The sequence below is a fragment of the Knoellia tibetensis genome, assembly GCF_048606415.1.
Lineage (GTDB): Bacteria > Actinomycetota > Actinomycetes > Actinomycetales > Dermatophilaceae > Knoellia > Knoellia tibetensis.
This window is the reverse complement of sequence record NZ_JBMBWF010000002.1, coordinates 227510-284797: the sequence shown is the minus strand read 5'-3', so window position 1 is coordinate 284797 and position 57288 is coordinate 227510. Positions and strand designations below refer to the sequence as shown.

The 57288-nt window shown below is 70.9% G+C and carries 52 protein-coding genes (2 of these 52 only partly in view); 24 read left to right on the top strand and 28 right to left on the bottom strand.

The genetic code is table 11. The features are described 5' to 3' along the window. The 4 genes from rpsA to ACOJV7_RS13180 form a co-directional block, all read left to right on the top strand. Window positions 1-1018: the 3' portion of a 30S ribosomal protein S1 gene (rpsA, locus tag ACOJV7_RS13195; protein ID WP_420190668.1), read on the top strand. 485 nt of this gene lie to the left of the window's left edge; the window shows 1018 of its 1503 coding nt (coding positions 486-1503); its start codon lies beyond the left edge, outside the window; the stop codon is at window positions 1016-1018. 178 nt (window positions 1019-1196) lie between these two features. Next, on the top strand, window positions 1197-1709 hold the full coding sequence (locus ACOJV7_RS13190) for a SigE family RNA polymerase sigma factor (RefSeq protein WP_420190667.1): 513 nt from the start codon (window positions 1197-1199) through the stop codon (window positions 1707-1709). After that, window positions 1706-2656, top strand: a complete 951-nt coding sequence (locus ACOJV7_RS13185; protein ID WP_420190666.1) for a hypothetical protein — start codon at window positions 1706-1708, stop codon at window positions 2654-2656. The genes ACOJV7_RS13190 and ACOJV7_RS13185 overlap by 4 nt, the downstream gene beginning before the upstream one ends. Window positions 2657-2694: 38 nt before the next feature. Then, a complete protein-coding gene (locus tag ACOJV7_RS13180) occupies window positions 2695-3162 on the top strand; it encodes a PPOX class F420-dependent oxidoreductase (RefSeq protein WP_420190665.1) in 468 nt (155 codons plus the stop codon). On the opposite strand, the gene ACOJV7_RS13175 is transcribed toward ACOJV7_RS13180, so the two are convergent. The 6 genes from ACOJV7_RS13175 to ACOJV7_RS13150 form a co-directional block, all read right to left on the bottom strand. Next, window positions 3159-3968 carry an inositol monophosphatase family protein gene (locus tag ACOJV7_RS13175; RefSeq protein WP_420190664.1) on the bottom strand — a complete coding sequence of 270 codons (810 nt, stop codon included), beginning with the start codon at window positions 3966-3968 and terminating at the stop codon, window positions 3159-3161. The two genes, ACOJV7_RS13180 and ACOJV7_RS13175, sit on opposite strands and share 4 nt — an antisense overlap. A gap of 71 nt (window positions 3969-4039) precedes the next feature. Next, window positions 4040-5203, bottom strand: coding sequence for an ABC transporter ATP-binding protein (locus tag ACOJV7_RS13170; RefSeq protein WP_420190663.1), 1164 nt, complete (start codon window positions 5201-5203; stop codon window positions 4040-4042). Between the two features lie 20 nt (window positions 5204-5223). Then, window positions 5224-6966: an ABC transporter permease gene (locus ACOJV7_RS13165; RefSeq protein ID WP_420190662.1), complete on the bottom strand. Its 1743-nt coding sequence runs from the start codon at window positions 6964-6966 to the stop codon at window positions 5224-5226. Window positions 6967-6976: 10 nt separating this feature from the next. After that, a complete protein-coding gene (locus ACOJV7_RS13160; RefSeq protein ID WP_420190660.1) occupies window positions 6977-8062 on the bottom strand; it encodes an ABC transporter substrate-binding protein in 1086 nt (361 codons plus the stop codon). 133 nt (window positions 8063-8195) lie between these two features. Next, window positions 8196-8906, bottom strand: coding sequence for a response regulator transcription factor (locus ACOJV7_RS13155; protein ID WP_420190659.1), 711 nt, complete (start codon window positions 8904-8906; stop codon window positions 8196-8198). After that, window positions 8903-9721, bottom strand: coding sequence for a sensor histidine kinase (locus ACOJV7_RS13150; protein ID WP_420190658.1), 819 nt, complete (start codon window positions 9719-9721; stop codon window positions 8903-8905). Before ACOJV7_RS13150 ends, ACOJV7_RS13155 begins: the two co-directional genes overlap by 4 nt. 35 nt (window positions 9722-9756) lie before the next feature. Between ACOJV7_RS13150 and coaE the strand changes: the two genes are divergently transcribed. Continuing rightward, window positions 9757-10932 carry a dephospho-CoA kinase gene (gene coaE / locus ACOJV7_RS13145; RefSeq protein WP_420190657.1) on the top strand — a complete coding sequence of 392 codons (1176 nt, stop codon included), beginning with the start codon at window positions 9757-9759 and terminating at the stop codon, window positions 10930-10932. Here the strand turns inward: coaE and ACOJV7_RS13140 are convergent. Then, window positions 10917-11966 (bottom strand): Gfo/Idh/MocA family protein, encoded by a 1050-nt coding sequence (locus tag ACOJV7_RS13140; RefSeq protein ID WP_420190656.1) that lies wholly within the window; start codon window positions 11964-11966, stop codon window positions 10917-10919. The two genes, coaE and ACOJV7_RS13140, sit on opposite strands and share 16 nt — an antisense overlap. 112 nt (window positions 11967-12078) lie before the next feature. Here ACOJV7_RS13140 and uvrB point away from each other — a divergent pair, with 112 nt between their 5' ends. Together uvrB and ACOJV7_RS13130 are read left to right on the top strand one after the other, a co-directional pair. After that, window positions 12079-14193 (top strand): excinuclease ABC subunit UvrB, encoded by a 2115-nt coding sequence (gene uvrB / locus ACOJV7_RS13135; RefSeq protein ID WP_420190655.1) that lies wholly within the window; start codon window positions 12079-12081, stop codon window positions 14191-14193. Between the two features lie 31 nt (window positions 14194-14224). Continuing rightward, entirely contained in the window at window positions 14225-14581 is a 357-nt protein-coding gene (locus tag ACOJV7_RS13130; RefSeq protein WP_420190654.1) for an MmcQ/YjbR family DNA-binding protein, read from the top strand. On the opposite strand, the gene ACOJV7_RS13125 is transcribed toward ACOJV7_RS13130, so the two are convergent. Continuing rightward, a complete protein-coding gene (locus ACOJV7_RS13125; protein WP_420190653.1) occupies window positions 14545-15372 on the bottom strand; it encodes an alpha/beta hydrolase family protein in 828 nt (275 codons plus the stop codon). The genes ACOJV7_RS13130 and ACOJV7_RS13125 overlap by 37 nt on opposite strands. Window positions 15373-15701: 329 nt before the next feature. Here ACOJV7_RS13125 and ACOJV7_RS13120 point away from each other — a divergent pair, with 329 nt between their 5' ends. Further along, the gene (locus tag ACOJV7_RS13120; RefSeq protein ID WP_420190783.1) at window positions 15702-16685 is read left to right on the top strand and encodes a TerC family protein; all 984 of its coding nucleotides are present in this window, start codon (window positions 15702-15704) and stop codon (window positions 16683-16685) included. 32 nt (window positions 16686-16717) lie between these two features. Here the strand turns inward: ACOJV7_RS13120 and ACOJV7_RS13115 are convergent, their stop codons facing one another. Continuing rightward, window positions 16718-17590, bottom strand: coding sequence for an EamA family transporter (locus ACOJV7_RS13115; RefSeq protein ID WP_420190652.1), 873 nt, complete (start codon window positions 17588-17590; stop codon window positions 16718-16720). A 196-nt stretch (window positions 17591-17786) separates the two neighbouring features. Between ACOJV7_RS13115 and ACOJV7_RS13110 the strand changes: the two genes are divergently transcribed. Beyond that, window positions 17787-17999 carry a hypothetical protein gene (locus ACOJV7_RS13110; protein ID WP_420190651.1) on the top strand — a complete coding sequence of 71 codons (213 nt, stop codon included), beginning with the start codon at window positions 17787-17789 and terminating at the stop codon, window positions 17997-17999. 8 nt (window positions 18000-18007) lie between these two features. Here ACOJV7_RS13110 and ACOJV7_RS13105 read toward each other — a convergent pair whose 3' ends face one another. Genes ACOJV7_RS13105 through ACOJV7_RS13095 form a run of 3 tightly spaced genes read right to left on the bottom strand, consistent with a single transcriptional unit; the run spans window position 18008 to window position 20530 of the window. Further along, the gene (locus ACOJV7_RS13105) at window positions 18008-18673 is read right to left on the bottom strand and encodes an MBL fold metallo-hydrolase (protein WP_420190650.1); all 666 of its coding nucleotides are present in this window, start codon (window positions 18671-18673) and stop codon (window positions 18008-18010) included. Window position 18674: 1 nt separating this feature from the next. Beyond that, a complete protein-coding gene (locus tag ACOJV7_RS13100; RefSeq protein ID WP_420190649.1) occupies window positions 18675-19367 on the bottom strand; it encodes a maleylpyruvate isomerase family mycothiol-dependent enzyme in 693 nt (230 codons plus the stop codon). A 5-nt stretch (window positions 19368-19372) separates the two neighbouring features. After that, window positions 19373-20530: a hypothetical protein gene (locus ACOJV7_RS13095; RefSeq protein ID WP_420190648.1), complete on the bottom strand. Its 1158-nt coding sequence runs from the start codon at window positions 20528-20530 to the stop codon at window positions 19373-19375. Between the two features lie 72 nt (window positions 20531-20602). On the opposite strand from ACOJV7_RS13095, the gene uvrA reads away from it, so the two are divergent. Then, window positions 20603-23809 (top strand): excinuclease ABC subunit UvrA, encoded by a 3207-nt coding sequence (gene uvrA, locus ACOJV7_RS13090; protein ID WP_420190647.1) that lies wholly within the window; start codon window positions 20603-20605, stop codon window positions 23807-23809. 131 nt (window positions 23810-23940) lie between these two features. On the opposite strand, the gene ACOJV7_RS13085 is transcribed toward uvrA, so the two are convergent. The 5 genes from ACOJV7_RS13085 to ACOJV7_RS13065 form a co-directional block, all read right to left on the bottom strand. Beyond that, on the bottom strand, window positions 23941-24645 hold the full coding sequence (locus ACOJV7_RS13085; RefSeq protein ID WP_474542934.1) for an ABC transporter ATP-binding protein: 705 nt from the start codon (window positions 24643-24645) through the stop codon (window positions 23941-23943). 5 nt (window positions 24646-24650) lie between these two features. Beyond that, window positions 24651-25520 (bottom strand): ABC transporter ATP-binding protein, encoded by an 870-nt coding sequence (locus tag ACOJV7_RS13080; RefSeq protein WP_420190645.1) that lies wholly within the window; start codon window positions 25518-25520, stop codon window positions 24651-24653. Beyond that, the gene (locus ACOJV7_RS13075) at window positions 25517-27295 is read right to left on the bottom strand and encodes a branched-chain amino acid ABC transporter permease (protein ID WP_420190644.1); all 1779 of its coding nucleotides are present in this window, start codon (window positions 27293-27295) and stop codon (window positions 25517-25519) included. Before ACOJV7_RS13075 ends, ACOJV7_RS13080 begins: the two co-directional genes overlap by 4 nt. Continuing rightward, on the bottom strand, window positions 27292-28215 hold the full coding sequence (locus ACOJV7_RS13070; protein WP_420190643.1) for a branched-chain amino acid ABC transporter permease: 924 nt from the start codon (window positions 28213-28215) through the stop codon (window positions 27292-27294). Before ACOJV7_RS13070 ends, ACOJV7_RS13075 begins: the two co-directional genes overlap by 4 nt. Window positions 28216-28325: 110 nt before the next feature. Then, window positions 28326-29543, bottom strand: a complete 1218-nt coding sequence (locus ACOJV7_RS13065) for a branched-chain amino acid ABC transporter substrate-binding protein (RefSeq protein WP_420190642.1) — start codon at window positions 29541-29543, stop codon at window positions 28326-28328. 202 nt (window positions 29544-29745) lie between these two features. On the opposite strand from ACOJV7_RS13065, the gene ACOJV7_RS13060 reads away from it, so the two are divergent. The 10 genes from ACOJV7_RS13060 (at window position 29746) to ACOJV7_RS13015 (ending at window position 39136) form a co-directional block, all read left to right on the top strand. Next, window positions 29746-30228, top strand: a complete 483-nt coding sequence (locus ACOJV7_RS13060) for a Rieske (2Fe-2S) protein (protein WP_420190641.1) — start codon at window positions 29746-29748, stop codon at window positions 30226-30228. Between the two features lie 71 nt (window positions 30229-30299). Beyond that, window positions 30300-32270, top strand: a complete 1971-nt coding sequence (uvrC, locus tag ACOJV7_RS13055; protein WP_420190640.1) for an excinuclease ABC subunit UvrC — start codon at window positions 30300-30302, stop codon at window positions 32268-32270. Beyond that, a complete protein-coding gene (gene rapZ, locus ACOJV7_RS13050; RefSeq protein WP_420190639.1) occupies window positions 32263-33153 on the top strand; it encodes an RNase adapter RapZ in 891 nt (296 codons plus the stop codon). The genes uvrC and rapZ overlap by 8 nt, the downstream gene beginning before the upstream one ends. Next, window positions 33150-34106, top strand: a complete 957-nt coding sequence (locus tag ACOJV7_RS13045; RefSeq protein WP_420190638.1) for a gluconeogenesis factor YvcK family protein — start codon at window positions 33150-33152, stop codon at window positions 34104-34106. Before rapZ ends, ACOJV7_RS13045 begins: the two co-directional genes overlap by 4 nt. A gap of 20 nt (window positions 34107-34126) precedes the next feature. Continuing rightward, the gene (gene whiA / locus ACOJV7_RS13040) at window positions 34127-35107 is read left to right on the top strand and encodes a DNA-binding protein WhiA (protein ID WP_035949794.1); all 981 of its coding nucleotides are present in this window, start codon (window positions 34127-34129) and stop codon (window positions 35105-35107) included. 274 nt (window positions 35108-35381) lie between these two features. Next, window positions 35382-36386 carry a type I glyceraldehyde-3-phosphate dehydrogenase gene (gene gap, locus ACOJV7_RS13035; protein WP_420190637.1) on the top strand — a complete coding sequence of 335 codons (1005 nt, stop codon included), beginning with the start codon at window positions 35382-35384 and terminating at the stop codon, window positions 36384-36386. Between the two features lie 22 nt (window positions 36387-36408). Further along, window positions 36409-37611 (top strand): phosphoglycerate kinase, encoded by a 1203-nt coding sequence (locus ACOJV7_RS13030; protein WP_420190636.1) that lies wholly within the window; start codon window positions 36409-36411, stop codon window positions 37609-37611. Between the two features lie 9 nt (window positions 37612-37620). Continuing rightward, the gene (gene tpiA, locus ACOJV7_RS13025; protein ID WP_420190635.1) at window positions 37621-38430 is read left to right on the top strand and encodes a triose-phosphate isomerase; all 810 of its coding nucleotides are present in this window, start codon (window positions 37621-37623) and stop codon (window positions 38428-38430) included. A 64-nt stretch (window positions 38431-38494) separates the two neighbouring features. Then, window positions 38495-38740 carry a preprotein translocase subunit SecG gene (gene secG, locus ACOJV7_RS13020; protein ID WP_035949667.1) on the top strand — a complete coding sequence of 82 codons (246 nt, stop codon included), beginning with the start codon at window positions 38495-38497 and terminating at the stop codon, window positions 38738-38740. A gap of 42 nt (window positions 38741-38782) precedes the next feature. Continuing rightward, window positions 38783-39136: an RNA polymerase-binding protein RbpA gene (locus ACOJV7_RS13015; RefSeq protein ID WP_420190634.1), complete on the top strand. Its 354-nt coding sequence runs from the start codon at window positions 38783-38785 to the stop codon at window positions 39134-39136. Window positions 39137-39175: 39 nt separating this feature from the next. On the opposite strand, the gene pgl is transcribed toward ACOJV7_RS13015, so the two are convergent. Genes pgl through tkt form a run of 6 tightly spaced genes read right to left on the bottom strand, consistent with a single transcriptional unit; the run spans window position 39176 to window position 47771 of the window. Further along, a complete protein-coding gene (gene pgl / locus ACOJV7_RS13010) occupies window positions 39176-39925 on the bottom strand; it encodes a 6-phosphogluconolactonase (RefSeq protein ID WP_420190633.1) in 750 nt (249 codons plus the stop codon). A 14-nt stretch (window positions 39926-39939) separates the two neighbouring features. Continuing rightward, window positions 39940-41085, bottom strand: a complete 1146-nt coding sequence (locus ACOJV7_RS13005; protein ID WP_420190632.1) for a glucose-6-phosphate dehydrogenase assembly protein OpcA — start codon at window positions 41083-41085, stop codon at window positions 39940-39942. Continuing rightward, a complete protein-coding gene (zwf, locus tag ACOJV7_RS13000) occupies window positions 41082-42626 on the bottom strand; it encodes a glucose-6-phosphate dehydrogenase (protein WP_420190631.1) in 1545 nt (514 codons plus the stop codon). Before zwf ends, ACOJV7_RS13005 begins: the two co-directional genes overlap by 4 nt. Next, window positions 42626-44335, bottom strand: coding sequence for a glucose-6-phosphate isomerase (locus tag ACOJV7_RS12995; RefSeq protein WP_420190630.1), 1710 nt, complete (start codon window positions 44333-44335; stop codon window positions 42626-42628). The genes zwf and ACOJV7_RS12995 overlap by 1 nt, the downstream gene beginning before the upstream one ends. Further along, entirely contained in the window at window positions 44332-45456 is a 1125-nt protein-coding gene (gene tal, locus ACOJV7_RS12990) for a transaldolase (protein WP_420190629.1), read from the bottom strand. The genes ACOJV7_RS12995 and tal overlap by 4 nt, the downstream gene beginning before the upstream one ends. A 5-nt stretch (window positions 45457-45461) precedes the next feature. Beyond that, the gene (gene tkt / locus ACOJV7_RS12985; protein WP_420190628.1) at window positions 45462-47771 is read right to left on the bottom strand and encodes a transketolase; all 2310 of its coding nucleotides are present in this window, start codon (window positions 47769-47771) and stop codon (window positions 45462-45464) included. A gap of 159 nt (window positions 47772-47930) precedes the next feature. Between tkt and ACOJV7_RS12980 the strand changes: the two genes are divergently transcribed. Further along, window positions 47931-48875, top strand: coding sequence for a heme o synthase (locus tag ACOJV7_RS12980; RefSeq protein WP_420190627.1), 945 nt, complete (start codon window positions 47931-47933; stop codon window positions 48873-48875). On the opposite strand, the gene ACOJV7_RS12975 is transcribed toward ACOJV7_RS12980, so the two are convergent. Genes ACOJV7_RS12975 through ACOJV7_RS12965 form a run of 3 tightly spaced genes read right to left on the bottom strand, consistent with a single transcriptional unit; the run spans window position 48812 to window position 51636 of the window. Continuing rightward, entirely contained in the window at window positions 48812-50110 is a 1299-nt protein-coding gene (locus ACOJV7_RS12975; protein ID WP_420190626.1) for an MFS transporter, read from the bottom strand. The genes ACOJV7_RS12980 and ACOJV7_RS12975 overlap by 64 nt on opposite strands. Then, window positions 50107-50712, bottom strand: coding sequence for an ArsR/SmtB family transcription factor (locus tag ACOJV7_RS12970; protein WP_420190625.1), 606 nt, complete (start codon window positions 50710-50712; stop codon window positions 50107-50109). Before ACOJV7_RS12970 ends, ACOJV7_RS12975 begins: the two co-directional genes overlap by 4 nt. Before the next feature lie 36 nt (window positions 50713-50748). Continuing rightward, window positions 50749-51636 (bottom strand): COX15/CtaA family protein, encoded by an 888-nt coding sequence (locus ACOJV7_RS12965; RefSeq protein ID WP_420190624.1) that lies wholly within the window; start codon window positions 51634-51636, stop codon window positions 50749-50751. 304 nt (window positions 51637-51940) lie between these two features. On the opposite strand from ACOJV7_RS12965, the gene ACOJV7_RS12960 reads away from it, so the two are divergent. Both ACOJV7_RS12960 and ACOJV7_RS12955 read left to right on the top strand, forming a co-directional pair. Next, window positions 51941-54013, top strand: a complete 2073-nt coding sequence (locus ACOJV7_RS12960) for a M4 family metallopeptidase (RefSeq protein ID WP_420190623.1) — start codon at window positions 51941-51943, stop codon at window positions 54011-54013. Window positions 54014-54080: 67 nt separating this feature from the next. After that, window positions 54081-55520, top strand: a complete 1440-nt coding sequence (locus tag ACOJV7_RS12955; protein WP_420190622.1) for a M20/M25/M40 family metallo-hydrolase — start codon at window positions 54081-54083, stop codon at window positions 55518-55520. A gap of 60 nt (window positions 55521-55580) precedes the next feature. Here the strand turns inward: ACOJV7_RS12955 and ACOJV7_RS12950 are convergent, their stop codons facing one another. After that, the gene (locus ACOJV7_RS12950) at window positions 55581-56360 is read right to left on the bottom strand and encodes an ABC transporter permease (RefSeq protein ID WP_420190621.1); all 780 of its coding nucleotides are present in this window, start codon (window positions 56358-56360) and stop codon (window positions 55581-55583) included. Continuing rightward, entirely contained in the window at window positions 56357-57070 is a 714-nt protein-coding gene (locus tag ACOJV7_RS12945) for an ABC transporter ATP-binding protein (protein WP_420190620.1), read from the bottom strand. Before ACOJV7_RS12945 ends, ACOJV7_RS12950 begins: the two co-directional genes overlap by 4 nt. Window positions 57071-57104: 34 nt before the next feature. On the opposite strand from ACOJV7_RS12945, the gene ACOJV7_RS12940 reads away from it, so the two are divergent. Next, on the top strand, window positions 57105-57288 hold the 5' end (the start) of the coding sequence (locus tag ACOJV7_RS12940; RefSeq protein WP_420190619.1) for a phosphatidylserine decarboxylase. The gene runs 494 nt beyond the window's last position; only the first 184 of its 678 coding nucleotides appear in the window; its start codon is at window positions 57105-57107; the stop codon falls past the right edge of the window.

Genomic DNA, 57288 nt, shown 5'->3' with positions numbered 1-57288 from the left:
CCTCCAGCCCTACGTCGGCAAGGAGATCGAGGCCAAGATCATCGAGCTCGACAAGAACCGCAACAACGTGGTCCTGTCGCGCCGTGCCTGGCTCGAGCAGACGCAGTCCGAGGTGCGCACGACGTTCCTCAAGGAGCTCCTGAAGGGCCAGGTCCGTTCGGGCGTCGTGTCCTCCATCGTCAACTTCGGTGCGTTCGTGGACCTCGGCGGCGTCGACGGTCTCGTCCACGTCTCGGAGCTCTCCTGGAAGCACATCGACCACCCGTCCGAGGTCGTCGAGGTCGGCGACGAGGTCACCGTCGAGGTGCTCGACGTCGACATGGACCGCGAGCGTGTCTCCCTGTCGCTGAAGGCGACGCAGGAGGACCCGTGGCAGCACTTCGCCCGGACCCACGCCATCGGCCAGGTCGTCCCCGGCAAGGTCACCAAGCTCGTCCCGTTCGGTGCGTTCGTGCGCGTCGAGGACGGCATCGAGGGCCTCGTCCACATCTCCGAGCTGGCCGAGCGCCACGTGGAGCTGCCGGAGCAGGTCGTCACCGTCGGCGCCGACATCTTCGTCAAGGTCATCGACATCGACCTCGAGCGTCGTCGCATCTCGCTCTCGCTCAAGCAGGCCAACGAGGACGGCGCGGGCCAGGTCGAGTTCGACCCGACCCTCTACGGCATGGCCGCGGAGTACGACGAGCAGGGCAACTACAAGTACCCCGAGGGCTTCGACTCCGAGACCAACGAGTGGCTCGAGGGCTACGAGAAGCAGCGTGAGACCTGGGAGAAGCAGTACGCCGAGGCCCACGCCCGCTGGGAGGCTCACCGCTCGCAGGTCGAGGAGGCCGCCAAGGCCGACGCCGAGGCCGCTGCCGGTGGCGACACCGCCACCTCCTACAGCAGCGACTCCGCCTCGTCCTCGTCCGACGACGAGGGCACGGGCTCGCGTCCGGCCGCCCCGCCGGCCAACGAGGGCACCCTCGCCTCCGACGAGGCCCTCGCCGCGCTGCGCGAGAAGCTCACCGGCAACTGAGCCGACCGGCATACGCTCGTATGCCGTGACGCGACGACCGAAGGCCCGGTCCCCTCTGCGGGGCCGGGCCTTCGGCCTGTCCGGATGCGCGAGGATTCCTCCGGCGCCGGACACAACCTTCCGGCGCCGGACGTCGTGTGGATGGGTGTCAGCAGGACATCGACGAAGGGGGACCGGCGTGCGATCGTCGGGGAGCGCGGACGCCGACTTCACGGCGTTCGTCGAGGGCGCGCAGCCTCGGCTGTCGCGGGTGGCGGTGTTGCTCACCGGCAACCGCTCCACCGCCGAGGACCTCGTGCAGGAGGCGCTCATCCGCACCTACCTGCACTGGGACAAGGTGCGTCCCGAGGGGGCCTACGCCTACACCCGCAGGACCCTCGTCAACCTCAACACCGACCGGTGGCGGCGGCGCCACCTCGAGCCGGTGCTGGGGGACCTGGCGGACGACCGCGCCAGCGGCGCCGCGTCGCGTGCCTACGCGACGGTCGACCACCGCGACGACATCGTCTCCGAGCTCGCCGGGCTCACCGCCCGGGAGCGCTCCATCATCGTCCTGCGCTACTACCTCGACCTGACCGAGCGCCAGGTCGCCGAGGAGCTCGAGATCTCCGTCGGCACCGTGAAGTCCACGTGCTCGCGAGCCCTGGCCCGTCTGGGCTCGCAGCGAGTGGGAGAAGGAAGGTTGTCATGAGCCCCATCCGCGAGGACGAGCTGCGCGCCCGGCTGCACGCCGTGGAGCCGTCGCCGGCCGTGCCCGGGCTGGCCGACAGGATCATCGAGCAGGGAGTGGCGCGCCGTCGCCGGCGCCGGTGGGCCGTGGGTCTCGCCGCGGCGGCCGCGGTGGGCGTCATCGGGGTCGGCGCGCTGGCCGTCGGCGACGGGATCGGGCGGGACGACGCCCTGCCGGCGTCGCCCTCACCGACCCCGACCGTGGTCGAGACGACACCCGTCGTCACGCCGACCGGGTCGCCGACGGCGAGTCCCTCCTCCACGCCCTCGTCGTCGGTGTCGCCGTCGGTGCCCACGGCGAGCCCCTCGTCCGTTCCCGTGCTCAACCCCACCCCGGACCCGTCGCCCAGCGTGCCGCTGCCGTCCACCAGCGGCCCGGCCCCGGAGGTCCAGCGCCCCGTCACGCTGCTGCACGCCGGCTCCTGGGCCCGCACCAACACCTTCGCGGGAGCCTGTGGGGCCGACATCTTCCCGACCGCCGGGGCGCGCAACGCCTACGCCTACGAGGCGCGTGCCACGGCGGCTGTCGAGGGCCGCGCCGACCGCGAGGTCTACCAGTTCTTCGCCAGCGCAGCCGACGCCGCCGCCTTCATGAACGACCTGCGGGCCCAGAGCCGCGCCTGCGACACGACGACCGACGGCGCCATGCGCGGGATCGTCGAGGGGCTGAGCGGTCCGTGGAGCGATGGCCTGGCCCTGAGCTGGTTCCCGAACGACACCTCTGTGAGCGGCGGGTCGGTCGTCCTCGCGGTCCGGTCCGGCAGCGCCGTCACGCTGTCTGGGGCGTCCGGTTCCTTCACCCGCACCGACCGCGTGGATCCCGCTCTCCTCCGGGCGGCGCGACCGTCGGTCGAGCACGTCTACCCCCAGCTGGGGTGCGGGCTCACCGAGCAGGGCTGTCGGACGTGACGCGGTGCCGCGGAGCCGCCCCGTGCGAGAGTGGCTCCATGGCACGCACCATCGCGACGAACACCGACGTCGACCTCGAAGCCCTGCTCGACTTCGTCCGACCCCGCCACCACATGGTGCTGCTCACGACCCGTCGCGACGGGCGCCCGCAGGCGTCGCCGGTCACCGGTGGCGTCGACGAGCAGGGGCGCATCGTCATCTCCACCTATCCCGAGCGCGCCAAGACCGCCAACGCCCGGCGCAACCCGCGGGTGAGCGTCATGGTGCTCTCCGACGACTTCGGCGACGCCTGGGTTCAGGTCGACGGGGACTGCGAGGTCATCGACATGCCGGAGGCGGCCGACGCGCTCGTCGACTACTACCGCTGCATCTCCGGCGAGCACCCCGACTGGGACGAGTACAGGCAGGCGATGCGCGAGCAGGGCAAGTCGCTGCTCCGCATCACGCCGACCCGTTGGGGTCCGGTGGCGACCGGCGGCTTCCCCGCGCGGCTCGCCGACGGCTAGGCGCCGGAGGACCGGCTGCTCCGGGTCAACCGGGTGACCGTCGCGGCCAGGGTCGGGTGCTCGACGTCCGAGGCCGTCGCCCAGTAGGCACGCCGCAGCCACGACGTGCGCGGGTCCTCGTCGATGACGCCGTCGTCGTCGCAGCCGAGGTAGCGACCACCGCCGAGCCGCACCATGAGGGCGCCCGCGGCGACGTCCCACGAGCTCGTGTGGAGGTCGAAGGTCGCGTCCGCGCGGCCCGTGGCGACGTGGGCCAGGCCGAGTGCGCCGCTGCCGAGCGTGCGCACCGCGCCGTAGGCCCGGACGAGCCGCCCGCTCTCGACGAGCGCGTCGTCCCCGTTCGCCTCGAGGTCGACACCGCGAGGGAAGGTCCCGATGACGAGACTGTCGAGCTCGCGCTCGAGCCTTCGGGGGCCCGCAGGCCAGCCGTTGACTGTCACTCCGGTGAGGTCCGCGGCATACACCTCCCCAAGGGCCGGGGCGGCGACGACGCCGGCGACGACCTCGCCCTCGACGGCCGCGGCGATCGACACGCACCAGTGGGCGAGGCCGTGGCTGAAGTTGACCGTGCCGTCGATGGGGTCGACGTGCCACGTGACCCGTCCGGAGCCGCTGCTGCCTCCCTCCTCGCCGACCACTCCGCTGTCGGGCACGGCGCGCCGGAGGCCGTCGCGCAGGATGCGCTCCGACGCGTGGTCGTGCTCGGTGACGAGGTCGTGCGGCCCGCCCTTGTGCTCGACCGCCATCGGCTTCCGGAAGACGGACATGAGGTATGCCGTCGCCTCGCCCGCGACGTGTTCAGCCACCTCGCGGAGATGGACCGACTCCGTGATGGCTGCCGTGCCGGCGGTTCCGGCCGTGCCGGCCTGACCGGACGTCACTGCGGCTCGCCGCCGACCGGCATGAGCCAGGCGCGCCCCTCCTCGAAGCCGACGTCGAGGAAGTCGCCGGCGCCGAAGGTCTCGTGCGCATGCGGGTCGGCCACCGAGACGACGAGGTTGCCCGCCTCGGTCTCGATGTCGTACTCGATCGACTCGCCGTAGAACATCGACGAGAGGACCCGGCCGACGGACCCACCGACGGAGCGGGACTCGGTGGGGGAGAGGCGCACCGACTCCGGGCGGACGAGCAGGGTCACCGGCTCGTCGACGTCGACGCCGGGGTGCTTGGGCACGGTCCACCGCTTGCCGAGCACGCCGACCTCCGCGTGCCCGTCCTCGACGCTGTGCACGTCGACGTCGAGGAAGTTGGCGCGACCGATGAAGTCGGCCACGAAGACCGTCGCCGGGTGCCGGTAGATCTCCTGCGGGGTGTCGACCTGCTCGATGACTCCGACGTTCATGACGACGATGCGGTCCGACATCGTCATCGCCTCGTCCTGGTCGTGGGTGACGAAGACCGCCGTGATGCCCAGGCGGCGCTGGAGCCGGCGGATCTCCCCACGCATCTGCACCCGCAGCTTGGCGTCGAGGTTCGACAGCGGCTCGTCGAAGAGCAGCACCCTGGGCCGCATGACGAGGGCGCGGGCGAGCGCCACGCGCTGCTGCTGGCCACCGGACATCTGGTGCGGTGCCCGGTCGCGGTAGGGCCCGAGGTTCATCGACGTCAGCGCGGTCTCCACCTCCTCGGCGACCCGGGCCGACGGCATCTTCTTGAGCTTGAGGCCGTAGGCGACGTTGTCGAAGACGGTGAGGTGTGGGAAGAGGGCGTAGGACTGGAAGACCATCGCCATCGGCCGCTTGTTGGGGGCGACCTTGTTGAGCAGGTCGTCGTCCAGGCGGATCTCACCGGCGGTCGGCGTCTCGAACCCGGCGATCATGCGCAGCGTCGTCGTCTTGCCGCACCCCGACGGCCCGAGGAGGGTGATGAACTCGCCGGGCTCGATGTCGAGGTCGACGTCGCGCACCGCCGGGGTGGCGTTCTTGTCCTCGCCGTAGACCTTGCGCAGGCCGCGCAGGGTGACGCGCCCGGGGGTGGCCGTCGCCAGGGTGTCCGGCGCGGAGCCGAGGCTGTCGTCGGCGAGGGTGGTGTCGTGGGTCATGGCACTCTCCGAGGTGGCGGTCATCGGCGTTGGATGCCGCGGATCGAGGGGTGGAGCATCGCGAGGTTGAGCAGCCCGATGAAGCCGAGCACGATGACGATGAGGATGGCGCAGTAGGCGAAGGCATTGCCGAAGCGACCGGCGTCGACCTCGGCGAGGATCTGGCTCGTCATGATCTTCGTCTGGGGCGTCGTGATGAAGACGATCGGTGACAGGGTCGTCATCGACCGGGCGAACGCATAGGTGAGGCCCGACAGGAGCGCGGGCCGGATGAGCGGCAGCGTGACCTTGCGGAACGTTGTGAAGCTGCTCGCGCCCAGGCTGGTCGACGCCTCGTCGATGGCCGGGTTGATCTGCTGGAGCGCGGAGATCCCGGCGCGCTGGCCCGAGGGCAGGGAGCGCGCGACGAAGACCATGACGATCGCCATGGCGCCACCGAGGATCGCCGAGCCGCCGGCCACCGCTGGGAACCACTGCCGCCCGGCGAAGATCGTCGGGGTGTTGAAGGCAATGGCGTAGCCGATGCCGATGACCGTGCCCGGCACCGAGAGGCCGAGCATGCCGACGAAGTCCATGAGGCCCGACGTGCGCTTGAGCTTGCTCACGACGAGCCAGGCGATGAGCATGCCGAGGAGCCCCGCGATGGGGGTCGCGATGAGCGCGAGGAGGGTCGTCGTGAACATCGCGTCCGAGCCGATGCCCGCGAGGACGAACCGGTAGTGCGCGAGCGTGAAGTCGTTGTTGACGCCGAAGATCTTGACGAACCCGCCGAAGATGACCGTCGCATACATGAGGACGACGAGCCCGGCGACGACGACGGCGAGCGACAGGATCGGGACCCGCAGCGCCGGTGCAGTGATGAGCTCCGGTGTGCCCGACGGCTTCCCGGTCACGGTGACGACGTTCTTGCGGCTGACCCAGTAGCGCTGGACGAGGAACACGCTCAGTGCCGGGACGAGGAGGACGAGCGAGTATGCCGCGCCGCCGGCGACGTTGTACTCACCCGTCACCGCGAGGTAGGCCCGCGACGCGAGGACGGTGTAGTCGCCGCCGAGAACGAGCGGGTTGGCGAGGTCGGCGATCGACTCGACGAAGAGCAGGAGGAACGAGCCGGCGATGCCCGGCACCAGCATGGGGAGCGTCACCGAGGTGAAGATCTTCAGCTTGCTCGCCCCGAGGTTGGACGCGGCCTCGTCGAGGCTGGGGTCGAGGCTCTCGAGCATCCCCTTGAGGTTCATGTAGGCCACGGGGAAGAACGACAGCGTGAGGACGAAGACGAGGCCCTTGAGCCCGTAGATGTCGATCTCGAGGCCGAAGAGCTTGTTGCTGACGATCCCGTTGCGCCCGAACATCGTGATGGCCGCGGTGGCGACGGCGAACGGCGGCGACACGATCGGCATGAGCGACACGAGGTGCAGGAGCTTCTTGCCCCGGAACTTCAGCCGCACCTGGGCGTAGGCCATGACGAACCCGACGAACGTGCCGAGCAGCGCCACGATGACGCCGAGCTGGACGGTGTTCCACAGGATCCGGCGGTTGACCGCGTTGGTGAGCATCGAGCTGACGATCTCCCACCCCTCCGGGGAGAACGCCACCGTGAGGATGCGCAGCAGGGGGAGCCCGACGATGACGAAGAGGAGGACCGAGACCGCCGTCACGAGCGCGACGAGGGTGAGGTCCCGCCCGGAGCGGCGGCGGGGTCGGGGCGGGCTCTCGCCCACCCCGACCGGGTCCGCGGCCGCGGGCAGCAGCGTGGCGGTCATGGGTTCGCCGTCACTCCTTGGGAGCGGGCGCGACCTCGGCGTCGAACTTCGCGGTGAGTGCCTTCTTCTTCTCACCGGCGGCGATCGAGTCGTACTCGACGAGCTTGATCTCGTCGAGCTTGACCATGTCCTCGGTGATCTTGGCGTCGGGGTTGGTCGGGATCTGGAAGCTGCCGACCGTCGGGCCGATGTCCTGGTGCTCGGGGGTGAGCGTCCAGTCGATGAACTTCTTCGCGTTCTCCGCGTTCGGGCCGCCCTTGACCATCGACACGGCGCCGATCTCGTAGCCCGTGCCCTCGCTCGGGAAGGTGACCTCGAGCATGTCGAAGCCCTCCTTCTGGTACTTCACGCAGTCGTGGCTGAAGATCACGCCGACGGCGACCTCACCGCGCCCGGCCATCTGGCCCGGGGCGGAGCCGCTCTTGGAGTACTGCAGGACGTTCTGGTGGAGCTTGCCGAGGTAGTCGAACGTCTTGGCCTCGTCCATGCCGTTGAGGACCATCTGCGTCCACACCGCGGTGTAGGACGTGCCCGACGTCGACGGGTGGGCGATGGCGACCTGCTTCTTGAGCTTGGGGTCGAGCAGCTGGGCCCACGACTCCGGTGCGCCGGCGCCGGCCTTCGCGAGCTGGTCCTTGTTGGAGCAGAAGCCGAGGACACCGACGTAGGTGCCGGTCCACTTGCCCTCCGCGTCCTTGTACTTCTCCGGGATCTTCTCGGCGTTCGGGCTCTTGTAGGCCTCGATGAGGCCGGCGTTGAAGGCGGCCACGTGACCGTCGGACGGTCCCCCGTAGAGGACGTCGAACTCGGGCTTGCTCTTCGCGGCGTCGAGGCGGGCGACGCCCTCGCCCGAGCTCATGCGGACGAACGAGGTCTTGATGCCGGAGGCCTTGGTGAAGGCCGCCGCCATCGCCTGGCACTGCTCCTCCTGGGGGGTGCACGCGACGACGACCTCGCCGGTGCCCTTGGTCGACCCGGAGCCGGAGCTGCTCGACGGGTCCGAGCTCGACGGCTCCTCGACCGCGCAGGCGGCGAGGAGCGCGGTCAGCCCCAGCGGGAGCGCCAGGAGGAGGGCGGAGGTGCGGGAACGGGACATGGCGGTTGACTCCTTTGTCAAAGGCCGACCGTGACGCCACGGCCTGCTGCGGGCCGACACTAGGCCGCGTGATCAAGGCCGTCGGTCACGACACGGGCGCCGAACGGTCACCATCCTGTGACCGACACCCGGGTCAGCCGCGGTCGTCCCCGGGGCCGCTGGAGTAGCGGTAGCCGACCCCGCGCACGCTCGTGATGCAGCCCTGGGCGGACGGGTCCACCGCCTCGAGCTTGAGACGCAGCCGGTAGACCGCGGTCTTGAGCAGCTCCCTGCCGCCGAGCGGCTGCGCGTCGCCCCAGCCGAGCAGGAGCAGCTGCCGGAAGGGCAGGTCCTCGTCGGGGTGGGTGACGAGCGCCGCGAGGAGGCGGTACTCGTGCGGTGTGAGGTCCGCCCGCTTCCCTCCGACGTATGCCGTCGCGCTGCGCAGGTCGAGCGTCACCGGACCGGACTGGGCCACCGCCCCCTCCCGCCTGGGAGACCTCCGCACGAGGCCCGCGGCGCGCAGGGCCAGCTCGCGCGGGTGGAAGGGCTTGGTGACGTAGTCGGAGGCGCCCGCCTCGAGCCCGGCGATGCGCTGCGACGTCTCGCCGAGCGCGGTGAGGAGGATGACCGGGACCCCCTTCGTCGACGTGATCCGGCGGCACAGCTCGATGCCCGACATGCCGGGAAGCATGACGTCGAGGACGACGAGGTCGACCTGCTGCTCGGACACGACGGTCCAGCCCGCCTCGGCCGTGCCGGCCGTCACCGTCGCGAAGTCCTGCGTCTCGAGGGCGAACGTGATGATGTCGCGCATCGCCGGCTCGTCCTCGACGACGAGGGCTCGCCACACCGGCTCGCTCATGCGCGCCCCTTGTCCTCGCCGGCGGGGAAGGCGACGAGCATCGTCGTCCCGTGCTGCGCGATCGTGTCGACGAGGATGCGACCTCCGTGGAGCTCGGCGATGTGCGCGGAGATGTAGAGCCCCAGCCCCGTGCCCTCCCCGATGGGGGCGCTGCTCGAGAACCGGGCGAAGAGCCGCGAGCGCTCCTCCTCGCTCATGCCGCGACCCTCGTCGCTGATGGCGAGGATGACGTTGCCGTCGGCGGTGTGGCCGCGGACGACGACGGCGTTGTCGACGCGGTCGTCGTGGCGCAGGGCGTTGGCCACGAGGTTGCTCACGAGCTGCTGGATGAGCTGCGGGTCGAGGTGGACCCGGGTGGGCGGCCCGGGGGCGTCGAGGGCGATGGCGCGGTGGCGGTGCACCTGACGCAGCTCGCGCACGACCGAGCGCAGGTAGGCGCGCAGCTCCACTTGGCGCAGGTGGACCTCGAAGAGCCCGGCCTCGATCCGGGCGTGGGTGAGCATGTCCTCGGCCAGCTCGATGACATGGTCGGCGCTGCCCGAGATCGTGTCGACGAACTTGGCCTGGGTCGTCGTCAGCGGGCCCGGGGTCTGCTCGGCGAGCAGGTCGGCGGACCCCTTGATGAGGGCCAGCGGGGTGCGCACCTCGTGGCTGAGCACCGAGACCTGGTCCGCGCGGCGCAGGGCCACCCCCTGCAGGCGCGCGATCTCGTGGCCGCTGCGCCGCAACGCCGCTCGCAGCCGCACGACCCACCACGCGAGTGCGAGCGTCACGAGCCCCGTCACGACGAGACCCGCCCCGAGGGCCGAGATCATGAGGGCGACCCTACGACGCCGGGTACGTTGACCCCATGCTGCGCGTGGGTCTCACCGGCGGGATCGGGTCCGGCAAGTCGACGGTCGCCCGGACGCTGGCCGACCTCGGGGCGGTCGTCGTCGACGCCGACGCCGTGGCCCGCGAGGTCGTCGAGCCGGGGGAGCCGGCACTCGCGGCGATCCGCGACCGGTTCGGCGACGACGTCTTCGGCGAGGACGGATCCCTCGACCGACCCGCCCTCGGGCGCGTCGTCTTCGGCGACGCGGCCGCTCTGGCCGACCTCGAGTCCATCACCCACCCGGCCATCTGGAGACGGACGGCCGAGCTGCTCGAGCAGGCACCCAACGACGCCGTCCTCGTCCACGACATGCCGCTCGTCGTCGAGAAGTCGATGGGTGCCGACTACCACCTCGTCGTCGTCGTCGGGGCCGACGAGGACGAGCGCCTCACCCGGCTCGTCCGCGACCGGGGGATGAGCGAGAAGGACGCGCGCTCCCGCATCGCCGCGCAGGCCGACGACGACGCCCGGCGCGCCGCCGCCGACGTGTGGCTCGACAACGACGGGACTCCCGAGCAGCTCGAGGTCGAGGTCCGACGCCTCTGGGCCGAGCGGCTCGAGCCGTTCAACGACAACCTGCTGCACGGCATACGGGTCCGTCGTCCCGACGCCCTGACGATCAGTGAGCCGCGGGCGGAGTGGGTCGCGGAGGCGGCTCGTCTCATCGCGCGGCTCGAGCGGGCGCTGGGGGAGCGGGCCGTGAGTGTCGAGCACATCGGGTCGACGTCGGTGCCCGGGCTGCCGGCCAAGGACGTCATCGACCTCCAGGTCGGCGTCGTGTCCCTCGACGACGCCGACGAGCGGGCGTTCGTCGACGCCTTGGCGCGGTGTGGTTTCCCCCGCGTCGACGGGACGACCCGCGACAACGGCAAGGACGGCGAGGACTGGCCCAAGCGGTTCCACGGCAGCGCCGACCCCGGCCGGATCACGCACGTGCACGTCCGCGAGGTCGGCAGCCCGGGCTACGCGTGGGCGCTCGGCTTCCGCGACTGGCTGCGCGCCGACGCGGAGGCTCGCGAGGAGTACGCCGCGCTCAAGATGGACCTGCTCGCCAAGGGCCTCGCACCGTCGGACTACGCCCTCGCCAAGGAGCCGTGGTTCGACTCGGTCCACGAGCGGGTCCTGGCCCACGTGGCTCACTCGCCGGGGTAGCGCACCCCCACCTGCGCGCGGACCTCGTCGAGGACCTCCATGATGCGCAGCGTCTCGGACGCGGGGAGCAGCGGGCTCTCGGTCTCGCCGGCGTCGACGAGCCGGGCGGCCTCGCAGGCCTCGAAGTGCAGGCCGTGGGCGCGGCTCTCGGGCTCCCACGAGACCTCCGTCTCCGCGTTACGGGAGACGAAGCGGACCCGCGAGGGCGCGTACCAGCGGTTGTTCGGGTCGTCCGGGTCGCCGAGCTCGAGCCGGCCCGCGGTGCCGTTGATGCTCGCCGTCGTCGGCGTGCGCGAGGTCATCGTGGCGTGGAGCAGGCCTCGACCACCCTTGCTGCCGGTCACGAGGATCGTCTCCTCGGCGTCGACGCCCTCGTCGGTGAGGCGGCCGCTCGCCGTGACCGACTCGATGCCGCCGAGCGCGAACGATGCGAACGACGTGGGATAGATGCCGAGGTCGAGCAGCGCGCCGCCGGCGAGGGCCGGGTCGGACAGCCGCTGCGGGCCGTTGGGGAAGAGCGGCTGGCCGTGGTCGGCGAAGACGTTCTCGACCTGGCCCAGCAGGCCCTGCTCGAGGCACTGGCGCACGACGTCGACGCCGGGCAGGAAGCGCGTCCACATGGCCTCGAGGGCGAGCAGGCCCTTGTCGGCGGCGGTCTCGAGCACCTCGCGCGCCTCGGCGGCGTTGCGGGTGAAGGCCTTCTCGACGAGCACGGGCTTGCCGGCGCCGAGCGCGAGCATCGCCTGCGCGTGGTGCTCGGAGTGCGGCGTCGCGACGTAGACGATGTCGACGTCCGGGTCCGCGACCAGCTCCTCGTAGGACCCGTATGCCGTGTGCACCCCGAAGTCGTCCGCGAACGCCTGCGCGCGCGCCACGTCGCGCGAGGCCACCGCCTGGAGGACCTGGCCGGTCTCGGCACGGAGCGCGGCGGCCATCTCGCGGGCGATGTAGCCGGGTCCGAGGACGCCCCAGCGCAGGCTGGGGGCCGAGCGCGGGTCGGGAGTGCGGGGGGCGGGAAGCGCGGTGAGGGTCACCGGCTCATCCTCCCGCACCTCCTGCTGGCGTCCGCAACTGTGGTGGGTATGCCGTCCACTCACCGGACGTTGCGGGTGAACGTCTGTCGGTGGCACGGCATACCGTGTCGGTATGCGTCCCACCACCGACCTCAAGCGCACGGTCGCGCCGTTCAAGGTCGTCTCCGAGTTCGAGCCGGCCGGTGACCAGCCGGCCGCGATCAAGGACCTCGCCGAGCGCGTCGACCGTGGCGAGCAGAACGTCGTGCTCCTCGGTGCCACCGGCACCGGCAAGTCGGCGACGACGGCGTGGCTCGTCGAGCAGGTGCAGCGCCCGACGCTCGTCATGGCGCCCAACAAGACCCTCGCCGCCCAGCTGGCCAACGAGTTCCGCGAGCTGCTGCCCCACAACGCCGTCGAGTACTTCGTCAGCTACTACGACTACTACCAGCCCGAGGCCTACGTCCCGCAGACGGACACCTACATCGAGAAGGACTCCTCGATCAACGACGAGGTCGAGCGGCTCCGGCACTCGGCGACGAACTCGCTGCTCACCCGGCGCGACGTCATCGTCGTGGCGTCCGTGTCGTGCATCTACGGCCTCGGCACGCCGCAGGAGTACGTCGACAAGATGGTCCAGCTGCGCATCGGCGACGAGCTCGACCGCGACGAGCTGCTGCGGCGCTTCGTGCAGATGCAGTACACACGCAACGACCTCGCCTTCACCCGCGGCACGTTCCGGGTTCGTGGCGACACCGTCGAGATCATCCCCATGTACGAGGAGCTCGCGGTCCGCATCGAGTTCTTCGGCGACGAGGTCGACAAGATCTACACGCTCCACCCGCTCACCGGTGAGGTCGTGCGCGAGGAGACCGAGATGTACGTCTTCCCGGCGTCGCACTACGTCGCCGGCACCGAGCGCATGGAGCGTGCCATCGCGGGCATCGAGCACGAGCTCGAGGAGCAGCTCAAGACGTTCGAGAGCCAGGGGAAGATGCTCGAGGCCCAGCGGCTGCGGATGCGCACGACCTACGACATCGAGATGATGCGACAGGTCGGGTCGTGCTCGGGCATCGAGAACTACTCGATGCACCTCGACGGCCGCACCGCCGGCTCGGCGCCGAACTGCCTCCTCGACTACTTCCCAGAGGACTTTCTCCTCGTCCTCGACGAGTCGCACGTCACCGTGCCGCAGATCGGGGCGATGTACGAAGGCGACATGTCGCGCAAGCGGACCCTCGTCGACCACGGCTTCCGGCTCCCGTCGGCGATGGACAACCGCCCGCTCAAGTGGGAGGAGTTCCTCGAGCGGATCGGGCAGACCGTCTACCTCTCCGCGACGCCGGGCAACTACGAGCTCGCGCAGGCCGACGGCGTCGTCGAGCAGATCATCCGCCCGACGGGGCTCATCGACCCCGAGATCGTCCTCAAGCCGACCAAGGGCCAGATCGACGACCTGCTCCACGAGATCAACGAGCGGGCCGCGAAGGACGAGCGCGTCCTCGTCACCACGCTCACGAAGAAGATGGCCGAGGACCTCACCGACTACCTCCTCGACAAGGGGGTGCGGGTCCGCTACCTGCACTCCGACATCGACACCCTCCGCCGGGTCGAGCTGCTCCGCGAGCTGAGGTTGGGCGAGTTCGACGTCCTCGTCGGCATCAACCTCCTCCGTGAGGGCCTCGACCTGCCCGAGGTCTCGCTCGTCTCGATCCTCGACGCCGACAAGGAGGGCTTTCTCCGGTCCTCTCGCTCGCTCATCCAGACGATCGGTCGAGCCGCGCGCAACGTGTCGGGTCAGGTCCACATGTATGCCGACAAGATCACCCCGTCGATGGCCCAGGCCGTCGACGAGACCTCCCGACGTCGCGAGAAGCAGATCGCCTACAACACCGAGCGAGGCATCGACCCGCAGCCGCTGCGCAAGAAGATCGCCGACATCACCGACATGCTCGAGCGTGAGGACGCCGACACCGAGGCCCTTCTCGGCTCGGGGCGGTCGCGTTCCCGCGGCAAGTCCGACGGTGGCCGTGGTGGTCGGGGAGCGCTGGCCGCCGACGCCGTCACCGTGGGCACGGACCGGCTCGCGGGCATGGCGGCGGGCGACCTCGCCAACCTCATCCAGGAGCTCACGACCCAGATGCACCAGGCCGCGGCCGACCTGCACTTCGAGCTCGCAGCCCGACTGCGCGACGAGCTGGGCGACCTCAAGAAGGAGCTCCGCCAGATGAGCGAGGCGACGAAGTGAGCTCGGTGCCCAGCCGGGTCCGAGGGGACTGGTGACTCCCGAGGAGCTCTCGGCCTACGCGCTGGGCAAGCCCGGCGCGTGGGCGGACCAGCCGTGGGAGGGTGACGACGTCGCCAAGGTCGGCGACAAGATCTTCGCCTTCCTCGGATCCGCGGGCGTCGGGGTCAAGCTCGGTACCCGAGCCGAGGCCGACGAGTGGCTCGCCGAGTTCCCGGGCGACGCGTCCGTGATGGCCTACATCGGCCGGCACGGCTGGAACACGCTCAGCCTCGATGGTGCGATCCCCGACGAGGCCCTGAGGGAGGCCGTCGACACGTCCTACGCACTCGTCGTCGCGGGGCTCCCGCGCAGTCAGCGACCCGAGAGCTCGTCGAGCAGCTCCAGCTGACGGGTCCAGGCCGCCGACTCGACGTCGATGACCACGAAGTGGTCCCCGTCGACCTGCTCGACGGCGGCGTCTGCCCCGGCCGCGGTGGCCGCGGCGACGTAGTCGCTCGACTGGGACGGCGGGACGATGTCGTCCGCCCGGCCGTGGATGCACCGCACCGGCACGTCCAGCGGCACCTGCTGCCGCGGGTCGTAGCGCGCATCCTCGGCCGTGGCTGCGTGACCGAGCAGGGCCGGCACCGCGCCCGAGCCGAGGTCGTCGCGGTCGGCGGCGACGAGGTCGAGAACTCCGGCCTGCGACAACGCCCCGGTGACCCGCACGCGTGACTCCTGCCAGCCGGCATACCGCTGGCGCCCGGCGGCCCAGACCGCGAGGTGCCCACCGGCCGAGTGCCCGAGGGTGAGCACGCGCGACGTGTCGACGTCGTCCACGGTCGCCAGCTGCTCGATGGCCGCGTGGACGTCGTCGAACGTCGATGGCGCGCCACCGCCGATGCCGACCCGCCGGTACTCGATGTTCCACGCCGTCCAGCCCTGCTCGGCGAGGGAGCGGGCAAGCGGGCGGCCGAGCTCGAGGTCGTACTCCGCCTTCCAGAAGCCGCCGTGGATGACGACGACGACGCCCTTGCTGGGCCCCGAGGGCCGGGTCAGCTCACCGAACTGCGACGCATCGTCGCCATACGCAAGACGCACGGGTTTTCGTTCCTTCTCGGGCGCGGGCTGGGACTGCTGCGAGCACGCGACGAGGGGGAGCGCGACGAGTCCGAGCAGAACTCCGCGGCGCGTGGGCACGCCCGCAGCGTAGTGCGCGTGTGGAGGGCCACCTGCGGAGGGCGGGCCCACTCCGGTGGTCAGGATTCATCTCACGAGCGAAGCCGTGTCAAGCGGAGGGCGGGCCCCCTCCGCGTGGACGACTTGTCGCGATGCGCTCCGCGCATGCGAGAATCGTCCAAGCGGAGGGGAGTATCCCCGGCGCGGACTCCTCGTCATCACGGCCCTCACGATCCGGCCCGGGGATCCGGTCCTGCCCAGGGCGGGAGAGACCTCCGGGACACGCACCCGACCCTCGGAAGGTTCCGCACGTGCACACCCTCACCTCACTGGCGGCTGCGACGCCGTCGATGAACGTCGCCGCCTGGCAGTGGTTCCTCACCATCGGCATCGCTGCCGCGGTGCTGCTCTTCGACGTCATCATGATCGCGCGCAACCCGCACCGCCCGTCGACGAAGGAGCTCGTCCTCGCGCTCTCGTTCTACATCGGCGCCGCGGTGGTCTTCGGGATCTGGGTCTGGCTGAGCCATGGGAGCCAGCTCGCGGGCGAGTTCTACGCCGGCTGGCTGACCGAGTACTCCCTGTCGGTCGACAACCTCTTCATCTTCCTGCTCATCATGGCGAAGTTCGCCGTGCCCGAGAAGTTCCAGCAGACCGCCCTCATGTGGGGCATCATCATCGCGATCGTCCTGCGCGGCATCTTCATCTGGCTCGGCGCTGCGGCGATCAACAACTTCTCGTGGGTCTTCTACATCTTCGGCGCGTTCCTCATCTACACCGCGATCAAGCTCGCCACCGAGGGTGAGAGCGACGACGAGGAGTACGAGGAGAACCGCTTCATGAAGTGGGTCGAGAAGACCCTGCCCTCGACGAAGGAGTGGAGCACCAAGCTCGTCGTCAAGGAGAACGCGAAGCGCGTCGTCACGCCGCTCTTCATCGTCGTCCTCGCGCTCGGCACGACCGACCTGCTCTTCGCGCTCGACTCGATCCCGGCGATCTACGGCCTGACGAAGGAGCCCTACCTCGTCCTCACCGCGAACCTCTTCGCGCTCATGGGCCTGCGCCAGCTCTACTTCCTGCTCGGTGGCCTGCTCCAGAAGCTCGTCTACCTCAGCCTCGGCCTCGCGGTGCTGCTCGCCTTCATCGGCGTCAAGCTCATCCTCCACGCCCTGCACGAGAACGAGCTGCCCTTCATCAACGGCGGCGAGCACTTCAAGGTCTGGGACATCCCGATCTCGGTGTCGCTCGGCGCGATCGTCGTCATCCTCGGCGTCACGACCATCGCCTCGCTCTGGAAGTCCAAGCGGGACGCCAAGGAGGAGATCAACGCCTGACCGGAGCGGCCGGCATACCGGCCACGCCAGCGCTAGGACCCCGTCGACTCGGCGGGGTCCTTGCGCGCTCCCAGGCCAAGGACGATGGCCGACGCGAGCACGACGAGGCCCATGCCGGCGAGCTGCCAGCCGTGGAGCACCTGGCCGAGGACGATGAGCCCGGCGAGGGCGGCGACGGCCGGCTCGAGGCTGAGGAGGATCCCGAAGACCTGGGCGGTGAGCCGGCGCAGAGCGACGAGCTCGAGCGAGTAGGGCAGGACCGACGACAGCACGGCGATGCCGAGCCCGCGGGCGAGCACGCTCGCGTCCCACTCGGGCACCGACGCGAGCCCGAACGGCAGCGTCACGAGCGTCGCGAGGACCATCGCGAGCGCGAGACCCTCGAGCTTGTCGAACTCGGCTCCCGTGCGCCCGCTGAAGATGATGTATGCCGCCCAGCAGGCTCCCGCGGTCGCGGCCAGTCCCAGCCCGGTCCAGTCCAGCTCGGCGAACGGCACCGAGAGCGCCTCCGAGATGAGGAGGACCCCCGCACCGGCGGCGAGGACCGCGGCGAGGTCGACGAGCCGGCGTGACAGCGAGGCCGCGAGCAGCAGCGGGCCGAGGAACTCGATCGTCACCGCGACGCCGATCGGCAGGTGCGCGAGCGAGCCGTAGAACGTGAAGTTCATGAGGCCGAGCGCGAGCCCGAACCCGAGGACCGTGAGCCAGGCCCGTCGCGAGTGGCCCCGGAAGCGCGGCCGGGCGATCGCGAGGAGGATGACGGTCGCGAAGAGCAGGCGCATGACGACCGACCCGCCGGCCCCGATCTCGGGCACGAGGGTCGCGGCGAGCGCGCCACCGAACTGGACCGAGACGACCCCGGCGAGGACGAGAAGGGGTGCGGGGACCGAGCTGAGGCGCGACACCTCGTCAGGGTAGGTGTGAGGTTGCGGCAGGCCCGGTGCCGCCACACCGTGAGACACGGCGGCGCCGACGACAGCGCGGTCCACGGACGGGTGGCCCCCTCGGCGGCCGTTCCGCAGCCCGGCCCCGTCGGGCATGCTGGTGGGAGCGGGGACGACCTGCGTGTCCCGCACGTGCCGGAGAGGAGATGAGCACCCGATGAACGAGGACGTCCACGACGACGAGGGGCTTGCCGAGGTCGAGGCGCACGAGGCGAACGAACGCCTGGACCGCCTCGCCGGCAGCATCGCCGACCGGTTCAACCTGCTGGAGGTGCGGGTGGGTGCGCTCGAGCAGCAGGTCCGCACGTCGGACTCACGGCTCAGCCTGCTCGAGGAGACCCTCCGCCAGCACGAGATCGAGGTCCCCTAGGGGCGGGACTACCAGCCGCGCTCGCGCCACTCGTCGAGATGCGGGCGCTCGGCGCCGAGGGTCGTGTCGCCGCCGTGCCCCGGATAGACCCAGGTGTCGTCGTCGTAGACGGCGAAGACGCGGGTCGTCACGTCCTCGATGAGGCTGTCGAAGCTCTGTCCCTCGTTCTTCGTGTTGCCGACGCCGCCCGGGAAGAGGGAGTCGCCGGTGAAGAGGTGGGTGTGTCCCTCGGGATCGGGGTAGGCGAGCGCGACCGAGCCGGGCGTGTGGCCGCGCAGGTGCACGACGTCGAGCCGAGCGTCACCGACGGTGATGGTGTCGCCGTGCCGCAGACGGACGTCGGGTCGCACCGGCAGGGCGTCGGCGTCGTCGGCCCCGGCGTAGGTGCGCGGGTGGAAGGCGTCGACGAGGTCGCGCAGCGCGCGCACGTGGTCCCAGTGCTGGTGGGTCGTCACGACGTGGTCGAGGCTGCCGCTGCCCTCGCGGACGAGGGCCCCGAGGCGTGCGGCGTCGTCCGCTGCGTCGACGAGCAGCTGCTCGCCGGTCGCGCGGCAGGTGAGGAGGTAGGCGTTGTTGGACATCTCGGACACCGCGACCTTGCGGATGACGAGGTGGGCGAGCTCGCGCACCTGCGCCGGACCGCCGGGGGAGACGTCGCCGTCGTATGCCGTCACGTCACAGTCCCGGGGTCAGCTCGGGGAGCGTCTCGGCGCGCACTCCGCTCGGGTCCTGGCGGGCCAGCCAGGTGAGGATGCCGGCGCGCGACCCGGTGACGGGGGCGACGTCGTCGGTGCCGTGGCCGACGGCCCACGTGTCGCCCTCGTCGCTGCGCAGCACGAGTGGTGGGGCGCCGTCGACGCCCTGCTGCCGCTTGAGCTCGTTCTCGAGGAAGAGCACCTGGAGGTCGCCCTCGAGGTCGTCGAAGCCGAACCCGAGGTCGAGGTCGACGTGGTGGTAGACGATCTCGCGCAGCCTCATGAACGGGAGCATCCCGCCCTTGAACGTCGGGCCGCCCGGCGTCCGCTCGAGCACGACGTCACGGTGCTCCGGCCCGAGCCGGCGCAGCGCCTGGGCGAGCGGGACGGCGGTGTCCTCCACCTCGGCCACGACGACCTGCGGGTCGCGCCCGACGCCGTCGTCGATGTCGCTGTCGCGGCGTTCGGGGGAGGCGTACATCGTCTCGCCGGTGCCGTCGACGGCTGCTCCGACGAGACGGACGAGCGCCTCGGCGTTGCGGGCGAGGTGGTTGAGGACGTGGTCCCGCGTCCACCCCTCGCACAGACTGGGCGCGGACAAGTCGTCGCAGGCACGGGCGTCGGAGACGAGCCGGGCGGTGTGCTCGTCGATGGCGGCGAGGAGGACGGTCACGCTCGTCAGGCTACGCGCGCCCGCCAGAGCGCGGGAGTGCCACGCCCGGCGCTCGTGACGACCCACACCTCGTCGCCGTGGACGACGACGGAGGCGGGCGGACCCGGTGGGCCGTCGGCAGTCGACCAGGCGCTGCCGGACCGCCGGAGCAGGGTGGACCCGCGCTCGGTGGGCGCGACGAGGACGACGTCGTCCCCGAGGAGGACCGGCGACGGCACCGACGCGTTGTCGGGCACGCCGACCGCTGGGGTCCCCGGTGGCTCCGCGGTGGTGTCGTCGGTGACCTCCCAGACGGAGAGGCGCCCGTCGGTCACGCCCGCGAGGACGCACCGGTCTCGCGCGCAGACGGCCCCGTCGACCTCCGAGGTGCCGCGGTCGCCGCTCCGGGACAGGTCGACCCGGGTCCAGGGTCCGGACGGGCGGGGGGAGGTCCACGCCGCCGGGACGACCTCGACCGATCCCGGAGCGAGCCGGGTCACCGAGCCCCCGAGGAGCAGGCCGTCGCCCCGAGCCGTGATGACCCGGGCGTCGACGAGCTCCTCGGGGGTGCTGGCAAGGGGAGTGCCCGTGGAGGTGCGTCGGGACCACCGGTCCCCGCTGCGGGTCCACGTGGCGACGTCCATTCCCGTCTGCTCGCTCTGCCAGGCACCGAGGACGACCGGTGACGTGCCGGCATACGCGATCCCGGCAAGGTCACCGGCGCCATAGCTGCCGAAAACCCCGAACGGCTGCTCCTGCTCCGCGACGCCCGCAGCGGTGCCCGACCACGTCGTCCACCGGTAGTTGCCGTGGGCGCCGCCACGGGCCCCGGCGATGGCGTCGATGCGGCCACCGCGGGTGACGACCTGGAACCAGCGGCCCTCGAAGGCGTAGGGCGACCTCGGTGCGAGCGGGACCTCGCGCAGGCGATCGGGGCCGGGGCCGACGAGGAGGCGCGGACGCGGCCGGCCAGGGGCGGTGGCGCCGACGACGACGTCGTCACCCGCCGTGGCCAGCGTGACCGGCTCGAACCCGGGCGGGAGGGGGACCTGCTCCCACCGCAGCGTCGTCGTGGTGGCGGGGGAGGGGGACGTCCCGGGCGAGCCCGTCGACCCGCTCGTGCAGGCGCCGCACAGCAGGGCGGACCCGGCGACGAGTCCGACGAGCACCGCGCGCACGCTCACAGGCGCCACTCTAGGTGCGCGCCGAGGCCGCATCCCGGCGCCGGACGGTGGCTGTCGGTGGGTCCACCTAGCATGGAGGGCGTGACTTCTGCCGCGACCACCTCGCCTTCCCGCCGCTCCGGGAGCGCCACCCACGACCGCCTCGTCGTGCGTGGCGCGCGTGAGCACAACCTCAAGGACGTCTCCGTCGACCTGCCCCGGGACTCCCTCGTCGTCTTCACCGGGCTGTCCGGCTCGGGCAAGTCGTCGCTGGCCTTCGACACGATCTTCGCCGAGGGCCAGCGCCGCTACGTCGAGTCGCTGTCCGCCTACGCCCGGCAGTTCCTCGGGCAGATGGACAAGCCCGACGTCGACTTCATCGAGGGCCTGTCGCCGGCGGTGTCGATCGACCAGAAGTCGACCAACCGCAACCCGCGCTCGACGGTCGGCACGATCACCGAGGTCTACGACTATCTCCGCCTCCTCTTCGCCCGCGCCGGGAGGCCGCACTGCCCCACGTGTGGCGAGCCGATCACCCGCCAGAGCCCCCAGCAGATCGTCGACCGGTTGCTCGAGCTGCCGGAGCGGACCCGCTTCCAGGTGCTCGCCCCCGTGGTGCGCGCCCGCAAGGGCGAGTACGTCGACCTCTTCGCCGAGCTGCAGTCCAAGGGGTTCGCCCGGGCGCGGGTCGACGGCGAGGTCGTCTCGCTCACCGAGCCGCCCAAGCTCGAGAAGCAGGTCAAGCACAGCATCGACGTCGTCGTCGACCGCCTCGTCGCCAAGGGCGGTGACGCGTCGTCCAAGCGCCGTCTCACCGACTCCGTGGAGACCGCGCTCGGGCTCGCCGGTGGCGTCGTCGTCATCGAGTTCGTCGACGTCACGTCCGACGACGACCCGAGCGGCCTGCCGCGTGAGCGGCGCTACTCGGAGCGGATGGCGTGCCCCAACGACCACCCGCTGACGATGGACGAGGTCGAGCCCCGCTCGTTCTCGTTCAACTCCCCGTTCGGCGCCTGCCCGGTGTGCACCGGCATCGGCACCGAGCTCGAGGTCGACGCCGACCTCATCGTGCCCAACGACGAGCTGAGCCTCGCCGAGGGCGCCATCGCGCCGTGGGCGTCGGGGAGCGGCGCCTCCGAGTACTTCCAGCGCGTGCTCGGCGCGCTCGCCGAGGAGCTCAAGTTCAGCGTCGACGTCCCGTGGCGCGCCCTGCCCGAGCGTGCCCGCGAGGCGTTGCTCAACGGACGCAACCACAAGGTGCACGTCAAGTACCGCAACCGGTTCGGCCGGGAGCGGTCCTACACGACGGGCTTCGAGGGCGCGATCCCGTTCGTCAAGCGCCGTCACGCCGAGACCGACTCGGACTGGAGCCGTGAGCGCTACGAGGGCTACATGCGCGAGGTGCCGTGCCCCTCCTGCCGCGGCAGCCGCCTCAAGCCGGAGTCCCTCGCCGTGCTCATCGGCGGTCACAGCATCGCCGACGTCTGCGCCCTGCCGATCTCCGACTCCGCGAAGTTCCTCGAGGACGTGGACTTCACCGTCCGTGAGCGCCAGATCGCCGAGCGGGTCATCAAGGAGATCAACGCCCGCCTCGGCTTCCTCCTCGACGTCGGGCTCGACTACCTCAGCCTCGACCGCCCGGCCGGCACGCTCTCGGGCGGCGAGGCCCAGCGCATCCGCCTCGCCACCCAGATCGGGTCCGGCCTCGTCGGCGTCCTCTACGTCCTCGACGAGCCGAGCATCGGCCTGCATCAGCGCGACAACCACCGGCTCATCGAGACGCTGACCCGCCTGCGCGACCTCGGCAACACGCTCATCGTCGTCGAGCACGACGAGGACACCATCGCCACGGCCGACTGGGTGGTCGACATCGGCCCAGGCGCGGGCGAGCACGGTGGCGAGGTCGTCCACAGCGGCACCGTCGCCGACCTGCTCACCCACGAGACCTCGCTCACCGGCAGGTACCTCTCCGGCCGCGAGGAGATCCCGGTCCCGGCGGAGCGCCGCCCGCAGACTGCAGGCCGCGAGGTCACCGTGGTCGGCGCGCGCGAGCACAACCTCCACGACGTGAGTGCGAGCTTCCCGCTCGGCAACCTCGTCGCCATCACCGGGGTCTCGGGGTCGGGCAAGTCGACCCTCGTCAACGACATCCTCTACAACGTCCTCGCCAACAAGCTCAACGGCGCCCGCCACGTCCCCGGCCGTCACCGCACGGTCACCGGGCTTGAGCACCTCGACAAGGTCGTCCATGTCGACCAAGGGCCGATCGGCCGCACGCCGCGGTCCAACCCGGCCACCTACACCGGCGTGTTCGACGCGATCCGCAAGCTCTTCGCGACGACGACCGAGGCCAAGATCCGCGGCTACCAGCCCGGACGGTTCTCCTTCAACGTCAAGGGTGGCCGCTGTGACGCGTGCTCCGGCGACGGCACCATCAAGATCGAGATGAACTTCCTGCCCGACGTCTACGTGCCCTGCGAGGTGTGCCACGGCGCGCGCTACAACCGCGAGACGCTCGAGGTCCACTTCAAGGGCAAGACGATCGCCGACGTCCTCGACATGCCGATCGAGGAGGCCGCCGAGTTCTTCGCCGCGGTACCCGCCATCGCACGGCACATGACGACCCTCAACGAGGTCGGGCTCGGCTACGTGCGCCTCGGTCAGCCGGCGCCGACGCTGTCCGGTGGTGAGGCCCAGCGCGTCAAGCTCGCGACCGAGCTGCAGAAGCGCTCCACCGGCCGGACGATTTACGTCCTCGACGAGCCGACCACCGGTCTGCACTTCGAGGACATCCGCAAGCTGCTCGGCGTGCTCCAGGGGCTCGTCGACAAGGGCAACAGCGTCCTCGTCATCGAGCACAACCTCGACGTCATCAAGAGCGCCGACTGGATCGTCGACCTCGGACCCGAGGGTGGCAACAAGGGCGGCACGGTCGTCGCGACCGGCACGCCCGAGGAGGTCGCGGAGAACCCCGACAGCCACACCGGCCGGTTCCTCGCTCCGGTCCTTGCCAAGACGTCGCGCACGACGACCCGCAAGCCGGCCTCGGCGAAGAACGCGGCCGCGAGCAAGCCGGCCACGAAGGCCGTGGCGACGTCCAAGGCCGGCACGACGAAGAAGGCCACCGCCAAGACCCCGGCGACGAAGCGGACCGCTGCCGCGCGGACGGCCACGTCGGCGTCGACGACGACGACGGCGACGGCGAGCACGACGAAGCCCGCCAAGGCCACGCGCAAGACCGTGTCCTCACGCTCGTCACAGGACGGGTCGGCCACGCGGACGCCGCGCAAGAGCGCCTAGGCAGGTGGCCGGCATACCCACCTCGTATGCCGGCCACGCACGACGAAGGGCCCCGCACCGTTGCCGGTGCGGGGCCCTTCGTCGCGGTCCCGGTGGGACCCGCGCCCACGCGAAGCGTGGGACCCGCTCGCCTAGTCCTCGCCGAGGTAGGCCTTGCGGACCTCGTCGCTCTCGAGGAGCTCGGAGCCGGTGCCGGAGAGGACGATCTTGCCGACCTCGAGCACGTAGCCCTTGCTCGCCCGCTTGAGCGCGGCCTGGGCGTTCTGCTCGACGAGCAGGATCGTCGTGCCCTGCTCCTGGAGCGTCGTCACCGTCGACATGACCGTCTTCATCATGAGCGGGGACAGACCCATCGACGGCTCGTCGAGCATGAGCAGCTTGGGGCGGCTCATCATCGCGCGGCCCATGGCGAGCATCTGCTGCTCACCACCGGAGAACGTGCCTGCGGCCTGCGACTTGCGCTCCCCGAGGATGGGGAAGAGGTCGTAGGCGGCCTGCAGGTCCTTCCGGACGTCGCCATCACGACGGGCGAACGCCCCGAGCAGGAGGTTCTGCTCGACCGTGAGCCGCGGGAAGATCCGGCGGCCCTCGGGGGAGTGGGCGAGCCCGAGCGTGACGATGTCGTGCGCCGGGGTCTCGTCGATCCGCTTGCCCTGGAAGCGGATCGAGCCGCTCGCGGGACGGAGCAGGCCGGAGATGGTCCGGAGCGTCGTCGTCTTGCCCGCACCGTTGGTGCCGATGAGGGTGACGACCTCACCCTCGTCGACGGTGAAGCTGATGCCCTTGACGGCCTTGATCTTGCCGTAGGCGACGACGAGGTCCCTGACCTCGAGCATGGCGCTCACTGCTGCTCCTCCTTGGTTGCGGCGGCCTCGGAGGCGCGTGCCGGCTCGTCGTCCTCGTCGACGTCCGACCCACCGATGTAGGCCTCGATGACCCGCGGGTCGGACTGCACCTCGCCGGGCGTCCCCTCGACGAGGACCTCACCGCGGACGAGGCAGAGCACGCGGTCGCAGAGGTTGAAGATGAACCTCATGTCGTGCTCGATGACCACGACCGCCAGCCCGCTGTCGCGGATCCGGAAGATGAGGTCGCTGGCCTGCTTCGTCTCCTGCGGGTTCATGCCGGCCGTGGGCTCGTCGAGGAGAATGAGCTTCGGGTCGGTGGCCAGTGCGCGCGCGATCTCGAGCCGCCGCTGGTCGCCGTAGGGCATGTTGCGAGCGAGGTTCTCGGCCGAGTCGCCGAGGCCGACGAACTCGAGGAGCTCCTGGGCACGGGCCCGGGTGGCCTCCTCCTCACGCCGGAACTTCGGTCCCCGCAGGATCGAGGTGAGCGCCATCGAGCTGGTGCGGCAGTAGCGGCCGACCATGACGTTCTCGAGGGCCGTCATGTTGGCGAAGAGCCGGATGTTCTGGAACGTCCGGGCCATGCCGGCCATGACGACCGCCCGCGGCTTCGGCGGGATGACCTCGCCGAGGAGGCGGACCTCGCCCTCGGTGGGCTTGTAGAGCCCGGTGAGGCAGTTGAAGAACGTCGTCTTGCCGGCACCGTTGGGCCCGATGAGCCCGACGATCTCGCCCGGGTGGACGACCATGTCGACGTCCTTGACCGCGGTGAGACCACCGAAGCGCATGGTGACGCCGCGGGCCTCGAGGATCGTGCCGGACGCCTGGTCGGTCGTGCCGACGGGCGTCGTGTCCGTGACGGTCATGCCTTGGCCTCCGCTTCCTCGAGGTGGACTTCTTCGATGCGTTGGGCCAGCTCCTCGTCGTCCTCGTGGAACTCGAGCTTGCGGCGCTGGCTGGCCACGAGGCCCTCCGGGCGGAACCGCATCATGAGGACGAGGACGAGGCCGAAGATGAGCAGCCGGTAGTCGGCGACGAAGCGCAGCTTCTCGGGGAGGAGCTTGAGGATCGTCGCACCGACGAGCACACCGGCCACGGTGCCCATGCCGCCGAGGACGACGGCGGCGAGCAGGAACGCGGACTCGAGGAAGATGTACTGGTCAGGGGTGACCGAGACGTCGTGGTGGGCCTTGACCGTTCCGGCCATGCCGGCGAGGAAGGCACCACCGGCGAACGCGAACAGCTTGAGGCCGAAGACGTTGACGCCCATGGCCTCGGCTGCCTTCTCGTCCTCGCGGATCGCCACCCAGCCGCGGCCGATGCGGCTGTTGTTGAGGCGGGTGAAGACGAGGATGATGATCGCCGCGATGACGAGCAGCAGGAAGTAGTAGTTCGCGAACCGGCCGAGCGTGATGCCCGCGATCGTGTGCGGCTGCCCGAAGTCGAACCCGAAGAAGTTGAGGTCGGGGATGGCCGGGATGCCGTTGGGACCGTTGGTGAGGACCGGGCCGTTGTTGCCGTCGAGGTTGCCCATCGTCAGGCGGAAGATCTCACCGAACGCGAGCGTGACGATGGCGAGGTAGTCGCCGGACACGCGCAGGGTCGGTGACCCGATGATGAGGCCGAGGATCGCCGAGATGCAGGCGCCCATGATGACGACGACGAGGAACGGCGGCTTCCAGTCGATCGTGGCGAAGGCGGACGCCGACAGGACTGCACCGACGTAGGCTCCGGCGCCGAGGAAGGCGATGTAGCCGAGGTCGAGCAGGCCGGCGAGGCCGACGACGATGTTGAGGCCCAGGGCCGTGGCGGCGAAGATGAGGACCTGGGTCGCGATCGACATGTTCTCGTCGGACCCGCCCTGGGTGAACGGAAAGAGGAACGCCACCGCGAACGCGCCGAGCATGAGCACCTGGCGGTTCTTCTGCGCGATGAGCCCGATCCACGTGAACACGCCGGCCCTGGCGAGGGCGAGGGCGACGAACCCGACGAAGACGAGGAAGAGCACGAAGCTCGCACCGTCACCCACGTCGAGCGCGTAGGCCGCCCCGAAGAGGACGAGCGCCATGAGCACGATGATCGTGACGATCTCGAGCCACGACGAGGTCTTCGCGAAGAGCGGGTCCTTGGTCTGGCGCGAGACGAGCATGAGCCCGGACGCCGCGAGCAGGAGCGCGCCGACGAGCGAGATCCAGCCGCCGGGGTTGACGTTGATGAGCCCGCCGGACTGGTAGGCGATGGTGCCAAGGCACCCCACCATGTAGACGACGGCGCCGATCCCGAGGGCGCGCACGGCGGCAGCCGTGTCGAGCCAGGCACCGAGGCGCGAGAGCGGGCCGCGGTGGGCGAGGAGGAAGACGACCGCGACGAGGCCGAGGACGATCATGCAGATCTGCACGCCGCCGGGCCAGAAGTTCACCGACAGGTCGCCAAGGACGTCGCCGGTGTAGCTCCACGAGAGGAACGTGCCGGCGATGAGGACGAGGGCTCCGGCCAGACCCAACGGGGTGGCCGCCGAGCTGCCGCGACCCGGCACGCGCTCGAGCCACGGAGTGGCGACGACGTCGTCGTCGTGGTCGGAGTGCGCGGGTGCCACGGAGGTGGCCGGCGTGGGCGGGTTCGAGGGGGTCGAGGTGCTCATGCGCGGTCCACCACCCGAGCGCCGAGGAGGCCCTGAGGCCGGAAGACGAGCACGAGAATGAGGAGCACGAAGGCCCACACGTCCTTCCAGGCGGATCCACCGAACTGGCCGGGGATGAACTGGGTCGCCATCGACTCGGCGATCCCCAGGGTGAGGCCACCCACGATGGCGCCCTGGATGTTGCCGATGCCTCCGAGGACGGCGGCCGTGAAGGCCTTGAGTCCGGCGAGGAAGCCCATGCGGAAGTCGATGTTGGAGTTGAGCAGGCCCTGGGCCACACCACCGACGGCAGCCAGCGCAGCACCGAGGGCGAAGGCGATGACGATGATCCGGTTGACGTTGATGCCCATGAGCTGAGCGGTGTCGGGATCCTGCGACACGGCCTGCATGCCCTGGCCGAGTCGCGTCCGGTTGACGAAGAACCAGAGCAGCGCGGCCGAGACGAGGAGCGCACCGACGGTGAAGACCGCGGCCCGCTGGATGTTGAGGCCACCGAACGAGAGGCCGGGGCCGGTGACGACCTCGATCTCGGGGAAGCTGAGCTTGCTCTTGGCGCCCGGGTAGAAGAGGCGCACGGCCTCCTGGAGGAACACCGAGATGCCGATGGCGGTGATGAGGGGCGCGAGGCGTGGTGCGCCTCGCAGGGGGCGGTAGGCGATCCGCTCCATGACCACGGCGGTGAGCACCGACACGGCCACGGCGCCGAGCACCATGATCGGCAGGACCCAGAGGCCGGTCTGGCCCTTGAAGAGGACCGTCCACGTGGCGAGGGCGCCGAAGGCCCCGATCATGAAGACCTCGCCGTGGGCGAAGTTGATGAGCTGCACGATGCCGTAGACGACGGTGTAGCCGACGGCGATCAGGGCGTACAGGGACCCGAGGGTCAACCCGTTCACGATTTGTTGAAGGAACTCGGTCATCGTCGACCCGTCACCTCTCCTGGATTGAGGGGGCTGGCACATTCAAGCAGGGGCGGACCTTCGTCCGCCCCTGCTCGAATGAAGTACGTCAGCTTTCGGTCGGTACCGGGTCAGCTCACGTTCTCGGACTTGACGCTGACGAACTTGCCGCCCTCGACCTTGTAGCCCGTGATGACCTTGACGAGGGTGTCGCCGAACTCGTCGAACGACACCTTGCCGGTGACGCCTTCGAAGGAGACCTTGCCGACCGCGTCGACCGTGGCCTGGCGGGCGCTCTTGACGTCCTTGGCGTCCTTCAGGGAGACCTTGAGGGCCTCGATGATGGCGTTGGCGGCGTCGTAGGAGTAGCCACCGTAGGCAGCGGCCGGCTCGGCGTACTTCGCGGCCTCGTAGTCGGCGAGGAACTTCTTGCCGGCCTCGCTGTTCTCGGTCGGCTCACCGACGGAGGTGGCGAGGTCGCCGTTGGAGGTCGAGCCCGCGAGCTCGACGAACTTGGGGTCGAAGATGCCGTCGCCACCCATGAGCGGCACGTTGAGGCCACCGGCCTTCATCTGCTTGGACAGCGGGCCGGCCTGCGGGTACTCACCGCCGTAGTAGACGGCGCCCGGCTTGGACGGGGCGACCTTGGAGACGACCGGGGCGTAGTTGGACTCGTCCGGGTTGATCGTCTCCGCGGCGACGACGGTGCCGCCGGCGGCCTTGAAGGCCTCGGTGAAGTACTGGACGAGACCCTGACCGTAGGTCTTCTTGTCGTGGATCGTCGCGACCGACTTGATGCCCTGGTCGATGAGGAACTTGGCCGCGAAGCCGCCCTGCGCGATGTCGGTGGTGCAGGTGCGGAAGAACGTCTTGTAGGGACGCGAGTTGCCGTCGGCGCCGCGGGTGAGGGCGGGGCCGGTGTTGGCGGGCGAGATCTGGGTGATGTTGGCGGCGGCGAAGACCGGCTGGGTCTGCTGGCTGACGCTGGAGTTGAGGTTGCCGACCACGCCGATGACGTCGTCGTCCGACGCGAGCTTGGTCGCGCCGTTCTTGCCGACATCGGCCTTGCCCTCGTCGTCCACGGCCTCGACCTCGAGGGTCCAGCCGGGGATCGCCTTGCTGTCGTTGGCCTGCTTGACGGCCAGCTCGACCGAGTGCTGGATGCCCTTGCCGAGTGCCGACAGGTCGCCCGAGAGCGGCGCGATGACGCCGATCTTGGCGACCTTGGCGCTGCCGCCGGTGTCGCCGCCGGTGTCGCCGCTGTCCTCACCGCGGGTGCCACACCCTGCGAGGGCGAGTGAAGCCACCAGCATCGAGGCGCCGACGGTCATGACGGAACGCTGAGCCACGTTTCCTCCTGAAATTCTTCTCCCGCGGCCGATGGCCGAGGAGCTCGCGACGGGTGTGCGAGCACGGCGAACAATAACCACGACACCCACGAATTCCGCCGCACTTCGGCGAGATTGTGCCGAGTCGTTACCAACCTCGAAAGCACACAAATGTGTGCGATCTTCACAGGCGCACAACAGGATCCGTCGGCATACTGGCGCGATGGAGACGAATCTCGAAGGTCAGGACCGAGCCACCCCGTCCACCTCGGCGCTCGGCTGCTGCGGCCGTCGTGACGCCATGCGGGCTGCGGGCATCGTCGCCGTCGCGGGGGTGACTCTCAGTGCCTGCGGCAGCGACGCCGACCAGGCGGCGGGTGACGCGGTGAGCGACGCCGCGTCGAGTGCCGCGGGTGCCGCCAAGGACCTCGCGCAGAAGGCCGACATCCCCGTGGGCGGCGGCAAGGTCTTCGACTCGGCCAAGGTCGTCGTCACCCAGCCCACCGAGGGCGACTACAAGGCGTTCTCCGCCGTCTGCACGCACCAGGGGTGCACCGTGACCGGCGTCGAGGGCGGCACGATCAACTGCGCCTGCCACGGCAGCACGTTCGACATCGCCACCGGCGAGGTCAAGGGCGGCCCCGCGACCAAGGCCCTGCCCGAGAAGAAGGTCACCGTGGGAGCCGACGGCATCAGCGTCACGTAGCCGACGCAGCGCGGACGGCAAACGCCCGTATGCCGTGTGGTCCCGTCAGGGGCGCGTCCTAGGGTTGGGGCGTGGCCCATCCGTCGACCTACCGTCCCCGGCCGGGGGAGATCCCGACCGACCCGGGGGTCTACCGCTTCCGCGACAAGGACGGCCGCGTCATCTACGTCGGCAAGGCCAAGTCGCTGCGGTCCCGGCTCTCCTCCTACTTCCAGGACATCGGCCAGCTCCACCCGCGGACGGCGTCGATGGTGCTCGCCGGCGCGAGCGTCGAGTGGACCGTCGTCACGACCGAGGTGGAGGCGCTCCAGCTCGAGTACTCGTGGATCAAGGAGTTCGACCCGCGGTTCAACGTCAAGTACCGCGACGACAAGTCCTACCCCTACCTCGCGGTGACGATGGGGGAGGAGTTCCCGCGCGCGCAGGTCATGCGCGGCGCCAAGCGCAAGGGCACCCGCTACTTCGGCCCCTACGCCCACGCGTGGGCCATCCGCGAGACGCTCGACCAGGCCCTGCGGGTCTTCCCGATGCGCACCTGCTCCGCCGGCGTCTTCAAGCGTGCGAGCCAGGTGGGTCGTCCGTGCCTGCTCGGCTACATCGACAAGTGCTCGGCCCCGTGCGTCGGGCGCGTCGACGCCGAGCACCACCGGCAGATCGCGGAGGACTTCTGCGACTTCATGGCGGGCGAGAGCACGAAGTTCGTCAAGCGGCTCGAGCGCCAGATGAAGGCGGCCTCCGACGAGCTGGAGTTCGAGACGGCTGCTCGGCTGCGCGACGACATCGGCGCCCTGCAGCGGGTGCTCGAGAAGTCTGCGGTCGTCTTCGGCGACGGCACCGACGCCGACGTCTTCGCCCTCGCCGACGACGAGCTCGAGGTCGCCGTCCAGGTCTTCCACGTCCGTGGCGGGCGCGTGCGCGGTCAGCGTGGATGGGTCGCCGAGAAGGAGTTCGAGACCGTCCCCGAGGTCGTCGGCCACCTCCTCCAGCAGCTCTACGGCGGCGAGGAGGGCGAGGCCGTCCCGCGCGAGGTCCTCGTGCCCGTCCTGCCCGAGGACGACGCCAGCCTGGGGGAGTGGCTCTCGGGCCTGCGCGGGAGCCGGGTCGACCTGCGCGTCCCGCGCCGTGGGGACAAGCGCACCCTCATGGAGACGGTCGAGCGGAACGCCAGCCAGAGCCTCGCCCGCCACAAGGTCGCCCGCGCCGGCGACCTCACCGCACGCTCGCAGGCGCTCCAGCAGCTCCAGGAGCTGCTCGAGCTCGACGAGTCGCCGCTGCGCATCGAGTGCTTCGACATCAGCCACGTCCAGGGCACGCAGGTCGTCGGCTCGATGGTCGTCTTCGAGGACGGGCTGCCGCGCAAGGGCGAGTACCGCCGGTTCATCGTCCGCGGGCAGGGCGACGGCGAGGACGGGACGCCCGTGACCGTCGACGACACCGCCGCCATGCACGAGGTGCTGACCCGGCGCTTTCGTCGCTACCTCAAGGACCGCGACGAGCCGCAGGGCCGCGACGAGGAGACCGGTCGTCCGACCCGGTTCGCCTACCCACCCCAGCTCGTCGTCGTCGACGGTGGCCTGCCGCAGGTCAACGCGGCCGCCCGCGCCATCGAGGACCTCGGGATCGTCGACGTGTCGGTCGTGGGGCTCGCCAAGCGGCTCGAGGAGGTCTGGGTCCCGGGTCAGGACTTCCCGGTCGTCCTGCCGCGCACGAGCGAGGGCCTCTACCTCCTGCAGCGGCTGCGAGACGAGGCGCACCGCTTCGCCATCACGTTCCACCGCCAGCGCCGGAGCAAGGCGATGACGAACTCCGCGCTGGACGGCATACCGGGTCTGGGTGAGGTGAAGCGCAAGGCGCTGCTCAAGCAGTTCGGCTCGGTCAAGCGGATCCGCGCCGCGAGCGCCGAGGACCTCGTCGAGGTCCCGGGAATCGGCCGTTCGCTGGCGGAGGTCATCCAACGCGAGTTGACTGGGGCACCCGCGGAACCGACCGTGAACCTCATGACCGGCGAGATCGTGGACGAGCACAGGGAGAGCAATGAGTGAGGACGCCGCACAGGCCTCCGCAGCGGACTTCGTCATCGTCACGGGCATGAGCGGAGCCGGGCGCACCACGGCGGCCAACGTCATGGAGGACCAGGGCTGGTACGTCGTCGACAACCTGCCCCCGCAGCTCCTGCCCTCGATGGCCGAGCTCGGTGACCAGACCCGCGACACGGTCCACGCCATCAAGATCGCCGCCGTCGTCGACGTCCGCAGCAAGCAGTTCTTCGCGGCGTTCGAGGGAGCGGTCCAGCAGCTCCGCGACAAGGGGTGGACGCCGCAGCTCGTCTTCCTCGACGCGACCGACGAGGCCCTCGTGCGCCGGTTCGAGTCGGTGCGCCGCCCGCACCCGCTCCAGGGTGAGGGACGCCTGCTCGACGGCATCCAGCGAGAGCGCGAGGTCCTGCGCGACCTGCGCTCGCGCGCCCAGATCGTCATCGACACGTCGGGCCTCAACGTCCACCAGCTCGCGCGCAAGGTCTCGCCCCTCTTCGGCCAGAACCGCGGACCGGCCCTGCGCCTGGCCCTGCTCTCCTTCGGCTTCAAGTACGGCGTGCCGCTCGACGCCGACTTCGTCTTCGACATGCGCTTCCTCCCCAACCCGTTCTGGGTACCCGAGCTCCGCAACCTCGACGGGCGCGACCCCGAGGTGTCCGACCACGTCCTCGGCCAGACCGGCGCCGAGGAGTTCCTCGACCGGGTCGTCGGGCTCATGGAGCCGGTGACCCGCGGCTACCTCTCGGAGGGCCGGCGCTACGCCACGCTCGCCATCGGGTGCACCGGCGGCAAGCACCGCTCGGTCGCGATGTCGGAGGCCCTGGCCGAGCGGTTGCGCACCGATCGCATCGACACCTTCCTCGTCCACCGAGACCTGGGGCGCGAGTGAGCGGGCCCGTCGTCGCGGCGCTCGGGGGTGGCCACGGGCTCGCGGCGTCGCTCGCTGCCCTGCGCTTCGTCACCGACGAGATCACCGCGATCGTCACGGTCGCCGACAACGGCGGGTCCTCGGGCCGGCTGCGCGGTGAGTTCGGCGTCCTGCCTCCCGGAGACCTGCGCATGGCGCTCTCAGCGCTCTGCGAGGAGACCGAGTGGGGCCACACCTGGCGGGACGTGCTCCAGCACCGCTTCGAGGGCACGGGTCCGCTCGGCGGCCACGCCCTCGGCAACCTCCTCATCGTCGCCCTCTGGGAGCTCCACGACGACCCGGTCGCCGGGCTCGAGCTCGTCGGTCGGCTTCTCAACGCCCGCGGCCGGGTCCTGCCCATGGCCGCCGTGCCGCTCGACATCGAGGCCGACGTCCTGGGGGCCCGCAGGGAGGCACCCGACGAGATGTCGGTCGTGCGCGGCCAGGCCCAGGTGGCCAGGACCCGTGGCGAGGTCCACGCGGTCCGGCTGCTGCCACCGGACCCGCCGGCCTACCCGGAGTCGGTGGCGGCGATCCGCTCGGCCGACTGGGTCGTCCTCGGGCCGGGGTCCTGGTTCACGTCGGTGATGCCGCACCTGCTCGTCCCGGACCTCGCCGAGGCACTCTCCGTGACCCGGGCGAAGCGACTGCTCGTCCTCAACCTCGAGATGGTGACGACCGAGACCGCGGGGTTCAGCGCGATCCACCACCTCCAGTCGTTTGCGGCGTACGCGCCCCAGATCCGGCTCGACGCCGTCCTGGCCGACCCGTCGGTCGTCGACGACGAATCCGCTCTCGCGCAGGCGTGTCGCGACCTCGGTGCGGAGCTGCACGTGCACCGGGTGGGCATGTCGGAGTCTCCGACCCAGCATGACCGGCTGCGCCTCGCGGCCGCGCTGCAGGACGTCCTTGGCTCGGGAAGCCGCCCCCGATGACGCGTGGCAGGATGAACGCCATGGCTATGACGGCGAAGGTGAAGGACGAGCTCAGCCGCCACGAGGTGACCAAGCCGTGCTGCCGCAAGGCCGAGGTTGCCGCCACGCTGAGGTTCGCCGGGGGTCTGCACATCATCGGGGGCCGGATCGTCGTCGAGGCGGAGCTCGACACCGCGAACGCGGCCCGTCGGCTGCGTCGAGAGATCCACGAGCTCTACGGCCAGACGCCCGAGGTCCTCGTGCTCGCGGCCGGTGGGCTGCGCAAGGGCAGCCGCTACGTCGTGCGGGTCGTCCAGGACGGCGAGGCACTGGCGCGGCAGACCGGGCTCATCGATGGTCGCGGACGCCCGGTGCGCGGGCTGCCGCCCAAAGTCGTCTCGGGGTCGGTCTGCGACGCCGAGGCCGCGTGGCGCGGCGCCTTCCTGGCGCACGGCTCGCTCACCGAGCCGGGCCGCTCGTCGGCCCTCGAGCTCACCTGCCCGGGCCCGGAGGCGGCCCTCGCCCTCGTCGGCGCCGCGCGCCGGCTCGGCATCTCGGCGAAGGCCCGCGAGGTCCGCGGGATCGACCGGGTCGTCATCCGTGACGGTGACGCCATCGGCGCGATGCTCACCCGGCTCGGCGCCCATGACGCCGTGCTCGCGTGGGAGGAGCGCCGGATGCGCCGCGAGGTGCGGGCGACGGCCAACCGCCTCGCCAACTTCGACGACGCCAACCTGCGCCGCTCCGCCCGGGCGGCCGTCGCCGCCGGGTCGCGGGTCGGCCGGGCGCTCGAGATCCTCGGCGACGACATCCCCGACCACCTGCGCGAGGCGGGCCAGCTGCGCCTCCAGCACAAGCAGGCCTCGCTCGAGGAGCTCGGCCAGCTCGCGCAGCCCGCGATGACCAAGGACGCCGTCGCCGGGCGGATCCGCCGGCTGCTCGCCATGGCCGACAAGCGCGCCGAGGATCTCGGCATCCCCGGCACCGACGCCAACCTCACTCCGGACATGCTCGACAGCTGAGTGGACCAGCCCGCTGGGTCGGGCGGTCTGTCGGGACCGGTCTGGACCGGTCGGGGACGGGAGCGGTCCGGGCAACGAGGGCGGACGGCATACCGCGCTCGTGAGGCGAGCGACGGGGCGGTTCGCGGCGCCGATCCGTGGGGGAGTGGAGCGGAGCGTTCCGCACTGCGGACCTCCGCGGAGGTGACCCGGGTCACACCACTAGGGTTGGAGCCATCAAGGGTGCCGTGGCTCCTCCATGCGCGCCCCCACCTCTTCGGAAGGCAGAACGCTCGTGACTGTCCGCGTTGGCATCAATGGCTTTGGCCGCATCGGCCGCAACTTCTACCGCGCTGTGGTCGCGTCCGGCGCCGACATCGAGATCGTCGCCGTCAACGACCTCACCGACAACGCCACGCTGGCCCACCTGCTGAAGTACGACTCGATCCTCGGCCGCTTCGACGGTGACGTCACCTCCACCGAGGACGAGATCACCGCGGGTGGCAAGACCTTCAAGGCGTTCGCCGAGCGCGACCCCAAGAACCTCAAGTGGGGCGACCTCGGTGTCGACATCGTCGTCGAGTCGACCGGCTTCTTCACCGACGCCGAGGCCGCCAAGGCCCACCTCGACAACGGCGCCAAGAAGGTCATCATCTCGGCCCCGGCAAAGAACGAGGACGTCACCATCGTCATGGGCGTCAACGACGGCGACTACGACGCCGCCTCGCACCACATCATCTCCAACGCCTCGTGCACGACGAACTGCCTCGGCCCGATGGCCAAGGTCCTCAACGATGAGTTCGGCATCGTCAAGGGCCTCATGACGACGATCCACGCCTACACCCAGGACCAGAACCTCCAGGACGCGCCGCACAAGGACCTCCGCCGCGCCCGCGCCGCCGCGCTCAACATCGTGCCGACCTCGACCGGTGCCGCGAAGGCGATCGGCCTCGTCCTGCCCGAGCTCAAGGGCAAGCTCGATGGCTACGCGCTGCGCGTGCCGACTCCGACCGGCTCGGCCACCGACCTCACCTTCGAGGCCGGTCGCGAGACCACCGTCGAGGAGGTCAACGCCGCGATCAAGGCCGCCGCCGAGGGGCCGCTCAAGGGCGTCCTCGTCTACACCGAGGACCCGATCGTCTCCAAGGACATCGAGACCGACCCCGCCTCGTGCATCTTCGACGCCGGCCTCACCAAGGTCATCGGCAACCAGGTCAAGGTCGTCGGCTGGTACGACAACGAGTGGGGCTACTCCAACCGCCTCGCCGACCTCGTCACCCTCGTCGGCTCCTCGCTCTGAGCGTCACCGAGGCCTGACGAGCATGAACTCGATCGCCGAGCTGGGCGACCTGCGGGGCAAGCGCGTCCTCGTCCGGTCCGACCTCAACGTCCCTCTCGAGGGCACCACGATCACCGACGACGGCCGCATCCGCGCGTCAGTCCCGACGATCACGGCTCTCTCCGAGGCGGGCGCACGCGTCGTCGTGTGCGCCCACCTCGGGCGGCCCAAGGGCACGCCCGAGGACAAGTACTCGCTCGCTCCCGTCGCAGCCCGCCTCGGCGAGCTGCTCGGTCGCGAGGTGACCTTCGCGACCGACACGGTCGGTGAGAGCGCCCGGGCCGCGGTCGAGGGCGCCTCCGACGGCGACGTCGTGCTCCTCGAGAACCTGCGGTTCAACGCCGGCGAGACGGCCAAGAGCGCGGACGAGCGGGCCGAGTTCGCGGGGCGGCTCGCCGGGCTCGCCGACGCCTTCGTCTCCGACGGCTTCGGCGTGGTCCACCGCGAGCAGGCGTCGGTCTTCGACGTGGCCCGCCTCCTGCCGTCGGCCGTCGGCGGCCTCGTCGAGACCGAGGTCGGCGTCCTCCGCCGCCTCACGACCGACCCCGAGCGCCCGTATGCCGTCGTGCTGGGTGGCGCGAAGGTGTCCGACAAGCTCGCGGTCATCGACAACCTCATCCAGACCGCCGACCGGCTCCTCGTCGGGGGCGGCATGGTCTTCACCTTCCTCAAGGCGCAGGGCCACGAGGTCGGCAAGAGCCTCCTCGAGGCCGACCAGGTCGACACGGTCAAGGGCTACCTCGAGCAGGCACAGCAGCGTGGCGTCGAGATCGTCCTGCCCCTCGACGTCGTCGCCGCCACCGAGTTCTCGGCCGACGCCGAGCACGAGGTCGTCGCCGTCGACGCCATCCCGGCCGACCGCATGGGTCTCGACATCGGCCCCGAGTCCTCGCGGCTCTTCGCCGAGAAGCTCGCCGACTGCCGCACGGTCTTCTGGAACGGACCGATGGGCGCGTTCGAGATGGAGCCCTACGCCGCCGGCACCAAGGCGCTCGCCCAGGCCCTCGCCGACATCACCGCCGACGGCGCGCTCACCGTCGTCGGCGGCGGAGACTCCGCCGCGGCCGTGCGCCAGCTCGGCTTCTCCGACGACCAGTTCGGCCACATCTCCACCGGCGGGGGTGCCAGCCTCGAGTACCTCGAGGGCAAGGACCTCCCCGGCCTCACCGTCCTCGAAGAAAGCTGAGCCCGCCGCATGGCCAAGGCCCCCACGTCCCAGCGCGTCCCGCTCATGGCGGGCAACTGGAAGATGAACCTCGACCACCTCCAGGCGACGCACCTCGTGCAGAAGCTCGACTGGACCCTGCGCGACGCCAAGCACGACCACGGCGCGGTGGAGGTGGCGGTGCTGCCGCCGTTCACGGACCTGCGCAGCGTCCAGACCCTCGTCGACGGCGACCGCCTCGCCATCCGCTACGGCGGCCAGGACCTCTCGCGCCACGCGAGCGGCGCCTACACCGGCGAGATCAGCGGCGCCTTCCTCGCCAAGCTCGGCTGCACCTACGTCGTCGTCGGCCACAGCGAGCGCCGCGAGTACCACGGCGAGACCGACGAGGTCGTCCGCGACAAGGTGGCGGCCGCCTACGAGCACGGGCTCACCCCGATCCTCTGCGTCGGCGAGGGCCTCGAGATCCGTCAGGCCGGCACCCACGTCGAGCACGTGCTCACTCAGGTCCGCGCGGGCCTCGAGGGCCTCCCCGCCGACAAGGCGTCGAGCATCGTCATCGCCTACGAGCCCGTCTGGGCCATCGGCACCGGCGAGGTCGCGACGCCCGAGGACGCCCAGGAGGTCTGCAGCGCGATCCGCACCGGGCTGGCCGAGCTCTACTCCGGCGACCTGGCGGACCGGGTCCGTATCCTCTACGGCGGCTCGGTGAAGTCCGGCAACGTCGCCGCGATCATGGCGCAGGAGGATGTCGACGGTGCGCTCGTCGGCGGTGCCTCGATCGACCCGGCCGAGTTCGCCGCGATCTGCCGCTTCCGCGACCATCTCCGGACGAGCTGAGGATCATAGGTATCCTGTAGCCGCGCCCCACCGGGCGACGTTCTCTCACTACCGAAGGAGCACCGTGGACGCGGTACGCATCGGACTCCAGGTCCTCCTGGTCCTGGGTGGGCTCTTCCTCACTCTCCTCATCCTGCTGCACAAGGGCAAGGGTGGTGGCCTCTCGGACATGTTCGGTGGCGGTATGTCGACCTCGCTCGGTGGCTCCTCCGTCGCGGAGCGCAACCTCGACCGCATCACGATCGCCATCGCGGTCGTCTGGTTCACGTGCGTCGTCGCTCTCGGCGTCCTCGACCGCTTCACCTCCTGAGCCGACCCTGCACGGTTCCGACCTGAAAGAAGGCTGATGTCGATGGCTGGTGGTGGCAACGCGATCCGGGGCAGCCGGGTGGGTGCCGGTCCGATGGGTGAGGCTGAGCGCGGCGAGGTGGCACCCCGCGTGCACGTGTCGTTCTGGTGCTCCAACGGTCACGAGACCCGGCCGAGCTTCGCGCAGGAGTCCGACCTCGAGATCCCGGAGACGTGGGACTGCCCGCGCTGCGGCTTCCCGGCCGGTCAGGACAAGGACAACCCTCCGGCTCCGAGCAAGGTCGAGCCTTACAAGACCCACCTCGCCTACGTGAAGGAGCGCCGTTCCGACAAGGACGGCGAGGCCATTCTCGACGAGGCCCTCGGCGCCTTGCGCGACCGCGGCCTCATCCAGTAGCAGCCGGGCGCGAAGCCGCGGGGCGCGGAGCCGTTGGGCTCAGAGCCGCTCGGCGGCCTCGGCGTCGAGCAGCCACAGCGTGCGCTCCTCGCCGGTGACCTGGGCGGCGGAGCTCACGTCCGGTCCGGCGCCCGACGTGCCGTTGGCGACCGCCTCGGCCTTGTCGGCGCCCGCGACGACGAACCACACTTCTCGTGAGCGCCGCAGCGCCTCGAAGGTGAGGCTCACGCGGTCCGGCGGCGGCTTCGGGGAGTCATGCACGGCGATGGCGATGGCGTCGGTCGTCTGCTGTGCCGGGTGCCCCGGGAAGAGCGACGCGACGTGCCCGTCCGGGCCGACACCGAGCATCATGACGTCGAACGCGCCGGCACCGCTCGCGCGCATGCTCTCCCCGTATGCCGTCGCGCTGGCCTCGGCGCTCTCGGAGGCGTCCGGACCAGGCACCCGGTGGATGTGGGCCGGGCCGAGGGGGAGCGAGGCGAGCCCGGCGTCGTCGTTCTGGACGTCGTTGCGGTCCGGGTCGCCGGCCGGCAGGTAGCGCTCGTCGCCCCACCAGAGCTCGACGCGGGACCAGTCGACCGCGTGGCGCGCCGGGAGTGCGGCCACCGACCTCCAGATCTCGGACCCTAGGGAGCCACCGGTGAGGCAGAGGTGGGCGACGCCACGCCGCGCCTGGGCGTCCACGACCGCGGTGACGAGCCGTGCGGCGATGGCGTCGCTCAGTTCCTGCTTGCCGGGGTGGACGACGACCTCGACGTCGGTCGCGGGGTCCTGGCTCGCTGTCGGCACGCTGGCTCCTCCGGTCAGGCTCGCTCGGACCGCTTCTTGCGGACCTTCTCGAGCTTCGTGGCGGCGGCCTTCTCGACCTGCTTGGGGTCGTCGGCCTTGTCGGGCATCGGCGCGGCGTCGACCATCGCCGAGCTGGCGCTCGTCGCCGCCTCGCGCTTGATGCGGGCGGCGTCCGCACGGGCCTCGGCGATGGACGGGGTGAGCCCTTGGCGCTGGGCCTGCGTCGAGGTGCGTCGCGAGTGGCTCACCTCGGCGAGCCCGTCCTGGAGCGCGTCGGCGTAGGGCTCGTCCGGGTCGAGACGTCGCAGCTCGTCTGCGAGGCACTCGGCGTCACTTCGGGGCGGGAGCGCAATGGTGCGCTCGGGGGTGCCCGGCTGGGACAACGTCGCCGACGTGCCGTTCTGGGGGCGGACGAGGTCGAGCGGTCCGCTGGACCGGTCGAGGCGGACGCTGATGATGCCGCTCCCTGCCCGCGAGGGCACGAGGCTGACCGGGCAGCGCAGCCGCTTGGCCAGCCAGCCGGCGAGCAGCTCGGCCGACGGGGAGTCGGACCCGCCCGTGACGGTCACCGAGGTCACCGGCTCGAACGGTGCCTGGTCGAGGGCCGCGGTGAGCAGCGCGCGCCAGAGGGTGATCCGCGACCACGAGAGGTCGGTGTCGCCCGGGGAGTAGCACTGGGCCAGGCGGTTGAGCGCCGACCTCGGCGACCCCTTGGTCCGCGACACGTCGGTGACGCGCCGCTGGGCCATCGCGCCGATCGGGTCGGTGCCCGGGTCCTTCGGCGGGTCGGTGGGCCACCAGGCCACGATCGGCGCGTCCGCGAGGAGCAGTGGCGTGACGACGGCCCGGCCGTGGGCGGCCAGCGGCCCGAAGAGGCGGAGCACGACGACCTCGCTCGCCCCGGCGTCCCCGCCGATGCGGATCTGGGCGTCGAGCCGGGCGGCGCCGCGGCGGTTGGCCGTGACGACGACGATGATCCGGCAGGGGTGCTGGCGGCTCGCGTCGTTGGCGGTCTCGATGGCCTCGTCGGCCTCGTTCTCGTCGACGACGACGACAAGGGTGAGGACGCGGGTGAGCGCCATCGAGCCGGTGTCGGACCGCAGGCGCACGAGCTTCTTCGACACGTCCTGCGTCGTGGTGCTCGGGAGGTCGACGATCACGGAAGTCTCCATTCGCGGCCGTCGCGGCGCATGAGGTCATCGGCGCTCTGCGGACCCCACGTGCCCGAGGTGTACTGGTCGATCCGCGTGCTGTGCTTGGCCCAGAACTCCTCGATCGGGTCGAGGATCTCCCAGGAGAGCTCGACCTCCTCGTGGCGGGGGAAGAGCGGGGGCTCGCCGAGGAGCACGTCGAGGATGAGGCGCTCGTAGGCCTCCGGCGAGCTCTCGGTGAAGGCACGGCCGTAGCCGAAGTCCATCGTCACGTCGCGCACCTCCATCTGCGCACCCGGGACCTTGGCGCCGAAGCGCATCGTCACGCCCTCGTCGGGCTGGACCCGGATGACGACGGCGTTCTGACCGAGCTCCTCGGTCGCGGTGTGCGCGAAGGGGAGGTGCGGCGCCTTCTTGAAGACGACGGCGATCTCGGTGACCCGCTTGCCGAGGCGCTTGCCGGTCCGGAGGTAGAACGGGACACCCGCCCAGCGGCGGGTGTCGACCTCGAGCTTCACCGCGGCATACGTCTCGGTCGTCGAGCCCTTGCGGACGCCCTCCTCCTCGAGGTAGCCGCCGACCTCCTCGCCGCCCTGCCAGCCGCGGGCGTACTGGCCGCGGGCGGTGCCCTTGCCGAGGTCCTTGGGCAGACGGACCGCGCTGAGCACCTTCTCCTTCTCGCTGCGCAGGTGGTCGGCGTCGAAGGACACCGGCTCCTCCATCGCGGTGAGGGCGAGCAGCTGGAGCAGGTGGTTCTGGATGACGTCGCGCGCGGCGCCGATGCCGTCGTAGTAGCCGGCGCGGCCGCCGATGCCGATGTCCTCGGCCATGGTGATCTGGACGTGGTCGACGTAGTGGCTGTTCCAGACCGGCTCGAACATCTGGTTGGCGAACCGGAGCGCGAGGAGGTTCTGGACCGTCTCCTTGCCGAGGTAGTGGTCGATGCGGAAGACCGCGTCCGGGGGGAAGACGTCGGCGACGATCTCGTTGAGCTCCCGAGCGCTCTTGAGGTCGTGGCCGAACGGCTTCTCGATGACGACCCTGCGCCAGGACCCCTCGGACGGCTGCGACAGCCCGGAGCGCTTGAGCTGCTCGCACACCGTGGCGAAGAACCCCGGCGGGATCGAGAGGTAGAACGCGTGGTTGCCACCGGTGCCGCGCTGCTCGTCGAGGTCCTTGACCGTCTCGGTGAGCAGGTCGAAGGCCTTCGGGTCGTCGAACGTGCCGGGCACGAAGCGGATGCCCTCGCTGAGCGAGCGCCACACGTCCTCGCGGAAGGGTGTGCGCGAGCGCTCCTTGACCGACTCGTAGACGATCTTGCCGAAGTCCTGGTCGGCCCAGTCGCGACGCGCGAAGCCGATGAGCGAGAAGCCCGGCGGCAGCAGCCCACGGTTGGCGAGGTCGTAGATCGCCGGCATGAGCTTCTTGCGGGCGAGGTCCCCGGTGACGCCGAAGAGGACGAGGCTGCACGGCCCCGCGATGCGGGGAAGTCGTTTGTCGCGCGGGTCGCGCAGGGGGTTGTGCGTCGCTGTCACGCGCGCCGGGCTCATCAGGCTCCTGACGTCGAGAGGGCGGACCGGACCTGGCTCAGGCCGCGGTGGTGGCTGGTGAGGTGAAGCCGCAGGACGGGACGGCCGTGCTCGGCGAGCACCTGGGCGTCGCCTCCGGCCTGCGCGGCGATGAACTCGCCGAAGGTGAAGTCGCGACCCGGCACGGCGAGGTCCTCCTCGGGCTCGGCGGTGACCTGGATGAACACGCCGTTGGCCGGACCACCCTTGTGGTACTGACCCGTCGAGTGCAGGAACCGCGGTCCCCACCCGAAGGTCACCGGGCGGCCCGTGTGGTCGAAGAGCGTGCGCGCGACCTGCTCGAGGTCGGCGTCCTCCTCGCGGTCGAGGTAGGCCATGACGGCGACGTAGCCGTGCTCGTCGTCGAGCTGCTCGAGGAGCGCGGTGACGGCGCCGGGAAGCGTGTGTGCCTCACCGAGCCAGTCCCCACCGAGCGCCCGGACCTCGACGGAACCGTCCACGAACGCCGGTGCCTCGCTCGTCGAGCCGGCCTGGTCGAGCAGGCCGCGGGCGGCCTTCTTGGCGCTCTCGACGTCGGGCTGGTCGAAGGGGTTGATGCCGAGCAGCCTCCCGGCGACCGCGGTCGCGACCTCCCAGAGGAGGAGCTGGGCACCGAGCGAGCCCGAGACGGTGAGGAGGGAGCCGCTCTCGGCGGCCCTGTCCTCGGCGGTCTCGTCGGCCGGGCCGGGCTGCTCCGCCGCGATCGAGTCGGGGTGGCGTGGCGGCTGGTCGGCCAGGGTCTCGACGTCCTCCACCTCGGTGGACGCGACGAGACGGACGACGTTGGCGTCCTCGTAGGTGTGGTCCGGCGCCTCGCCGTCGGCGACGACCGGCAGGATGCCCGTGCCGTTCTTGCCGGTGGACTCCGCGATGAGCTGCTCGGCCCAGGCCCCGAACCCGACGTTCTCGGTGCCCGCGTCAACGAGCACGAGCTTGTCGCGCAGCGGCTTGGTCCCGCCCATGGCGGCGCCGAGGCGGAGGGCGGGGTTGCCCTCGTCGTCGGCGGCCAGGAGGTCGGCGACGGCCTCGGCGTCGTCGAGCAGGGCACCGATGTCGGCACCGGCGAGGCCGGACGGCACGAGCCCGAACGCCGTGAGTGCGGAGTAGCGGCCACCCACGTCGGGGTCGGCGTTGATGACGCGGTAGCCGGCACCACGGGCCTCGACGTCGAGCGGGCTGCCCGGGTCGGTGACGACGACGATCCGCCGGGTGGCGTCGATCCCGGCCTCGGTGAACGCCGCCTCGAAGGCGCGACGCTGGGAGTCGGTCTCAACGGTGGAGCCGGACTTGGACGAGACGACGACGGCGGTCCGGTCGAGGTGGGTCGTCACGGCGCGGCGCACGACGTCGGGCGACGACGAGTCGAGGACGACGATGTCGACCCCGGCCGTCGCGCAGATGACCTCGGGTGCGAGCGACGAGCCGCCCATGCCGCAGAGGACGATCCGCGAGACGCCGTCCTCACGCAGCTGCTCACGCAGCGCGGCGACCTCACCGAGCAGCGGCCGCGAGGACCGGGGGAGGCCGACCCACGAGAGCCGCTTGCCGGCCTCCTCCTCGGCGTCCTTGCCCCACAGCGTGGCGTCCTGGGCGAAGAGGCGGCTCGCGACCTCGTCCTGGACGAGGGTGGGGACGTGGGCGGCGATGGCGTCCGCCGCGGCGCCCCTGGCGCTGACCTCGAGGCTGCTCATCGTGCGGCCTTGTCGAGCTCGGTCTGCACTCCGGCGAGCAGCTCCTCCCACGACTTCTCGAACTTGTCGACGCCCTCACGCTCGAGCTGTGCGGTGACGTCGGAGTAGGAGATGCCGAGCCGCTCGAGCGCGTCGAGCACCTCGCTGGACTCCTCGTAGGTGCCCGCGATCGTGTTGCCGGTGATCTCGCCGTGGTCCTTGACCGCGTCGAGCGTCTTCTCGGGCATGGTGTTGACCGTTCCGGGGGCGACGAGCTCGGTGACGTACATCGTGTCCGGGTATGCCGGGTCCTTGACTCCCGTGGACGCCCACAGCGGTCGCTGGGGCTTGGCCCCGTCGTCCTCGAGGCTCTTCCAGCGCGGGGTCGAGAAGACCTCCTCGTAGGCCTGGTAGGCCAGTCGGGCGTTGGCGATCGCCGCCTTGCCCTTGAGGGCCTTGGCGGCCTCGGCGTGCTCGCCGTCGACCGCGTCGAGCCGCTTGTCGACCTCGGAGTCGACGCGGGAGACGAAGAACGAGGCGACCGACGCGATCGTCGTGATGTCCTTGCCCGCCTCGCGGGCCTGCTCGAGGCCGGTGAGGAACGCGTTCATCACGGCGCGGTAGCGGTCGAGGCTGAAGATGAGCGTGACGTTGACCGAGATGCCCTCGCCGATGACGCGGGTGATCGCGGGCAGTCCCTCGACCGTGGCCGGGATCTTGACGAGCAGGTTGGGCCGGTCGACGAGGTCGCGCAGGTGCTTGGCCTGCTCGACGGTGGCGCCGGTGTCGGCGGCGAGCCGGGGGTCGACCTCGATGGAGACGCGGCCGTCGAGGCCGTCGGTGGCCTCGAAGACGGGCAGGAGCACGTCGCAGGCGTCCCGGACGTCCTGCGTCGTCATCGCCGTCACCGCGTCGTCGAGCGAGGAGCTGTCGGCCGCGAGCTGGGCGACCTGCTCGCTGTAGCTCTCGCCGTCGGACAGGGCGACCTGGAAGATCGACGGGTTCGTCGTCACGCCGACGACGCCCTTGGTGTCGATGACCTCCTGGAGGTTGCCTGACGTGAGCCGTTCACGGCTGAGGTCGTCGAGCCAGATCGAGACGCCGTTGTCGGCGAGGTCCTTGAGGGGGCTGCTGTCGGACATGCGACTCACTTCCCAGCCGTGGCCGCGGACTTGCGGGCAGGCTTGTTGGTGGTGGGGACGTCGGTACCGGTGTCGTTGCGGCGACGTGGTGAGGTCTCGAGCGAGTCCGTGGCCCCGCGGGAGGCCTTCGCCGCCTTGATCGAGTCCTTGGCCGCCTTGACGACGGCCTCGGGGGTGAAGCCGAACTCGGTGAAGAGCGTCTTGGCGTCGGCCGAGGCGCCGAAGTGCTCGATGCTGATCGAGCGGCCGGCGTCGCCGACGACCTCGCGCCAGCCCTGGGCCACCCCGGCCTCGACGCTGACGCGCGCGCGGACGGCGGGCGGCAGGACCTTGTCGCGGTAGCTCTTGGACTGCTCCTCGAACCACTCGCGGCACGGCATCGAGACGACGCGGGTGCGCACGCCCGACTTCTCGAGGGCGAGGCGCGCGTCGAGCGCGACGGAGACCTCGGAGCCGGTGGCGACGAGGATGACCTCGGGCGCCTGCTTGCCGTCGTCGCCGCCGTCGACCAGGACGTAGCCGCCCTTGGCCACGTTGCTCGCCTTGGCGTGCGTCGACCGGTCGATCGTGGGCAACGGCTGGCGGCTCAGCGCGAGCGCGGCCGGGCGGGCGTTGCGCAGGACCGCACCCCAGGCGGCCGACGTCTCGTTGGCGTCGGCGGGCCGGACGACGTCGAGACCGGGCATGGCGCGCAGCGCGGCGAGGTGCTCGATCGGCTGGTGGGTCGGGCCGTCCTCGCCGAGGCCGATCGAGTCGTGGGTCCACACGAAGGTCACGGGCAGCTGCTGGATCGCCGCGAGCCGCACGGCCGGGCGCATGTAGTCGGAGAAGACGAGGAAGGTGCCGCCGTAGGGACGGGTCAGGCCCTCGAGCGCGATCCCGTTGAGGATCATCCCCATGCCGTTCTCGCGGATGCCGAAGTGCATCGTGCGGCCGTAGGGGCCGCCCTTCCACTCGGACGTCTGCTTGCCCTTGGGGATGAAGGACGGCTCGCCCGCCATCGTCGTGTTGTTGGACTCGGCGAGGTCGGCGGAGCCGCCCCACAGCTCGGGCATGACCGGCGCGAGAGCGCCGAGGACCTTGCCGGAGGCGGCGCGGGTCGCGATGCCCTTCTCGTCGGCGGGGAAGGTCGGCAGCGCGGCGTCGAGGCCGTCGGGCAGGTCGCCGGCGACGAGGCGGTCGAGCAGGGCGGCGGCGTCCTTGTTCCCGCGGCGCCAGGCCGCGTAACCCTTGTTCCAGTCCTTGTGGGCGGCCTTGCCGCGGGCCTTGACCTTGCGGGCGTGCGCGAGCACGTCCTTGTCGACCTCGAAGGTCTTCCTGGGGTCGAAGCCGAGGAGCTCCTTGAGGGCGGCGACCTCCTCGTCACCGAGGGCCGAGCCGTGCGACTTGCCCGTGCCCTTCTTGGTGGGGGAGGGCCAGGCGATGACCGTGTGCAGACGGATGAGCGTCGGGCGCGAGGACTTCTTGCTCGCGTTGAGGGCCGTGAGCAGCGAGTCGACGTCCTCGACGTAGTCGGCGGTGCCGGCCGGGTCGTGGCTGCGACGCCAGTCGATGTCGACGACCTCCCACCCGTAGGACTCGTAGCGCTTGGCGACGTCCTCCGAGAAGGAGATGTCCGTGTCGTCCTCGATGGAGATCTGGTTGGCGTCGTAGATGACCGTGAGGTTGCCGAGCTCCTGGTGGCCGGCGAGCGAGCTCGCCTCGGAGGCCACGCCCTCCATGAGGTCACCGTCGGACGCCATGACCCACACGTGGTGGTCGAAGGGGCTCTGTCCGGCCTTGGCGTCGGGGTCGAGCAGGCCGCGCTGGCGCCGCTGGGCCATCGCCATGCCGACGGCGGAGGCGAGGCCGGAGCCGAGCGGCCCGGTCGTGATCTCGACACCGGGCGTGTGGTGCACCTCGGGGTGCCCCGGGGTGAGCGAGCCCCAGGTACGCAGGGCCTTGAGGTCCTTGAGCTCGAGCCCGTAGCCGGAGAGGTAGAGCTGGATGTACTGGGTGAGGCTCGAGTGCCCGCACGAGAGGACGAACCGGTCGCGTCCGAGCCACGTGGGGTCGGACGGGTCGTGCGTCATGACGTTCTGGAAGAGCAGGTATGCCGCGGGGGCCAAACTCATGGCCGTGCCGGGGTGGCCGTTGCCGACCTTCTGGACCGCGTCCGCCGCGAGGACGCGCACCGTGTCGACCGCGCGGACGTCGAGGTCGTTCCACTTCGCCTTCCGGGCCGTGGGACGGGCGAGGTCGCCCGATCGCTCGGCCTTGGCGGGGGTGGCGCGGCGGGTGCGTGACCCGCCTGCCTTCGTCGTGGTGGTGGTCACGTGAAGCCTCTCTGACGTCGCGGCACGGTGATGCAGGTCAAACGGTCGATCCCACCCTAGACCGCGGCCCAGCGCCACGGACGACCGTGTCTCCCCGCATGGACGGCCCCCGTTAGACTCGGTGTGACCAGCCGCTCCAGAGCACCCCCGAAGGACGCCGTGGGAACCGCCCCGACCACCACCGCCTCGTCGGCCCGACCGACGTCGGGCTGGAAGCGATCGGTCGGCAGCTATGTGTCGCTGACGAAGCCGCGCATCATCGAGCTGCTGCTCGTGACAACGGTTCCGGTGATGTTCCTCGCCGAGCGGGGGGTGCCCGACCTGTGGCTCGTCGTCGCCACCCTCGTCGGCGGGACGCTGAGCGCGGGCGCTGCCAACACGTTCAACTGCGTCTACGACCGCGACATCGACGCGCTCATGGACCGGACCCGCAACCGACCCATGGTCACGGGCGAGATCTCGCCGCGCGCGGGCGTCATCTTCGGGCTCGTGCTCACGGCGCTCTCGACCGCGTGGTTCCTCGTGTTCGTCAACGTCGCTTCGGCGCTGCTGTCCCTTGCGGCGATCGTCCTCTATGCGTGGCTCTACACGATGGTGCTCAAGCGCCGGACGTCGCAGAACATCGTCTGGGGCGGCGTCGCCGGCTGCATGCCCACGCTCATCGGCTGGGCCGCCGTGACCGGCACCGTCGGCTGGCCGGCCGTCATCCTCTTCCTCGTCATCTTCTTCTGGACACCGCCGCACTACTGGCCGCTGTCGATGGCGTTCAAGGACGAGTACGCCAACGCGCACGTCCCGATGCTTCCGGTCGAGCGGGGCGCCGTCGCGGTCGCGCGGCAGATCGTCGCCTACAGCTGGGTCATGGTCGCCGTGTCGCTCGCGCTGGTCCCGGTCGCCGACATGGGCTGGATCTATCTCGTCGCAGCCCTCGCCAGCGGAGTCGTCTTCGTGGGTGAGGCGCACCGGCTGCTCCGCCTGGCCAAGGACGGTGCTGCCACCAAGGTCCTCAAGCCGATGCGACTCTTCCACTTCTCGATCACCTACGTGACGCTGCTCTTCCTCGCCGTCGCGGTCGACCCGCTGGTCCACCTCTCCATCGGCTGACCAGGCAGGTCCCGACCGGCTCGGAACGGGCTGACGAAGACCGCCAGCGAGCACACGGCGTGCAGCGCGGCCATGAGCAGGATCGTCTCCCGCACCCCGAGCCAGGTGCCCAGCGCTCCGGCGACGAGACCGGCGAGCGGCATCGTGCCGAAGTTGAGGACGGCCGACGTGGCGGTGGTGCGTCCCAGCAGGTCCGCGGGCACGTAGCGCATCGTGAACGACCGGCGCACGACGTTGGCGCCGACGACGCCCATCCCGACGAGCACCGACCCGATGCCGACGAGCGCGGCACCCCGCCCTGGCTGCGCGAGACCGATGAGCACCGCGGGCGGGCCACCGAGGACCTGGAGCCAGCGCAGTGCGCCGGCGTTGCCGAGCCACGCCGTGGTGCCGGTCGCGACGGTCGCGCCGAGCAGGCCCCCGACTGCGCCCACGGCCATGACGAGACCCACGGACCCGGGCTCGAGCCCGAGGTCGCGGACGAGGAAGAGGACGGGGAGGGCGCCGTAGCCCGTGAGGGCGAAGTTGCTCACGCCACCGGTGAGCGCGAAGTAGCGCAGGAACCGGTCACGCGCGACGATCGCGACGCCCTCGCGGACGAGGGCCACCATCGGTCGGCGGGGCGGCTGCTCGGGGGCGGGTCCGAGCTCCTCCGGCCGGATCCTCGCCAGGCACAGGAAGGAGGCGAGGTAGCCCACGACGTCGAGCACGACGGCATACGCGGCGGAGAAGACCTGGACGAGGAGCCCACCGACCCCGGGCCCGCCGATCTGCATCGCCGACTCGGTCCCGAAGAGGCGCGCGTTGGCGTGCTCGAGGTCGTCGTCCGCGACGACCCGGGGGAGGAACGCCGTGTATGCCGTCCGGAAGAAGACCGCGGTGCAGCCGACTCCCAGCGCGGCGAGGACGAGGTGGGGGAGGGTGAGGACGTCGAGCGCCCAGGCCAGCGGGACGGTCCCGACCACGGCGGCCGCGGCGAGGTCGGCCGCCATCATGACGCGACGGGGGTCGGAGCGGTCGACCCACGCGCCGGCAAAGAGCCCGAGGACGAGCCAGGGGAGCCAGATCGCCCCGGCGAGCAGGCCCATCCAGAACGGGCCGGCGTCGAACTCGGTGACCGCGATGAGCGGGAAGACGACGGTCGTCGTCATCGAGCCGAGGACGCTGATGCCCTCGCCGGCCCAGAAGAGGCGGAAGTTGCTATTGGCCCCCAGTGGGGGAGGGACGGCGCTCACGGCTGAGCCGGGAATCCGCGCGAGAACACGAAGACCGACTCGCGTTCGACGCCGTCGTCGGGGACCTCTCGGCGGCTCCACCGCACGAGCACCTCGATGATCTCCTCGGCCATCTCGCGCATCTCCGGCGGGCTGAGCCGCATCCAGTTCTGGGTGGCGAAGGCGGCGTCGTCCCACTCGGGGACGGTGGCCGCGTTGGCGTTCCACTCCTGCACGCGCTCGAACTGTCGCTGGAGGGCGAGGGCCTCGGCGGCGTAGGCCGCCGTGACCGCGGCCGTGTCGGACGCGAAGTCCGCACGTGACCAGCGGGTGCCGGGGTCGACGAGGCGCCACCACCGCTCGCGGCGGTCCTTGGCGAGCTCGGGCACCTCCTCGACGAGGCCCGCCTCAGACAGCACCTTGAGGTGGTGACTGGCCGAGCCGACGGCCTGGCCGGTGCGAGCCGCGAGGGCCGAGGCCGTGGAGGGGCCGTCGACCTTGAGCGCGTCCATCATCCGCGAACGGAACGGGTTGGCCATCGCCGAGAGGGCCTTGGCGTCGGTGATGGTCCGGACGCCGTGCGAGGAGGGGCCGGGCTGCGGGGGTCGCTCGTCGGGGGTCATACCGGTGACGCTAGACCCACAAGAACGCTTGTGCAACTACTCTTGTGCAATCTCCCGCAGCGACACGACGCCGGCGGTGAGAGCGACGACGAGAGCCGACGCCCCGAGCATGTGGGTGAGCACGAGCACCTCGGGCAGGTCGGTGAGGTACTGGACGTAGCCGACGAGACCCTGCGCGAGGGTGACGAGCAGGACGGTGCGCCACGTGGCGGAGACCCGGGCGGGCGCGGACGAGAGCCGCGTCGCGAGCCAGACGGCGACGACGAGACCGACGAAGAGCATGACGGCGTCGGCGTGCAGCCACGAGATGGTGCGCGGGTCGAAGCCGAACCGCGCCGGCGCGTCGGCGTCGCCGGAGTGCGGGCCCGAGCCGGTGACGACGGTGCCGAGGACGAGCACGACCGCGGCGACACCGCACGTCACCCATGCGACCTTCCGCACGAGGTCGTGGACGAGCGGGACCGGCGCACCGTCGCTCTCGTCCCGGCAGAACCAGAGGTATGCCGCTGCGGCCACGAGTCCCGCGGACACGAGGAAGTGGGTGGCGACCGTGACGGGGTGCAGCTCGGTGAGGACGGTGATCCCACCGAGCACGGCCTGCACCGCCACACCGACGAGCACCGTCACCGCGGCGACCTTGAGCCGGCGGACCGGAGTCCATCGCCACACGGCCCAGACGGCGAGGACGGCCAGGACGGCGAGGACACCGGTGAGGGTGCGGTTGCCGAACTCGATGACCTTGTGGATGCCCTCCTCCTGCTCGCGCACCGGCACGTAGGAGCCGGGCACGCACTCGGGCCACGTCGGGCACCCGAGGCCGCTGCCGGTGAGGCGGACGAGCCCTCCGGTGAGGATGATCCCGACCTGGGCCACGAGGTTGCCGAGCAGGATGTGGCGGTGGACCCGGGGTGCGTGCGTGCTCACCCCGGCAGGGTAGGCGAGCCGCCTGCGAGGGGGCTCGGCCGGTCCGCCGCCGAGCGCCCGTCTGCGCGCCGGTGTCGCCCGTTGACCGATTCTTGACCGGCGCTTGACCGGCGGTGTGCCCGGACCGGACAAAGTCCGGACTTGGCAAAGGATTGGTCAGATTCGTTGACGGCGGATCGGGTTCGCCGGTTGTGTTCGGACGGCGCCGAAGCCCGTGGCACACCCGCGGCCGCACCGGAGGGGGACGACGCTTTCACCGTGGCAGCACGTCACCCCGTGCTGCCCGAACGAGAAGAGGCACGACGTGATTCGACGTACCACCGGAGCCATGGCGGTCACCGCCGCACTGGCCCTTCCCCTGGCGCTGCCCGTGGCGGGCGCCCTCGGCCTCACGGCCGGTCCGAGCGCGGCACCCGCAGCCGCCGCCAAGGCCGACCCGGAGCGCGACCACGCCGCGCTGGGCCTGTCGAAGGACGAGAAGCTCGTCGTGCGCTCGGTCGTCACCGACCCCGACGGCACGCAGCACGTCCGCTACGACCGCACCTTCAAGGGTCTGCGCGTCATCGGCGGCGACCTCGTCGTCGAGAACTCCCCGCGGGGCGCCAAGCAGGACGCCCGCTTCAACGCCTCCGGCCGCGCCTCCGTCGCCTCGACCACGCCGAAGAAGAGCGCCGCCGAGGCCCGCGGGGTCGCGGCCCAGAAGGCCGGCCGCTCGTCGAGCGTCAAGGACAGCGAGCTCGTCGTGTGGGCCGGCGGCGCCTCGCCCCGTCTGGCCTACGACGTCCTCACCGAGGGCGTCAAGGCAGACCAGACCCCGACCCGCCTGCACACGCTCGTCGACGCCGACAACGGCGCCGTCCTCTACTCGTGGGACGAGATCAAGCAGGGCACCGGCAACTCGCAGTACTCAGGCCAGGTCACCCTCAACTCGATCCAGTCGGGCAGCACGTGGCTGCTCAAGGACTCGATCGGCAACCACACGACGGACCTCAATGGCGCGACGTCCGGCACCGGCACGCAGTTCACCGACGCCGACAACATCTGGGGCAACGGCTCGACGACCTCGCGGCAGACCGCCGGCGTCGACGCGCAGTACGGCGCCGAGAGGACCTACGCCTACTACAACTCGGTCCTCGGCCGCGCCGGCATCTGGAACAACGGCACCGGCGCCCGCAGCCGGGTCCACTACGGCAACGCCTACGTCAACGCCTTCTGGGACGGCACCCAGATGACCTACGGCGACGGCTCCGGCAACACCCGGCCGCTCACCTCGATCGACGTCGCGGCCCACGAGATGAGCCACGGCGTCACCGAGAACACCGCCAACCTCAACTACAGCGGCGACGCCGGCGGTCTCAACGAGGCGACCTCGGACATCTTCGGCACCGCCGTCGAGTTCTACGCCAACAACTCCACCGACGTGGGCGACTACCTCATCGGCGAGAAGATCAACATCAACGGCAACGGCACCCCGCTGCGCTACATGGACAAGCCGAGCAAGGACGGCCAGAGCCCGGACTGCTGGTCGACCAACACCAAGAACCTCGACCCGCACTACTCCTCGGGAGCGCTCAACCACTGGTTCTACATGGCGGCCGAGGGCTCGGGCGCCAAGACCATCAACGGTGTGAGCTACAACAGCGCCACCTGTGGCGGGGCCCCGGCCGTGACCGGCGCGGGCCGCACCAACATCGAGAAGGTCTGGTACCGCACCCTCTCGACGAAGCTCACCTCCGGCAGCACGTATGCCGCGGCGCGCAACGGCGCCATCGCCTCGGCCAAGGAGCTGTACGGCGCGTCGAGCCAGACCTGCGCCTCGGTCCAGGCCGCGTTCGACGCCATCTCGGTCCCGGCCGGCACCGAGTCCTGCAGCGGTGGCTCGACGCCCACGCCGACCCCGACGCCGACGACCCCGCCGTCGGGCAACCTGCTCGGCAACCCCGGCTTCGAGTCCGGCGCCACGGTGTGGACCGGCACGGCCGGACCGATCACGAACAACACCGGTCGCCCGGCGCGCACCGGTTCGTGGAAGGCCTGGCTCGGTGGCAACGGCTCGACGTCCACCGAGACGATCACGCAGAGCGTGGCCATCCCGTCGACCGTCACGAGCGCGACGCTCTCGTTCTGGCTGCGGACCGACACCGCCGAGAGCGGCAGCACGGCCTACGACTCGATGCGCGTCCAGGTCGTCGACGGGGCGACGACGTCGACCCTGGCGACCTACACCAACGTCGGGACGAACGCGACCTACACGCAGAAGTCGTTCAACGTCACGGCATACAAGGGCAAGACGATCCAGGTGAAGTTCCTCATGAACGAGGACTCCTCACTGCAGACGTCCTTCGTCGTCGACGACACGGCACTCGCCACCAGCTGACGGCACACGTGGGCCGGCGTCGGACGACGTCGGCCCACGTCGCTGTCCCGACCCGGAAGGACACCTGATGGCGAACTCCACCCTGCTCGGCGTGCCCCTGGCCGCCCTCGCACTCGGCCTCGCCGTGACCGGCTCCGCGACCGCGGCCCCGAGCACGGCCACGACGGCCACCGCCGCGGCTGCAGGCCCGGACCTCTCGGTGACGAACACCCAGGCCCACCTCACCCAGCTCCAGTCGATCGCGAACGCCAACGGCGGCAACCGCGGCACCGGCCGTCCCGGCTACGCCGCGTCGGTCTCGTGGGTCAAGGGCAAGCTCGACGCGGCGGGCTGGACCACGACGGTCCAGAGCTTCTCGACCTCGTCCGGCACCTCCTCGAACCTCATCGCGGAGTGGCCGGCGGGCGACCCGAACCACGTCGTCATGCTCGGCGGCCACCTCGACAGCGTCGCGAACGGTGCCGGGATCAACGACAACGGCTCCGGCAGCGCCGGCGTCCTCGAGGCTGCCCTCGCGTATGCCGCGAGCGGCCAGACCGCGAAGAACCGTGTGCGCGTGGGGTTCTGGGGCGCCGAGGAGCTCGGTCTGCTCGGCTCGAAGCACTACATGAGCACCCTGCCCACGGCCGAGAAGGACAAGATCGAGGCCTACCTCAACGTCGACATGATCGGCTCGCCGAACCCGGGCTACTTCGTCTACAACGACAACCCGGCGGGCAACGGCGCGCGCGACGAGCTCACGAGCTGGTACGCCTCGAAGGGCATCCCCTGGGAGTACATCGACGTGCAGGGCCGCAGCGACCACGCCGCGTTCCGCTCCTACGGCATCCCGACCGCCGGGATCTTCAGCGGTGCCGAGACGCTCAAGACGTCGAGCCAGGCGCAGAAGTGGGGTGGGACCGCGGGACGGGCCTTCGACCCGTGCTACCACTCGTCGTGCGACACGACGTCGAACATCAACGTCACCGCGCTGGACCGTGGCGTCGACGTCATCGGGCACATGCTCTGGCTGTATGCCGCGAAGGACTTCGGCACGACGCCGCAGCCCGGCGGCAACCTGCTCCAGAACCCGGGCTTCGAGTCCGGCGCCACGGTGTGGACCGGCACGTCCGGCCCGATCACGAACAACGCCGGACGCCCGGCACGCACCGGTTCGTGGAAGGCCTGGTTGGGCGGCAACGGCTCGACGTCGACAGAGACGGTGCAGCAGTCGGTCGCCATCCCGTCGACGGCCACCTCGGCGACGCTGTCGTTCTGGTTGCGCTCCGACACGTCGGAGACCGGGAGCACGGCCTACGACACGATGCGCGTCCAGGTCGTCGACGGCTCGACGACCTCCACGCTGGCGACGTACTCAAACGTCGGGACGAGCACGACCTGGAGCCAGAAGTCGTTCAACGTCACGGCCTACAGGGGCAAGACGGTCACGGTGAGGTTCCTGCTCAGCGAGGACTCCTCGCTGCAGACGTCCTTCGTCGTCGACGACACCTCGCTCGCCACGAGCTGAGGCCACGAACGGCGGTGGGCCGGCACACCTCCGGGTGCCGGCCCATCGTCCTGCCCGGGGTCAGTCGGACCAGCGGAACCAGCGAGCGGCCGCGGCGCCGGAGACGACCGCCCACGCGGTGAGTACGAGCCACGAGGTGAGCGGCCACCCGCCGTCGACGAGGGAGAGCCGGAGGCCGTCGCCGAGTGCGCCGGAGGGCAGCAGCCGGGCGAGGGCGGTGAGCCCGTCGGGCAGGCGGTCGGTCGGCAGGAGCACGCCCAGACCGAGGAGGAGGACCCAGACGAGGTTCGCGAGGGCGAGCACACCCTCGGCGCGGACGGTGCCCGCGAGCAGCATGGCGAGCGCGAGGAACGCCGCCGCCCCGAGCACGACGGTGACGACCGCGGGGAGGACGCCCGACAAGGCCGGTCGCCAACCCAGGAACGCGGCCATGGTCCCGAGGCCGACGACCTGGAGCGCGATGACGGCACCCACCGCTCCCAGCTTGCCGAGCAGGAGGCCCTCGCGTCCGAGGGGGCTGACCCCGAGGAAGCGCAGGACCCCGTGCCGACGGTCGAACCCGGTCGCGATGGCCTGGCCGGTGAACGCGGTCGAGACGACGGCGAGGGTGAGGACCCCCGCGGTCGCGACGTCGATGCGGCGACCCGGCCCGAGGTCGGGGACGTCGGTGAGGGACAGCGCGAGCAGGGCGAGTGCGGGGAGGACGAGCGCCACGAGCAGCTGCTCACCGTGGCGGAGGATCGTCGCGGTCTCGAAGGCCGCCTGCGCGAGCCAACGACGCCGTGCGGTGGCGGGCGCTGCGGGGCGAGCCGGAGGCGCGGGGGTGGGCCGGGCGCTCACCGTCGACCACCCGCCGTGAGCGCGAAGTAGCGCTCCTCGAGCGGCCGGCCGTCGCGCACCTCGTCGAGCGAGCCCTCGGCGACGACCCGGCCCCGGCTCATGATGACGACGTGGTCGGCGAGGCGCTCGGCCTCCTCGAAGGAGTGAGTTGTGACGACGACGGCCGCCTCGCGGGCGGTCTCCCGCACGAGGTCCCAGACCTCGAGGCGGGCGTGCGGGTCGAGGCCGGCGGTCGGCTCGTCGAGGAAGGCCACCTCGGGCCGGCCCACGAGCGCGGCGGCGAGCGCGACCCTCTGGCGCTCACCCCCGGAGAGGCGCCGGATCGACCGGCCGGCGACGCGGCCCAGGTCGAGACGCTCGACGAGCCCGGCGACGTCGGCAGGGGAGTGATGGAGCCGCGCGACGTGCTCGAGCAGGCGGCGGGCGCTCGTGGTCACGGGGAGGCCGCCATCCTGGAGCATGACGCCGACGCGCGCCCGGTGCTCGGCGGGGGCGCGCCACGGGTCGGTGCCCAGCACGCGGGCCGTGCCGCCGGTCGGGCGCTGAAGGCCCTCGAGGCACTCCATCGTCGTCGTCTTGCCCGCGCCGTTGGGTCCGAGCACGGCCGTCACCGCGCCCGAGCGGGCGCTCCAGCTCGCGTCGTCGACGGCGCGCACCGCGCCGATGTCGCGGCGCAGACCGACGACCTCGACTGCAGACACGGCGCACATCCTAGGCTGGGGCTCTCTCGACCCAAGGAGTCCCATGGTCACCATCGACCGCGAGGCCGCCCCGGCCACCGCCGTCGCCGCCGTCCCTGCTCTCGTCGCCGCGCTCGCCGGCCGCCGTGGGACCGCACTCGCCCTCGCGGTCGTCCCGGCCGCGGTCGCGCTCTTCTTCCGTGACCCCGACCGGACCCCTGACCGACCGGTGGCGGGGGCACCCGGCG

Excerpts from the sequence above, each read along its gene's own strand:
- ACOJV7_RS13185 (WP_420190666.1), top strand. The coding sequence starts at position 1,706 with ATGAGCCCCATCCGCGAGGACGAGCTGCGCGCCCGGCTGCACGCCGTG.
- ACOJV7_RS13180 (WP_420190665.1), top strand. The coding sequence starts at position 2,695 with ATGGCACGCACCATCGCGACGAACACCGACGTCGACCTCGAAGCCCTG.
- ACOJV7_RS13170 (WP_420190663.1), bottom strand. The coding sequence starts at position 5,203 with ATGACCCACGACACCACCCTCGCCGACGACAGCCTCGGCTCCGCGCCG.
- ACOJV7_RS13165 (WP_420190662.1), bottom strand. The coding sequence starts at position 6,966 with ATGACCGCCACGCTGCTGCCCGCGGCCGCGGACCCGGTCGGGGTGGGC.
- ACOJV7_RS13160 (WP_420190660.1), bottom strand. The coding sequence starts at position 8,062 with ATGTCCCGTTCCCGCACCTCCGCCCTCCTCCTGGCGCTCCCGCTGGGG.
- ACOJV7_RS13155 (WP_420190659.1), bottom strand. The coding sequence starts at position 8,906 with ATGAGCGAGCCGGTGTGGCGAGCCCTCGTCGTCGAGGACGAGCCGGCG.
- ACOJV7_RS13150 (WP_420190658.1), bottom strand. The coding sequence starts at position 9,721 with ATGATCTCGGCCCTCGGGGCGGGTCTCGTCGTGACGGGGCTCGTGACG.
- coaE (WP_420190657.1), top strand. The coding sequence starts at position 9,757 with ATGCTGCGCGTGGGTCTCACCGGCGGGATCGGGTCCGGCAAGTCGACG.
- uvrB (WP_420190655.1), top strand. The coding sequence starts at position 12,079 with ATGCGTCCCACCACCGACCTCAAGCGCACGGTCGCGCCGTTCAAGGTC.
- ACOJV7_RS13120 (WP_420190783.1), top strand. The coding sequence starts at position 15,702 with ATGAACGTCGCCGCCTGGCAGTGGTTCCTCACCATCGGCATCGCTGCC.
- ACOJV7_RS13110 (WP_420190651.1), top strand. The coding sequence starts at position 17,787 with ATGAACGAGGACGTCCACGACGACGAGGGGCTTGCCGAGGTCGAGGCG.
- uvrA (WP_420190647.1), top strand. The coding sequence starts at position 20,603 with ATGGAGGGCGTGACTTCTGCCGCGACCACCTCGCCTTCCCGCCGCTCC.
- ACOJV7_RS13085 (WP_474542934.1), bottom strand. The coding sequence starts at position 24,645 with ATGCTCGAGGTCAGGGACCTCGTCGTCGCCTACGGCAAGATCAAGGCC.
- ACOJV7_RS13080 (WP_420190645.1), bottom strand. The coding sequence starts at position 25,520 with ATGACCGTCACGGACACGACGCCCGTCGGCACGACCGACCAGGCGTCC.
- ACOJV7_RS13075 (WP_420190644.1), bottom strand. The coding sequence starts at position 27,295 with ATGAGCACCTCGACCCCCTCGAACCCGCCCACGCCGGCCACCTCCGTG.
- ACOJV7_RS13070 (WP_420190643.1), bottom strand. The coding sequence starts at position 28,215 with ATGACCGAGTTCCTTCAACAAATCGTGAACGGGTTGACCCTCGGGTCC.
- ACOJV7_RS13060 (WP_420190641.1), top strand. The coding sequence starts at position 29,746 with ATGGAGACGAATCTCGAAGGTCAGGACCGAGCCACCCCGTCCACCTCG.
- rapZ (WP_420190639.1), top strand. The coding sequence starts at position 32,263 with ATGAGTGAGGACGCCGCACAGGCCTCCGCAGCGGACTTCGTCATCGTC.
- whiA (WP_035949794.1), top strand. The coding sequence starts at position 34,127 with ATGGCTATGACGGCGAAGGTGAAGGACGAGCTCAGCCGCCACGAGGTG.
- ACOJV7_RS13030 (WP_420190636.1), top strand. The coding sequence starts at position 36,409 with ATGAACTCGATCGCCGAGCTGGGCGACCTGCGGGGCAAGCGCGTCCTC.
- tpiA (WP_420190635.1), top strand. The coding sequence starts at position 37,621 with ATGGCCAAGGCCCCCACGTCCCAGCGCGTCCCGCTCATGGCGGGCAAC.
- ACOJV7_RS13015 (WP_420190634.1), top strand. The coding sequence starts at position 38,783 with ATGGCTGGTGGTGGCAACGCGATCCGGGGCAGCCGGGTGGGTGCCGGT.
- zwf (WP_420190631.1), bottom strand. The coding sequence starts at position 42,626 with ATGAGCCCGGCGCGCGTGACAGCGACGCACAACCCCCTGCGCGACCCG.
- ACOJV7_RS12995 (WP_420190630.1), bottom strand. The coding sequence starts at position 44,335 with ATGAGCAGCCTCGAGGTCAGCGCCAGGGGCGCCGCGGCGGACGCCATC.
- tal (WP_420190629.1), bottom strand. The coding sequence starts at position 45,456 with ATGTCCGACAGCAGCCCCCTCAAGGACCTCGCCGACAACGGCGTCTCG.
- ACOJV7_RS12970 (WP_420190625.1), bottom strand. The coding sequence starts at position 50,712 with ATGACCCCCGACGAGCGACCCCCGCAGCCCGGCCCCTCCTCGCACGGC.
- ACOJV7_RS12955 (WP_420190622.1), top strand. The coding sequence starts at position 54,081 with ATGGCGAACTCCACCCTGCTCGGCGTGCCCCTGGCCGCCCTCGCACTC.
- ACOJV7_RS12945 (WP_420190620.1), bottom strand. The coding sequence starts at position 57,070 with ATGTGCGCCGTGTCTGCAGTCGAGGTCGTCGGTCTGCGCCGCGACATC.